This window comes from Rhodococcus erythropolis NBRC 15567 (genome assembly GCF_001552595.1).
GTDB lineage: Bacteria > Actinomycetota > Actinomycetes > Mycobacteriales > Mycobacteriaceae > Rhodococcus_F > Rhodococcus_F erythropolis.
On the sequence record NZ_BCRM01000006.1, the window covers coordinates 57,672 to 114,471 of the forward strand.

The 56,800-nt window shown below is 63.3% G+C and carries 60 protein-coding genes (2 of these 60 only partly in view); 42 read left to right on the forward strand and 18 right to left on the reverse strand.

The annotated features are described in order from the left end of the window. From manA to secA, 15 genes are all read left to right on the forward strand, one after another. On the forward strand, positions 1-31 hold the final stretch of the coding sequence (gene manA, locus RE4_RS11610; protein WP_060938614.1) for a mannose-6-phosphate isomerase, class I. The gene continues 1,217 nt to the left of window position 1, outside the view; the window shows 31 of its 1,248 coding nt (coding positions 1,218-1,248); its start codon lies beyond the left edge, outside the window; the stop codon is at positions 29-31. Between the two features lie 28 nt (positions 32-59). After that, a complete protein-coding gene (locus RE4_RS11615) occupies positions 60-1,043 on the forward strand; it encodes a cation diffusion facilitator family transporter (RefSeq protein WP_060938615.1) in 984 nt (327 codons plus the stop codon). 62 nt (positions 1,044-1,105) lie between these two features. Beyond that, positions 1,106-2,602, forward strand: a complete 1,497-nt coding sequence (locus RE4_RS11620; protein ID WP_019747776.1) for an amino acid permease — start codon at positions 1,106-1,108, stop codon at positions 2,600-2,602. Positions 2,603-2,713: 111 nt separating this feature from the next. Continuing rightward, positions 2,714-3,940, forward strand: coding sequence for an alkane 1-monooxygenase (locus tag RE4_RS11625; RefSeq protein WP_020907102.1), 1,227 nt, complete (start codon positions 2,714-2,716; stop codon positions 3,938-3,940). After that, the gene (locus tag RE4_RS30670; RefSeq protein ID WP_081098345.1) at positions 3,940-4,125 is read left to right on the forward strand and encodes a rubredoxin; all 186 of its coding nucleotides are present in this window, start codon (positions 3,940-3,942) and stop codon (positions 4,123-4,125) included. The genes RE4_RS11625 and RE4_RS30670 overlap by 1 nt, the downstream gene beginning before the upstream one ends. Beyond that, the gene (locus RE4_RS11630; protein WP_003940894.1) at positions 4,122-4,304 is read left to right on the forward strand and encodes a rubredoxin; all 183 of its coding nucleotides are present in this window, start codon (positions 4,122-4,124) and stop codon (positions 4,302-4,304) included. Before RE4_RS30670 ends, RE4_RS11630 begins: the two co-directional genes overlap by 4 nt. Positions 4,305-4,352: 48 nt before the next feature. Beyond that, positions 4,353-4,994, forward strand: coding sequence for a TetR/AcrR family transcriptional regulator (locus RE4_RS11635; protein ID WP_021332563.1), 642 nt, complete (start codon positions 4,353-4,355; stop codon positions 4,992-4,994). Positions 4,995-5,054: 60 nt separating this feature from the next. After that, a complete protein-coding gene (gene ahcY / locus RE4_RS11640; RefSeq protein WP_060938630.1) occupies positions 5,055-6,533 on the forward strand; it encodes an adenosylhomocysteinase in 1,479 nt (492 codons plus the stop codon). A 79-nt stretch (positions 6,534-6,612) separates the two neighbouring features. Next, on the forward strand, positions 6,613-7,254 hold the full coding sequence (locus tag RE4_RS11645; RefSeq protein WP_020907105.1) for a dTMP kinase: 642 nt from the start codon (positions 6,613-6,615) through the stop codon (positions 7,252-7,254). A gap of 116 nt (positions 7,255-7,370) precedes the next feature. Continuing rightward, positions 7,371-8,048, forward strand: a complete 678-nt coding sequence (gene mtrA, locus RE4_RS11650; RefSeq protein WP_003941013.1) for an MtrAB system response regulator MtrA — start codon at positions 7,371-7,373, stop codon at positions 8,046-8,048. After that, positions 8,045-9,784, forward strand: a complete 1,740-nt coding sequence (gene mtrB / locus RE4_RS11655) for an MtrAB system histidine kinase MtrB (protein ID WP_019747781.1) — start codon at positions 8,045-8,047, stop codon at positions 9,782-9,784. The genes mtrA and mtrB overlap by 4 nt, the downstream gene beginning before the upstream one ends. Further along, on the forward strand, positions 9,781-11,559 hold the full coding sequence (gene lpqB / locus RE4_RS11660; protein ID WP_020907106.1) for an MtrAB system accessory lipoprotein LpqB: 1,779 nt from the start codon (positions 9,781-9,783) through the stop codon (positions 11,557-11,559). The genes mtrB and lpqB overlap by 4 nt, the downstream gene beginning before the upstream one ends. A 48-nt stretch (positions 11,560-11,607) precedes the next feature. Next, positions 11,608-12,306: a ComF family protein gene (locus RE4_RS11665; protein WP_041815795.1), complete on the forward strand. Its 699-nt coding sequence runs from the start codon at positions 11,608-11,610 to the stop codon at positions 12,304-12,306. A gap of 175 nt (positions 12,307-12,481) precedes the next feature. Further along, positions 12,482-13,162, forward strand: a complete 681-nt coding sequence (gene hpf / locus RE4_RS11670; RefSeq protein ID WP_003940893.1) for a ribosome hibernation-promoting factor, HPF/YfiA family — start codon at positions 12,482-12,484, stop codon at positions 13,160-13,162. 130 nt (positions 13,163-13,292) lie between these two features. Continuing rightward, on the forward strand, positions 13,293-16,136 hold the full coding sequence (secA, locus tag RE4_RS11675) for a preprotein translocase subunit SecA (RefSeq protein ID WP_019747784.1): 2,844 nt from the start codon (positions 13,293-13,295) through the stop codon (positions 16,134-16,136). A 52-nt stretch (positions 16,137-16,188) separates the two neighbouring features. On the opposite strand, the gene RE4_RS11680 is transcribed toward secA, so the two are convergent. Next, positions 16,189-16,782, reverse strand: a complete 594-nt coding sequence (locus RE4_RS11680; protein WP_060938616.1) for an Rv3235 family protein — start codon at positions 16,780-16,782, stop codon at positions 16,189-16,191. Positions 16,783-16,837: 55 nt separating this feature from the next. Here RE4_RS11680 and RE4_RS11685 point away from each other — a divergent pair, with 55 nt between their 5' ends. From RE4_RS11685 to RE4_RS11710, 6 genes are all read left to right on the forward strand, one after another. Then, the gene (locus RE4_RS11685; RefSeq protein WP_060938617.1) at positions 16,838-17,263 is read left to right on the forward strand and encodes an HAD-IA family hydrolase; all 426 of its coding nucleotides are present in this window, start codon (positions 16,838-16,840) and stop codon (positions 17,261-17,263) included. Then, the gene (locus RE4_RS11690; RefSeq protein WP_020969222.1) at positions 17,257-18,666 is read left to right on the forward strand and encodes a WS/DGAT/MGAT family O-acyltransferase; all 1,410 of its coding nucleotides are present in this window, start codon (positions 17,257-17,259) and stop codon (positions 18,664-18,666) included. Before RE4_RS11685 ends, RE4_RS11690 begins: the two co-directional genes overlap by 7 nt. Positions 18,667-18,689: 23 nt before the next feature. Then, on the forward strand, positions 18,690-19,190 hold the full coding sequence (locus tag RE4_RS11695) for a DUF6912 family protein (RefSeq protein WP_020969223.1): 501 nt from the start codon (positions 18,690-18,692) through the stop codon (positions 19,188-19,190). A 92-nt stretch (positions 19,191-19,282) separates the two neighbouring features. Then, positions 19,283-20,401: a ferredoxin reductase gene (locus RE4_RS11700; protein ID WP_003940928.1), complete on the forward strand. Its 1,119-nt coding sequence runs from the start codon at positions 19,283-19,285 to the stop codon at positions 20,399-20,401. A gap of 24 nt (positions 20,402-20,425) precedes the next feature. Beyond that, on the forward strand, positions 20,426-21,688 hold the full coding sequence (locus RE4_RS11705; RefSeq protein ID WP_020907111.1) for a fatty acid desaturase family protein: 1,263 nt from the start codon (positions 20,426-20,428) through the stop codon (positions 21,686-21,688). Positions 21,689-21,826: 138 nt separating this feature from the next. After that, complete coding sequence (locus RE4_RS11710) at positions 21,827-23,068, forward strand: fatty acid desaturase family protein (protein ID WP_060938618.1); 1,242 nt, start codon at positions 21,827-21,829, stop codon at positions 23,066-23,068. Positions 23,069-23,173: 105 nt separating this feature from the next. Here RE4_RS11710 and rsgA read toward each other — a convergent pair whose 3' ends face one another. Together rsgA and aroA are read right to left on the reverse strand one after the other, a co-directional pair. Then, positions 23,174-24,211 (reverse strand): ribosome small subunit-dependent GTPase A, encoded by a 1,038-nt coding sequence (gene rsgA / locus RE4_RS11715; protein WP_007731200.1) that lies wholly within the window; start codon positions 24,209-24,211, stop codon positions 23,174-23,176. Further along, a complete protein-coding gene (gene aroA, locus RE4_RS11720; RefSeq protein ID WP_060938619.1) occupies positions 24,160-25,473 on the reverse strand; it encodes a 3-phosphoshikimate 1-carboxyvinyltransferase in 1,314 nt (437 codons plus the stop codon). The genes rsgA and aroA overlap by 52 nt, the downstream gene beginning before the upstream one ends. Before the next feature lie 49 nt (positions 25,474-25,522). Here aroA and RE4_RS11725 point away from each other — a divergent pair, with 49 nt between their 5' ends. Further along, positions 25,523-26,275: an SOS response-associated peptidase gene (locus tag RE4_RS11725; RefSeq protein WP_060938620.1), complete on the forward strand. Its 753-nt coding sequence runs from the start codon at positions 25,523-25,525 to the stop codon at positions 26,273-26,275. Between the two features lie 3 nt (positions 26,276-26,278). On the opposite strand, the gene RE4_RS11730 is transcribed toward RE4_RS11725, so the two are convergent. Next, on the reverse strand, positions 26,279-26,992 hold the full coding sequence (locus tag RE4_RS11730; protein WP_060938621.1) for an SIMPL domain-containing protein: 714 nt from the start codon (positions 26,990-26,992) through the stop codon (positions 26,279-26,281). 24 nt (positions 26,993-27,016) lie between these two features. Next, positions 27,017-27,511 carry a Cys-tRNA(Pro) deacylase gene (gene ybaK, locus RE4_RS11735; RefSeq protein WP_060938631.1) on the reverse strand — a complete coding sequence of 165 codons (495 nt, stop codon included), beginning with the start codon at positions 27,509-27,511 and terminating at the stop codon, positions 27,017-27,019. 207 nt (positions 27,512-27,718) lie between these two features. On the opposite strand from ybaK, the gene RE4_RS11740 reads away from it, so the two are divergent. Both RE4_RS11740 and rsrA read left to right on the forward strand, forming a co-directional pair. Continuing rightward, positions 27,719-28,417, forward strand: coding sequence for a sigma-70 family RNA polymerase sigma factor (locus RE4_RS11740; protein WP_019747795.1), 699 nt, complete (start codon positions 27,719-27,721; stop codon positions 28,415-28,417). Next, positions 28,414-28,695: a mycothiol system anti-sigma-R factor gene (rsrA, locus tag RE4_RS11745; protein WP_003940722.1), complete on the forward strand. Its 282-nt coding sequence runs from the start codon at positions 28,414-28,416 to the stop codon at positions 28,693-28,695. The genes RE4_RS11740 and rsrA overlap by 4 nt, the downstream gene beginning before the upstream one ends. Before the next feature lie 102 nt (positions 28,696-28,797). On the opposite strand, the gene RE4_RS31845 is transcribed toward rsrA, so the two are convergent. After that, positions 28,798-28,872 (reverse strand): 50S ribosomal protein bL37, encoded by a 75-nt coding sequence (locus RE4_RS31845; RefSeq protein ID WP_022597109.1) that lies wholly within the window; start codon positions 28,870-28,872, stop codon positions 28,798-28,800. Positions 28,873-29,008: 136 nt separating this feature from the next. Here RE4_RS31845 and RE4_RS11750 point away from each other — a divergent pair, with 136 nt between their 5' ends. Next, on the forward strand, positions 29,009-29,224 hold the full coding sequence (locus RE4_RS11750) for a biotin/lipoyl-binding carrier protein (RefSeq protein WP_007731208.1): 216 nt from the start codon (positions 29,009-29,011) through the stop codon (positions 29,222-29,224). Positions 29,225-29,232: 8 nt separating this feature from the next. Continuing rightward, positions 29,233-30,735 (forward strand): sensor histidine kinase, encoded by a 1,503-nt coding sequence (locus tag RE4_RS11755; RefSeq protein WP_019747797.1) that lies wholly within the window; start codon positions 29,233-29,235, stop codon positions 30,733-30,735. 119 nt (positions 30,736-30,854) lie between these two features. On the opposite strand, the gene RE4_RS11760 is transcribed toward RE4_RS11755, so the two are convergent. Further along, on the reverse strand, positions 30,855-31,109 hold the full coding sequence (locus RE4_RS11760; RefSeq protein ID WP_003940950.1) for a WhiB family transcriptional regulator: 255 nt from the start codon (positions 31,107-31,109) through the stop codon (positions 30,855-30,857). Between the two features lie 255 nt (positions 31,110-31,364). Then, positions 31,365-32,321, reverse strand: coding sequence for a diacylglycerol/lipid kinase family protein (locus RE4_RS11765; protein ID WP_019747798.1), 957 nt, complete (start codon positions 32,319-32,321; stop codon positions 31,365-31,367). A gap of 41 nt (positions 32,322-32,362) precedes the next feature. On the opposite strand from RE4_RS11765, the gene RE4_RS11770 reads away from it, so the two are divergent. Beyond that, positions 32,363-32,833, forward strand: coding sequence for a hypothetical protein (locus tag RE4_RS11770; protein WP_020907115.1), 471 nt, complete (start codon positions 32,363-32,365; stop codon positions 32,831-32,833). Positions 32,834-32,859: 26 nt separating this feature from the next. Here RE4_RS11770 and RE4_RS11775 read toward each other — a convergent pair whose 3' ends face one another. Beyond that, on the reverse strand, positions 32,860-33,339 hold the full coding sequence (locus RE4_RS11775; RefSeq protein ID WP_046378341.1) for a GNAT family N-acetyltransferase: 480 nt from the start codon (positions 33,337-33,339) through the stop codon (positions 32,860-32,862). 17 nt (positions 33,340-33,356) lie between these two features. Further along, complete coding sequence (locus RE4_RS11780) at positions 33,357-33,980, reverse strand: acid phosphatase (RefSeq protein ID WP_080945748.1); 624 nt, start codon at positions 33,978-33,980, stop codon at positions 33,357-33,359. Positions 33,981-34,051: 71 nt separating this feature from the next. On the opposite strand from RE4_RS11780, the gene RE4_RS11785 reads away from it, so the two are divergent. Then, entirely contained in the window at positions 34,052-34,849 is a 798-nt protein-coding gene (locus RE4_RS11785) for a ParA family protein (protein ID WP_003940948.1), read from the forward strand. 15 nt (positions 34,850-34,864) lie between these two features. On the opposite strand, the gene RE4_RS11790 is transcribed toward RE4_RS11785, so the two are convergent. Both RE4_RS11790 and RE4_RS11795 read right to left on the reverse strand, forming a co-directional pair. Continuing rightward, on the reverse strand, positions 34,865-36,067 hold the full coding sequence (locus tag RE4_RS11790) for an Rv3212 family protein (protein ID WP_020907116.1): 1,203 nt from the start codon (positions 36,065-36,067) through the stop codon (positions 34,865-34,867). Between the two features lie 9 nt (positions 36,068-36,076). Continuing rightward, positions 36,077-37,681 carry a DEAD/DEAH box helicase gene (locus RE4_RS11795; protein ID WP_029537929.1) on the reverse strand — a complete coding sequence of 535 codons (1,605 nt, stop codon included), beginning with the start codon at positions 37,679-37,681 and terminating at the stop codon, positions 36,077-36,079. A 400-nt stretch (positions 37,682-38,081) separates the two neighbouring features. On the opposite strand from RE4_RS11795, the gene RE4_RS11800 reads away from it, so the two are divergent. Both RE4_RS11800 and RE4_RS11805 read left to right on the forward strand, forming a co-directional pair. Next, positions 38,082-38,777, forward strand: a complete 696-nt coding sequence (locus RE4_RS11800) for a ferritin-like fold-containing protein (protein ID WP_029255047.1) — start codon at positions 38,082-38,084, stop codon at positions 38,775-38,777. A gap of 107 nt (positions 38,778-38,884) precedes the next feature. Further along, the gene (locus RE4_RS11805; protein ID WP_003942312.1) at positions 38,885-39,115 is read left to right on the forward strand and encodes a DUF3107 domain-containing protein; all 231 of its coding nucleotides are present in this window, start codon (positions 38,885-38,887) and stop codon (positions 39,113-39,115) included. 69 nt (positions 39,116-39,184) lie between these two features. Here RE4_RS11805 and fasR read toward each other — a convergent pair whose 3' ends face one another. Further along, complete coding sequence (gene fasR, locus RE4_RS11810; protein ID WP_003942309.1) at positions 39,185-39,856, reverse strand: HTH-type transcriptional activator FasR; 672 nt, start codon at positions 39,854-39,856, stop codon at positions 39,185-39,187. A 329-nt stretch (positions 39,857-40,185) separates the two neighbouring features. Between fasR and RE4_RS11815 the strand changes: the two genes are divergently transcribed. From RE4_RS11815 to RE4_RS11825, 3 genes are read left to right on the forward strand one after another with little or no spacing between them, the layout of a single operon-like run. Then, a complete protein-coding gene (locus tag RE4_RS11815) occupies positions 40,186-41,232 on the forward strand; it encodes a DUF3152 domain-containing protein (protein WP_153212496.1) in 1,047 nt (348 codons plus the stop codon). A gap of 47 nt (positions 41,233-41,279) precedes the next feature. Beyond that, entirely contained in the window at positions 41,280-42,467 is a 1,188-nt protein-coding gene (gene moeZ / locus RE4_RS11820) for an adenylyltransferase/sulfurtransferase MoeZ (protein WP_019747808.1), read from the forward strand. 45 nt (positions 42,468-42,512) lie between these two features. After that, a complete protein-coding gene (locus RE4_RS11825) occupies positions 42,513-43,367 on the forward strand; it encodes a TIGR02569 family protein (protein ID WP_007731227.1) in 855 nt (284 codons plus the stop codon). On the opposite strand, the gene RE4_RS11830 is transcribed toward RE4_RS11825, so the two are convergent. After that, complete coding sequence (locus RE4_RS11830) at positions 43,364-44,044, reverse strand: FadR/GntR family transcriptional regulator (protein ID WP_020907120.1); 681 nt, start codon at positions 44,042-44,044, stop codon at positions 43,364-43,366. The two genes, RE4_RS11825 and RE4_RS11830, sit on opposite strands and share 4 nt — an antisense overlap. 93 nt (positions 44,045-44,137) lie before the next feature. Between RE4_RS11830 and RE4_RS11835 the strand changes: the two genes are divergently transcribed. From RE4_RS11835 to RE4_RS11865, 7 genes are all read left to right on the forward strand, one after another. Beyond that, positions 44,138-45,400, forward strand: coding sequence for a CynX/NimT family MFS transporter (locus tag RE4_RS11835; RefSeq protein WP_060938622.1), 1,263 nt, complete (start codon positions 44,138-44,140; stop codon positions 45,398-45,400). Between the two features lie 113 nt (positions 45,401-45,513). Then, a complete protein-coding gene (locus RE4_RS11840; RefSeq protein WP_085989607.1) occupies positions 45,514-46,914 on the forward strand; it encodes an MFS transporter in 1,401 nt (466 codons plus the stop codon). Positions 46,915-46,963: 49 nt separating this feature from the next. Continuing rightward, a complete protein-coding gene (gene nirB, locus RE4_RS11845) occupies positions 46,964-49,465 on the forward strand; it encodes a nitrite reductase large subunit NirB (RefSeq protein ID WP_020907121.1) in 2,502 nt (833 codons plus the stop codon). Positions 49,466-49,555: 90 nt separating this feature from the next. Further along, on the forward strand, positions 49,556-49,969 hold the full coding sequence (gene nirD / locus RE4_RS11850; protein ID WP_019747813.1) for a nitrite reductase small subunit NirD: 414 nt from the start codon (positions 49,556-49,558) through the stop codon (positions 49,967-49,969). Continuing rightward, the gene (locus tag RE4_RS11855; RefSeq protein ID WP_019747814.1) at positions 49,966-51,126 is read left to right on the forward strand and encodes a uroporphyrinogen-III synthase; all 1,161 of its coding nucleotides are present in this window, start codon (positions 49,966-49,968) and stop codon (positions 51,124-51,126) included. Before nirD ends, RE4_RS11855 begins: the two co-directional genes overlap by 4 nt. Further along, entirely contained in the window at positions 51,113-51,862 is a 750-nt protein-coding gene (locus RE4_RS11860; RefSeq protein WP_060938623.1) for a sirohydrochlorin chelatase, read from the forward strand. Before RE4_RS11855 ends, RE4_RS11860 begins: the two co-directional genes overlap by 14 nt. Further along, positions 51,807-52,454, forward strand: a complete 648-nt coding sequence (locus RE4_RS11865) for a maleylpyruvate isomerase family mycothiol-dependent enzyme (protein WP_020907123.1) — start codon at positions 51,807-51,809, stop codon at positions 52,452-52,454. Before RE4_RS11860 ends, RE4_RS11865 begins: the two co-directional genes overlap by 56 nt. A 35-nt stretch (positions 52,455-52,489) precedes the next feature. On the opposite strand, the gene RE4_RS11870 is transcribed toward RE4_RS11865, so the two are convergent. Then, a complete protein-coding gene (locus tag RE4_RS11870; RefSeq protein WP_060938624.1) occupies positions 52,490-53,257 on the reverse strand; it encodes an 8-oxoguanine DNA glycosylase OGG fold protein in 768 nt (255 codons plus the stop codon). Positions 53,258-53,346: 89 nt separating this feature from the next. Here RE4_RS11870 and RE4_RS11875 point away from each other — a divergent pair, with 89 nt between their 5' ends. Together RE4_RS11875 and RE4_RS11880 are read left to right on the forward strand one after the other, a co-directional pair. Then, positions 53,347-53,925, forward strand: a complete 579-nt coding sequence (locus tag RE4_RS11875; RefSeq protein WP_029255052.1) for a hypothetical protein — start codon at positions 53,347-53,349, stop codon at positions 53,923-53,925. Beyond that, entirely contained in the window at positions 53,922-54,275 is a 354-nt protein-coding gene (locus tag RE4_RS11880) for a hypothetical protein (RefSeq protein WP_020907125.1), read from the forward strand. The genes RE4_RS11875 and RE4_RS11880 overlap by 4 nt, the downstream gene beginning before the upstream one ends. 5 nt (positions 54,276-54,280) lie before the next feature. On the opposite strand, the gene RE4_RS11885 is transcribed toward RE4_RS11880, so the two are convergent. The 3 genes in view from RE4_RS11885 to RE4_RS11895 are tightly spaced (at most 49 nt apart) and all read right to left on the reverse strand, a layout consistent with a single transcriptional unit that may run on beyond the window. Beyond that, positions 54,281-56,032, reverse strand: a complete 1,752-nt coding sequence (locus RE4_RS11885) for an NTP transferase domain-containing protein (protein ID WP_060938632.1) — start codon at positions 56,030-56,032, stop codon at positions 54,281-54,283. Positions 56,033-56,081: 49 nt separating this feature from the next. Continuing rightward, entirely contained in the window at positions 56,082-56,378 is a 297-nt protein-coding gene (locus RE4_RS11890; RefSeq protein ID WP_019747820.1) for an MGMT family protein, read from the reverse strand. Between the two features lie 10 nt (positions 56,379-56,388). Next, positions 56,389-56,800, reverse strand: the 3' portion of a protein-coding gene (locus tag RE4_RS11895; RefSeq protein ID WP_031333161.1) for an alpha/beta hydrolase. The gene runs 377 nt beyond the window's last position; 412 of the gene's 789 nt are visible here — the last part of the coding sequence; its start codon lies off the right edge, out of view; the stop codon is at positions 56,389-56,391.

The following is a 56,800-nucleotide window of genomic DNA, read 5'->3' on the forward strand; positions in this document are numbered from 1 at the left end:
GCAGGTTTTCAGTGCAGTGGTCGGTCGATAGGAATCTCGGTCGATAGCGAGGAGACATTGTGTCGGCTCATGGTGGCAAGAAGGCGATTCTGGCGGCCCTCGGAGCCAATGCCGGAATTGCCGTAGCCAAGTTCGCCGGATTCTTGATCACCGGATCGTCGTCGATGCTCGCCGAATCGGTGCACTCGGTGGCCGACACGTCCAATCAGGGTTTGCTGCTCTTGGGGCAGAAGAAGGCAGAACGTGAGGCAGATCAACTGCACCCGTTCGGTTACGGGCGCAACCGGTACTTCTATTCGTTCGTCGTTGCACTGGTGCTCTTCACCCTCGGTTCGCTGTTCGCGATCTACGAAGGTATTCACAAGATTCAGCATCCGGAAGAACTCAATTCGGCTTTCGTGGCAATCGCGATCCTGTTCATCGCGATCTGCCTGGAGGGCTACAGCTTCCGGACCGCAGCGAAGGAATCACGACCGCTCAAGGGAAATGCGTCGTGGTGGAACTTCATCCGAACCTCTCGTAGCCCGGAACTCCCGGTTGTGCTGCTCGAGGACACCGGCGCATTGATCGGTCTCGTCCTTGCACTCGGCGGCGTCGGTCTCACGATGGTGACCGGAAATCCGGTCTTCGACGGCATCGGAACTCTGTGCATCGGTGTCCTGCTCGGCATCATCGCGGTCATTCTGATCATCGAAATGCAGTCGCTGCTGATCGGTGAGGGCGCAACGGCGGTGGAGACCGAACTGATCCTCAACGCACTGGTCGACGGAACTCGTATCGAACGCGTCATTCATTGCAAGACGCAGTACCTCGGTCCCGAGGAGATCCTTGTTGCTGCCAAGGTTGCGGTGCCGGTCGGATCGACGATCTCGGATGTGGCGACGGCGATCGACGAGGCCGAGTCTCGCGTGCGCGCTGCAGTGCCTGCGGCGCGGGTGATCTACCTCGAGCCGGACCTGGATCGTCTCAGCGCAGGAGATCGCCCTGAAACAGATCTACAGGCTCCCGACAAACCCTGGACAAAGCCGCGCCTGCGGGCTTAGGCTGATGCCATCTCTCTACTTGCCCATGGTGGGACCTGCTGGTCCCCAGCAAGGAGGCGGCAATGGCTGTCAAGGACGAGCAGGCCGGATCTGGACGGTCGAAGCTGTTTCGAACCAAATCGATCGAGCAGTCCATCAAGGACACCGACGAGCCGGAGACCAAACTCCGGAAAGAGCTGAACTCGTGGGATCTCACGGTGTTCGGTGTCGCAGTGGTCATCGGTGCGGGCATCTTCACACTCACGGCTCGGACGGCGGGAAACGTCGCCGGGCCGTCGGTTTCGCTGGCTTTTGTCATCGCGGCAATCGCCTGCGGACTGGCAGCGCTGTGTTACGCCGAGTTCGCGTCGACGGTCCCGGTCGCCGGTAGCGCGTACACGTTCTCGTACGCGACGTTCGGTGAATTCGTCGCCTGGATCATCGGCTGGGATCTCATCCTCGAATTCGCTTTGGCGTCTTCGGTGGTGGCAAAAGGCTGGTCGCTGTACCTCGGCGAAGTAATGGGTTCACGCAGCCCGATCGTCGAGTTGGGGCCGATCTCGTTCGACTGGGGTGCGGTGCTGGTGATCGCCGTCATCACGATCCTGCTCGCGACCGGCACAAAACTCTCTTCGAGGGTGTCACTGGTGATCACGGCGATCAAGGTCGCGGTGGTGTTGCTGGTGATCATCGTCGGTCTGTTCTACATCGACACCGACAACTACTCGCCGTACATTCCGCCGTCGGAGCCGGGCTCGACGGGAGAGGGCATCCACCAGTCGTTGTTCTCGTACGTGACCGGGGCCGGTGGCAGCACATTCGGGTGGTACGGATTGCTCGCGGCAGCCAGTCTGGTGTTCTTCGCGTTCATCGGCTTCGACGTCGTCGCCACGACTGCGGAGGAGGCGAAGGAGCCGCAGAAGGCGTTGCCACGCGGCATCCTGGGCTCGCTCTTGATCGTCACGGTTCTGTACGTGGCAGTGACACTCGTGTTGACCGGGATGGTGAAGTACACCGAACTCGAGGGCGATACTTCCAACCTGGCAACGGCATTCGCCTTCCACGACATCACGTGGGCGAAAAACGTCATCTCGTTCGGCGCGTTGGCCGGTCTCACGACCGTGGTGATGGTGCTGATGCTCGGGCAGACCAGGGTGCTCTTCGCGATGGCACGCGACGGTCTGATGCCGCGACGCCTGGCGCCGACCGGCAAGCACGGAACTCCCGTGCGGATCACGATCTTGGTCGGCGTTGTGGTCGCGGTGCTCGCCGGAGTGTTCCCGATCGGCACCCTCGAGGAAATGGTCAATATCGGCACGTTGTTCGCGTTTGTTCTCGTGTCGTTGGGGGTTCTCGTGCTTCGTCGGACGCGGCCGGACCTACCCCGCGGGTTCAGGGTGCCGCTGGTCCCGCTGATCCCGATCCTGGCTGTCCTCGCGTGTCTCTGGTTGATGTTCAACCTGTCGGTGGAGACCTGGATGAGGTTCGTGGTCTGGATGGCCCTCGGTGTTGTCATCTACTTCGCCTACAGCAGGCAGCATTCGTTGATCGGGAAGCGTGAACGCGGCGAAATCGAGTAAATGTACAAAGATTATGATTTGTCTATCACTTGTACAAATAGCGTAGTACTGTCTATCTCAGGGTGAACTGACTCACAGTTGTCGAGTCGGTCCGAATCGAGGAGGTAGACCGTGTCGACGCACGTGAACTCGCAGTCCGGGCAGACACTCCCGCCCGAGCAGTGGCGTGACAAGAAGAGATATCTTTGGCTGCTCGGCCTGGTGCCGCCGACGGCGGTCTTCATTGCCGTCGGATTGGTCGCGTTGTTCAACAGTCTCGGGTGGAACGCGGTCTCGCCGGTGTGGTGGTGGATCGGGCCGTTGCTCGTCTACATCCTGCTCCCGATCCTCGACATCTTCTTCGGTCCGGACGGCGAGAATCCGCCGGACGAGGTGATGGAGCGCCTCGAGAACGACAAGTACTACCGGTACTGCACCTACATCTACATACCGTTCCAGTTGGCCAGCCTGGTCCTGGCCTGCTATCTCTGGTCGGCGACCGACCTGTCCTGGCTCGGAATCGACGGGGGACTGGGGCTGATCTCCAAGATCGGTCTGGCGATCAGTATCGGTTGCGTCGCAGGAATCGGGATCAACACCGCACACGAACTAGGTCACAAGAAGGACGATCTCGAGCGCTGGTTGTCGAAGATCACTCTGGCGCAGTCGTTTTACGGCCACTTCTACATCGAGCACAATCGTGGACACCACGTGCGGGTCGCCACGCCCGAGGACCCGGCGTCGTCTCGCTTCGGCGAGAGCTTCTGGACCTTCCTGCCGCGCAGTGTGTGGGGATCTCTGCGCTCGTCGTGGTCCCTGGAGAAAGCCAGGCTCGATCGACTGGGTAAGAAGCCGTGGACAATTCGCAACGACGTCCTGCATTCGTGGTTGATGTCCGTCGTACTCTTCGGTGTCCTCGTCGCCGTCTTCGGGCTCTCGGTGCTGCCGTTCCTGGTGCTGCAGGCCGTCTTCGGATTCTGCCTGCTCGAAACCGTCAACTACCTCGAACATTACGGACTGAAGCGTCGCCGTCTGGACAGTGGGCGGTACGAGCGCGCCGCACCGGAGCACAGTTGGAACAGCGATCACATCTGCACCAACATCTTCCTGTATCACCTCCAGCGTCACAGTGACCATCATGCGAACCCGACACGTCGTTATCAGACGCTTCGAAGCATGGACGGTGCACCCAACCTGCCCAGTGGGTACGCGAGCATGATCATGCTCGCCTACGTTCCGCCGCTGTGGCGAAAAGTCATGGATCCCAAGGTCCTTGCCCATTACGGCGGTGACATCACGCGAGTCAACGTTCAGCCGTCCAAGCGTGATCGCATTCTCGCCCGGTACGGAGCAGCGTGATGAGCAGCTACCGATGCCCGGTATGTGAATACGTCTACGACGAGTCGAAGGGTGCACCACGAGAAGGGTTTCCGGCAGGAACGCCGTGGGATGCCGTGCCGGACGACTGGTGCTGCCCGGACTGCGGCGTCCGGGAAAAGCTCGACTTCGAACCGATGCCGGCGACGGCGGGGAATGAATCATGAACGACTACAAGCTGTATCAGTGCGCGCAATGCGGATTCGAGTACGACGAGGCAGTCGGCTGGCCGGAGGACGGTATCGAACCGGGAACTCGCTGGGACGACATTCCCGAAGACTGGAGTTGCCCGGACTGCGGCGCGGCGAAGAGCGACTTCTTCATGGTGGAGGTCGAGCGGCGGTGAGTTGCGTCGGCGTCGAACGGACCTGAGCGCGGCGGTAGTGTCGTCACCATGACTTCGACGCCAACTCGTCTGCCGCAGAAAGAAGCGTCGCGCCTGCTGCTGCGTACGTCGGTGCTCGATTCGATGCGTGAGTTGTTGACCGAGCGTGACTGGTCCGAGGTGACGCTGACAGTTCTGGCCAAGCATGCCGGTGTGAGTCGTCAGACGCTCTACAACGAGTTCGGTTCGAGGCAAGGGCTTGCCGAGGCATACGCGCTTCGCCTTGCCGACGGATTCGTCGATGCGGTGGACGAGGCCATGGTGGCGAACGACGGACGTGCAGTCGAGGCACTGACGGCGGGCTTCGGATCGTTTTTCGCCTCCAGCGCAACCGACCCGTTGGTGATCTCTCTGCTCACCGGTGAGGCCAAGCCGGACCTTCTTCGCCTGATCACCACTGACAGCGCGGTCATCATCGAACGCGCGTCGTCGCGGCTTGCGGAGAGCTTCCAGCGAGGGTGGATTCAGGCGTCACCCGCCGATGCCGGGATTCTGGCCAGGGCGATTGCGCGTCTCGGACTCAGCTACATTTCGATGCCGCCGGAGTCCGAAGTTTCGGTGGCGGAGGATCTGGGCACATTGCTCGGGCCATTCATCGACGTGGCGCGAGAGGGTCGCGCAGTAGAGGGGCGGGCGGGAGAGGGCGTCTAACCGATAGCCTGGTACACCGATAGGCTTGTGCATAGTTTGCACGTCAACCAGGAGAGGCAGATGACGACCTCAGTTTCAACAACGCCCGTGGCCGAGAGCCGTAACGGCATCGACTTCAAAGTTGCAGATCTTTCGCTCGCGGAGTTCGGTCGCAAGGAAATCCGTCTGGCAGAGCACGAGATGCCCGGCCTCATGGCGCTTCGTCGCGAATACGCAGAGGTGTTGCCGCTCAAGGGCGCTCGCGTTTCCGGCTCGCTGCACATGACCATTCAGACCGCGGTTCTGATCGAGACGCTGACGGCGCTCGGCGCCGAGGTCCGCTGGGCTTCGTGCAACATCTTCTCCACGCAGGATCATGCTGCCGCCGCCATCGTCGTCGGTCCGCACGGCACCCCGGAAGAGCCCAAGGGCGTTCCGGTTTTCGCCTGGAAGGGTGAAACCCTCGAAGAGTACTGGTGGGCAGCGGAGCAGATGCTGACCTGGCCGGGCGAGCCCGCCAACATGATTCTCGACGATGGCGGCGACGCCACCATGCTGGTGCTCAAGGGCGCACAGTTCGAGAAGGCCGGCGTCGTGCCGCCGACGGACGACGACCAGGATTCCGACGAGTACAAGGTCTTCCTTGCGCTTCTGCGTCAGTCGCTCGCCGCTGACAAGGGCAAGTGGACTGCGATCGCCGAGTCCGTCCAGGGTGTCACCGAGGAGACCACCACGGGCGTTCTTCGTCTGTACCAGGTTGCCGCTGCCGGCGAACTCACGTTCCCCGCGATCAACGTCAACGACTCGGTCACCAAGAGCAAGTTCGACAACAAGTACGGCACACGCCACTCGCTGCTCGACGGCATCAACCGCGGCACCGACGTTCTGATCGGCGGCAAGGCTGCGCTGGTCTGTGGTTACGGAGACGTCGGCAAGGGTTGTGCCGAGGCACTTCGTGGCCAGGGCGCTCGCGTCGCGGTCACCGAGGTCGACCCCATCAACGCCCTTCAGGCGCTCATGGACGGCTTCGAGGTCAAGACAGTCGAGCAGGCCATCGGCTGGGCCGACATCGTGATCACGTCCACCGGTAACAAGGACATCATCACGTTCGCGCACATGAAGGCCATGAAGCACCAGGCCATCCTGGGCAACATCGGTCACTTCGACAACGAGATCGACATGGCAGGCCTCGAGAAGTCCGGCGACGTCACGCGGATCAACATCAAGCCGCAGGTCGACGAGTTCACCTTCGCCGACGGCCACTCGATCATCGTGCTGTCCGAAGGCCGCCTGCTCAACCTCGGCAACGCGACGGGCCACCCGTCGTTCGTGATGAGCAACAGCTTCTCCAACCAGGTCATCGCACAGATCGAACTGTGGACGAAGCCGGACGAGTACGACAACGAGGTCTACCGCCTCCCGAAGCACCTCGACGAGAAGGTCGCCAAGATCCACGTCGAGGCGCTCGGTGGCACGCTGACCAAGCTCACGAAAGATCAGGCTGAGTACATCGGCGTCGACGTCGAAGGCCCGTACAAGCCGGAGCACTACCGCTACTGACCCGGCGATTCGTCGCTGAGAATGTAGTGCCGCCGTCCCCCGGTCTGCGCAAGCAGGCCGGGGGATAGGCTTGTCCGCCGTGGGAACACTGGTGGCATTGGAAGGCCTCGACGGAGCTGGAAAGCGAACGTTGATCGGCAAAGTGGAGACCGAACTCCGCCGCGGCGGCACGTCGATCGCGACTCTGGATTTTCCGCGGTACGGAAAGTCGATCCACGCGGATCTTGCTGCCGAGGCGCTCAAAGGATCACACGGAGACCTGGCCGAATCCGTGAACGCGATGGCAGTCCTGTTCGCCTTGGACCGCGCCGGTGCTGCGGATCGGATCTCGGAACTGTTGTCCGCCAACGACATTGTTCTCCTCGACCGCTACGTTGCCTCCAACGCTGCCTACAACGCGGCGCGCGTGCATCAGGGCGTGGACGGCGAGATGGTCGCCTGGATCCGTGAATTGGAGTTGGGTCGACTCGCTCTCCCCGCTCCCGATCTGCAGCTGTACCTCGACGTACCGGTAGCTCTGGCCGAGCAGCGCGCCCGCTCCCGTGAGGCCCAGGACGCGTCGCGTCAGCTCGACGCCTACGAGCGCGACGGCGGTCTGCAGGCCAGAACCGGTGAGCTCTACAAGCAGTTGGCAGCGACGAACTGGGCCTCACCCTGGTGGATCGTGGGGCCGGAGACGGACCCGGCCGATCTGGCACGCAGGCTCGCGGATTTCGCGTGATCGGTCACCCTGGCAGCCGGGATTCGAACTTTCCGGCACAGTAGAGGGAAAGACGCGGCACGCCGCACGGCCTCGTAACGGTCTGATTCATCGCTCCGAGATGCAACGATAGGGATATGAAACCAAGGATTCTGGTTGTCGACGACGACACGGCACTCGCCGAGATGCTCACGATCGTGCTGCGTGGTGAGGGTTTTGATCCCTACGTGGTAGGCGACGGAACCCTGGCGCTCGCGGCAGTGCGTGAGACGCGCCCCGATCTCGTCCTGCTCGATCTCATGCTTCCCGGAATGAACGGGATCGACGTATGCCGGGTTCTGCGTGCGGATTCCGGTGTGCCCATCGTGATGTTGACGGCCAAGACCGACACAGTCGACGTCGTGCTCGGCCTCGAATCCGGTGCGGACGACTACATCATGAAGCCGTTCAAGCCGAAGGAGTTGGTGGCGCGAGTTCGCGCTCGCCTGCGCCGCACCGAAGAGGAACCGGCCGAGCTGCTGAGCATCGCCGACATCGTGATCGACGTGCCGGCGCACAAGGTCAGCCGCGGCAGCGAGCAGATCTCGCTCACACCACTCGAATTCGACCTGCTGGTCGCATTGGCGCGCAAGCCGCGCCAGGTGTTCACCCGTGAAGTCCTCCTCGAGCAGGTGTGGGGATACCGCCACGCCGCCGACACCCGTCTGGTGAACGTGCACGTTCAGCGTTTGCGCGCCAAGGTCGAAACTGATCCCGAGAATCCCGAAGTGGTTCTGACGGTCAGGGGGGTCGGCTACAAGGCCGGACCGCCGTGAGCGGAGTTTCCAGGTGGCGTCGTCGTCTCAATCGACGGCTGACGCCATTTCTGCGGTGGTGTCACTCGATGAGCAACACCCTCGCGCACACGTGGCGACGCTCGCTCCAGTTGCGAGTGGTCGTCTCGACTTTGACGTTGTCCTTGATCGTCATCGTCATTCTCGGTGTCGTGCTGACCAGCCAGATCACCGATCGACTGTTGGAAACGAAGATCACCGCGGCAACCGAGGAAATGGACCGTGCCCGCGGCATCGTCGAAGACCAACTCGCGGGCGTCGACGATTCGACGGCGCTCAACGTTCAATTGGAAAGCGCTGCATCCGGACTGACAAGCCGTCGCAACCAGACCTCGGGCCAGGCCTCCGGGTCGGCCGGCACCTTCGACCCGGTGCTCATCGTGCCCGGGGACGGGCCGCGCCAGCCGACGAGTTCGGGACCGGTCGATCAAATCCCAGACAACCTGCGCGAGTTCGTCAAACGCGGCCAGATCAGCTACCAATTCGCGACGGTGTCCAACCCGAACGGTTACTCCGGTCCCGCGCTGATCATCGGTAGCCCCACCGCGTCGTCGATATCGGGACTCGAGCTGTACCTGATCTTCCCGCTCGCAAGCGAAGACCGGAGTCTGTCGCTTGTTCGAAGCACCCTGCTGATCGGTGGAGCCGTGTTGCTGGTGCTCCTGGCTGCGATTTCGCTGTTGGTTGCCAGGCAGGTCGTGCTTCCCATCCGATCGGCCTCACGAATCGCGGTGCGTTTCGCAGACGGCCGACTCAAGGAACGAATGCCGGTCCGCGGCGAGGACGACATGGCGCGCTTGGCCATGTCCTTCAACGAGATGGCCGAGAGTCTGTCCAAACAGATCACCCAGTTGGAGGAGTTCGGCAGTCTCCAGAAACGCTTCACCTCCGATGTCAGCCATGAACTCCGCACACCTCTGACCACGGTCCGCATGGCAGCCGACCTGATCTACGACGGCAGCGAAAACCTCGATCCGATGCTGCGTCGGTCGTCGGAACTGCTTGTCGCCGAGCTGGACAGGTTCGAGGGGCTTCTGGCGGACCTCCTCGAGATCTCCCGCCACGACGCCGGTGTCGCGGAACTCGCATCCGAACAACTCGACGTGCGTATGTGTGCGCGAGCGGCCGTTTCCACAGTTCGCCATCTCGCCCGCGAATCCGGCACCGAACTGATCGTGGACATGCCGGACGAGCCCGTCATGGCAGATGTCGATCCGCGCCGCGTCGAACGCATTCTGCGAAATCTCCTGGCCAACGCCATCGACCACGGTGAGGGGAAGCCGATTCTGCTTCGCCTTCGCGCCGACGACAATGCCCTCGCCTTCATCGTCCGCGACAGTGGCGTCGGGTTGCGTCCGGGCGAGGAGAAGTTGGTCTTCAACCGGTTCTGGCGATCGGACCCGTCCCGCGTGCGCCGCAGTGGCGGCACCGGACTCGGCCTCGCGATCAGCGTCGAAGACGCGAATCTGCACGACGGCAAGCTCGAGGCCTGGGGCGAACCGGGAGTCGGCGCCTGCTTCCGGCTGACGCTCTCGCGCACCCGTGGCAAGAAAGTCGTGTCGAGCCCACTGCCTCTCAAGCCGACGACCACAAAGTTCGTCCGCACCCCGAGCGAAGCCGACATCGTCGCCGATACCGTCGGCGAGGTCACGTCGTCCCTGCCGACTCCGCGCGAATCGGACTCGCGGAACGAGTCCAACGGTGGGGATCGATCATGATCGGAACCCGCCGCCGTCTGGCACTTCTCGCAACGACGCTCAGCGTGCTGTTGCTGACCGGCGCGTGCGCGAGTTTGCCGGAATCCTCCTCGCCGCAGGCAATCGGAACTCTGGCAACCGCTGTGCCCGGAACCTCCGTCGAATCACCGGCCTCGGGGCGAGAGCCGGACTTGCTGGTACGTGACTTCGTCAAGGCGAGTACCGATCCGTCCAACCGGCATGCCGCAGCCCGTCAGTACCTCACCAAAGACGCGTCGGCGCGCTGGGACGACGCGGCCAGTGCCGTCATCGTCGACAAGATCGACACCCTGTCGGCGTCGCGAACCAGTTCCGAAGCGGTGTACACGATTCGTGTGAACAAGGTCGGTCGCCTCGACCCCGGCGGGCTGTACGTCCCCGAAGAGGGCAGCTTCGAAGCGAAGATGACGCTGACGTTGACCGATGGCGAATGGCGTATCAGCGATCTGCCACCCGGTGTGATCATGGAGCGCCCGCAGTTCCTCGGCGCATATCAGCGGAAGTCGTTGTTCTTCCTCGACCCGACCAGCCAGACAGTCGTCCCCGACCTTCGCTGGATCTCCGGCGGACAGGACCAGGTGGCAGCTCAGCTGATCGGCCTCATGATCGACGGACCGAAGGCAGCGCTGGCGCCGGCTGTACGAAACGAACTCGGCAATGGCGTGTCGGTGATCGGTCCGATCACCAAGGCCGACGGCAAGCCGGGACAGGTCGGAGTCGGTCTCGGCGGTGTGCGCATCAACTTCCGTCTGGACAATCCGATGGATGCTGCGACGCGCGGTTTGTTTGCAGCGCAAGTCATCTGGACGCTCGCCAATGCCGATGTCGCGGGACCGTACGTTCTGGAGATCGACGGCGAACCGCTGGACGCGGCTCATGCGGAAGGCTGGACCACCGCCGACGTCGCGTCCACCAACCCGCTGGCCACCACGAGTGCGACCGTCGGACTGCACGCACTGCGCAACGGTTCACTGGTGAGCGTCAGCGAGCAGGAGGCGACTCCGGTGCCCGGTTTCGCGGGCAATGCGGGCAACCTCACGGCGGCTGCTCTCTCGCGGGACGGCAAGTTGGTCGCAGCCGTCGCAGACACCGCTCGGCCGGATCCAGCCACCCGGTTCGACTTGTCGCTCGGTACATACGGCGATGGTTCCGCTCCGGTGCTCGAAGGCAGCGCCATCACCCGACCTTCGTGGGAGCTGGACAACAATGCTGTCTGGGCGGCGGTGAACGGCAATACCGTCGTTCGGGTCGTCCGCGAACCAGGAACCGGTCGGGTGTCGGTCACCAACGTCGATGTCGGGGCGTTGACGTCGGTCGGCTCCACGATCTCGGAATTGCGTCTCTCTCGCGACGGCGTGCGAGCCGCGATGATCATCGACGGCAAGGTCTACCTGGCCGTGGTCGTGCGCACACCCAGCGGGGTCTACGCCCTGACGAGTCCGCGTGCGGTGGCGTCCGGCTTGGGCAGTACCGCGCTCTCACTCGACTGGAGCAACAGCGACACCATCGTGATCGCGCGCAGTGGAGCCGACATACCGGTCGTCCAGGTCGCCATAGACGGTTCACGAATGGACGCGCTGCCGAGTGGAAACCTGACCGCTCCCGTCACCTCCGTGGATGCGTCGCCGACCACCGAGTACGTCGCCGACGCGCGTGCGGTGTTCCAACTGAACAACAACGACCCCGCCGGGGATCGACGCTGGCGTGAAGTGACTGTGCTGACCGGACAGAAGGCGATTCCGGTTCTACCCGGCTGACGTCTCTGTGCTCTGGTGCATGTCGGTGCTCTGATTCATGATTCGGCCATGGGGGACAAGAAATTCGGTGCCGGATTGCTCGATCTGCTGTTGCCACGCGAGTGTGGTGGGTGTGGCCGCACGGGGACACTGTGGTGCGGTGAGTGCGCGGAACTGCTGCGTGACCATCCGGTTCAATTGAGTCCGCGCGTAGACCCGGGCGTGCCGGTCTGGGCACTCGGCCGCTACGACGGCCCCAGGCGGCGCAGTGTGATCGAGATGAAGGAACGGGGTCGTCGGGACCTCGCGATGCCTCTGGGGATCGCTGTGGCCGGCGCATTGGGCACTCTGGAACGGTGGGGCGAGGTCGGCGGCGGGGGTCGTACGCCGATCATGCTGGTGCCGGCTCCCACACGCGCCCGAGCGGCGCGATCTCGCGGGGGTGATCCGGTTCGCCGGATAGCCGAGAGTGTGCGCGAAAAGCGAGAAGTTGGTTCTGTCGAGGGGCGTCCGGTACGTGTCTGTCCGATTCTCCGGATGACGCGAGGCGTACGTGACTCGGTCGGACTGTCCGCGGCCGACCGGGTGACCAATGTGAACGGTCATGTGTCTCTCGACACCACTGCAGTCTCTTCGATTGTCGGGGACGGCGACATCGTCCTGCTCGACGACGTCCTGACCACGGGAGCAACTGCGGCAGAGTCGGTTCGGGCTCTCGCGCTCAGTGGGATTCGGACAACTCTCGTGCTTGTTCTTGCAGGGGCTTAGATGAATTTCGTTGGAACAGTGGCACTCGCGCGCGTTACGTACTAGCGTCGGCGGCACACCCGAAAATACTGGTAGGAGGTGGTACTTCGATACTGGTGCCGGGCGGATCCCCTCTCGGTACTTGCAGAATTTGCCGCCGCCCACCGTGGGGCGGGGCCGTAATTGGGAGGTACGAGTGACGACCCCTTCGCAAGCCTCGTTTTTCATCGAGGACGCCACCATCGAGCGTTCCGAGAATGCCGCAGCTCCGAGATCCGACGTCGTAGTCAAGGGACGAAATGTCGAGATCCCCGATCACTTCCGAATCTACGTTTCGGAAAAGCTGGCGCGACTCGAACACTTCGACCCCTCCATATTCCACTTCGACGTGGAACTCCAACATGAACGCAACCGACGACAGGCCAAGAGTTGCCAGCGCGTCGAGATCACCGCTCGAGGTAAAGGCCCGGTGGCCCGAGCCGAAGCGTCCGCAGACAGCTTCTACGCCGCCTTCGAATCGGTGATCGACAAGCTCGAGAGTCGCCTCCGTCGAACCAAGGACCGCAAGAAGGTCCATTACGGCGACAAGCGACCGGTGTCCGTCGCGGAGGCAACCGCCTCCCTCGTCGACGCAGACTCGCTCGGAGTCACACCGGACATTTCGCTGAACGGCCAAGAGCCGGACGAGTACGACGGCCCGGGACGCGTGGTCCGCACGAAGGATCACCCGGCTGAGCCGATGACCATCGACGACGCTCTGTACGAGATGGAACTGGTCGGACACGACTTCTTTCTCTTCCATGACAAGGAGTCGGACAAGCCGTCCGTCGTCTACCGTCGTCACGCTTTCGACTACGGATTGATCCGCCTGACATGACCCAATCGGTGGTGGGTTTGCTCGCTCGCCGCCGGTAGCGCCTACCATGGAATCCGGCCGGAGTTTTCGGACCCCGGCCGGATTTTCAGTGTGTGACCCCTGTCGCCGAAGATTGAGGACGAAGAAGACTGTGCCGTCGCTGTCGCTATCGAAGCTGCTCCGTGTTGGTGAAGGTCGCATGGTCAAGCGGCTCAAGCACATCGCCGAGCATGTGGAATCTCTGTCGCCCGATGTCGAAGGCCTGACAGACGAGCAACTCAAAGCCAAGACCACCGAGTTCCGTGAGCGCTACGCCGCCGGGGAAACCCTCGACGAGTTGCTGCCCGAGGCATTCTCCGTGGCCCGCGAGGCGTCGTGGCGCGTGATCGACCAGAAGCACTTCCACGTGCAGATCATGGGCGGCGCGGCCTTGCACTTCGGCAACGTCGCCGAGATGAAGACCGGTGAGGGCAAGACCCTGACCTGTGTTCTTCCGGCATACCTCAACGCGATCGCCGGCGACGGCGTCCACGTGGTCACGGTCAACGACTACCTCGCCAAGCGTGACTCCGAGTGGATGGGTCGCGTTCACCGCGCCCTCGGTCTCGAGACCAGTGTGATTCTCTCGGGTATGACGCCGGCCGAGCGCCGCGTCGCCTACGCAGCCGACATCACGTACGGCACCAACAACGAGTTCGGCTTCGACTACCTGCGCGACAACATGACGCATTCGCTGGACGACCTGGTCCAGCGTGGCCACGCGTTTGCCATCGTCGACGAGGTCGACTCGATCCTCATCGACGAAGCCCGAACCCCGCTCATCATCTCGGGCCCCGCCGACGGCTCCAGCAAGTGGTACAGCGAGTTCGCTCGCATCGCGCCGCTGCTGAAGAAGGACGTCCACTACGAGGTCGACATCCGCAAGCGCACCATCGGTGTGCACGAGGCGGGCGTCGAACTGGTCGAGGACCAGCTCGGTATCGACAACCTGTACGAAGCCGCGAATTCTCCGCTGGTGAGCTACTTGAACAACGCGATCAAGGCCAAAGAGCTCTACACCAAGGACAAGGACTACATCGTCCGCGACGGTGAGGTCATCATCGTCGACGAGTTCACCGGCCGCGTGCTGGTCGGCCGTCGCTACAACGAGGGCATGCACCAGGCGATCGAGGCCAAGGAGAAGGTGGAGATCAAGGCGGAGAATCAGACTCTCGCCACCATCACGCTGCAGAACTACTTCCGTTTGTACGACAAGTTGTCGGGCATGACGGGTACCGCCGAGACGGAAGCTGCCGAGCTTCACCAGACTTACACCCTCGGTGTGATCCCGATCCCGACCAACCGTCCGATGGTCCGAGTCGACAACGGCGACCTCATCTACAAGACCGAGGAAGCCAAGTTCGACGCGGTGGTCGACGATGTCGTCGAGCGCCACGAGAACGGCCAGCCCGTCCTGATCGGTACCACCAGCGTCGAGCGCTCGGAGTACCTGTCCAAGCAGTTCACCAAGCGCGGCGTTGCACACAACGTCCTCAATGCGAAGTTCCACGAAAAGGAAGCGACCATCATCGCCGAGGCCGGTCGCTCCGGTGCGGTCACCGTCGCGACCAACATGGCCGGCCGCGGTACCGACGTCGTTCTCGGTGGTAACCCGGACATCATCGCGGACATCGCGCTGCGCAAGAAGGGCCTCGATCCGGTCACGACGCCGGACGAGTACGAAGCAGCCTGGGACGCAGTCCTGGACGAGGTCAAGGCTGAGGTCAAGGCAGACGCGGAGAAGGTCCGCGACGCCGGCGGCCTGTACGTTCTGGGCACCGAGCGTCACGAATCGCGTCGTATCGACAACCAGTTGCGCGGTCGTTCCGGACGTCAGGGTGATCCCGGCGAATCGCGGTTCTACCTTTCGCTCGGTGACGAGCTCATGCGTCGCTTCAACGGTTCGGCCCTCGAGTCGATCATGACGCGCCTCAACCTTCCCGACGACGTCCCGATCGAAGCCAAGATGGTCTCGAAGGCCATCAAGAGCGCTCAGACTCAGGTCGAGCAGCAGAACTTCGAAATTCGCAAGAATGTCCTCAAGTACGACGAGGTCATGAACCAGCAGCGAACGGTCATCTACAAGGAGCGCCGCCAGATCCTCGAGGGTGAGGACATGGAGGGCCAGGTCGAGCAGATGATCACTGACGTGGTCACCGCCTACGTCGACGGTGCGACCGCCGAGGGATACGTCGAGGACTGGGATCTCGAGCAGCTGTGGACCGCGCTCAAGACGCTCTACCCGGTCGGCATCGATCACAAGACGTTGGCAGGGGAGGACGGCGCAGGCATCAACAGTGACCTGAGCCGTGACGACCTGCGAACCGCTTTGCTCGAAGACGCCCACGCGGCGTACAAGAAGCGCGAAGCCGAGATCGATGCGATCGCCGGCGAAAACGGTATGCGTGAACTCGAGCGTCGTGTCTTCCTCTCGGTCCTGGACCGCAAGTGGCGTGAGCATCTCTACGAGATGGATTACCTCAAGGAGGGAATCGGTCTGCGTGCGATGGCCCAGCGCGATCCGCTGGTCGAGTACCAGCGCGAGGGTTACGACATGTTCATCGGCATGCTCGACGGATTGAAGGAAGAGTCCGTCGGATTCCTCTTCAACCTGCAGGTCGAGGCAGCTCCGGCGCAGCCCGCGAGCGGAATCTCCGTCACGGCCGGCTCGGCCGCTGCGGCGTCCGCCACGGCGCCCAAGCCGCTCCCGACGCAGGAAGCCGCAGCCAGGACAACCGGAACTGCTGCCCCGACGGCGTTGCGCGCCAAGGGACTTGACGACGAAGGTCCGTCGCGATTGACGTACACCGGCCCGGACGAGGACGGCAAGGCGAAGGCAACGCGTGACTCGGCCGCCGACTCCGGTGACGGGGCCGCTTCGCGCCGCGAACGTCGTGAAGCAGCACGGACGCAGTCGAAGAGCAATCGAGCTCCTAAGTCCAAGCGCAAGCGCTGAGGTTCAGTACAGCTGAGCTACCAGCGTAGTTAGTACTCAGCAGGCTGGACGGTCACACCACGTGTAGTGCGGTGACCGTCCAGCCTGTTCCATCTGTATGGTCGATCCGACCCGCGACGGCAAATGTCTGCGTGCCTCGTGTGTACGTCGCACAGACTTCGGCGGTACTCTTCGACACTGCTTGAACGTGGGTGCGGTGAACGGCCGCGCCGCCCAGCTTCCGGGCAGAAAATTCCGAAGTATAAAGTCGTGCAACAACTTCCAGGACGGACGGCGTCAATACGCCCTTGAGTTGCCGCGGATTTCGTCGCCGGTCGACGGTTTCGAGAACCAGGCGAAGTGATCGGTTCCAGAAGATGTCGGCACCCGCCAACTGCGGTTCCAGCACGTGAGTGAAACCGGCACTGGACGACGTCCCGTTGTGTGGTGTCTTTCGTGGGCGACGCAGCATTCGGTCTGTTCGGCACTGCGCTCGGTCGGGTCGGCACTGCGGCTGCGTAAGCGCGACGGTATGCGCGTGAGGCTCGAATTGTGGTGCCGGCTCGAGAATGATTGTGCAGTCCTGCTCCATGACATCCCCCCGGATGATCGTGCGTCCGAGATGGTCGTCTCGGACTTCGCTCCCCCGAGCGATGGTGAGAAGCATGACACGAAACGCTCGAGATGTCGCCGTGATCACCATCGCGACTTAGGGTGATGGCGTGCGGGGACTTCTGTTGGATGTCGGTGGCGTGCTGTTCGGTCCGGGATCGGATCTCGACGGCTTGAGCGCGGTCATGCGCGCGGTGAAGGCCCGCGGAATCGTGACGGGAATCGTCAGCAACGATCCCGGCGGTGCCAATGCTCAGTGGTTGCGGGATCTCGGAGACGGGGTCTTGGTCGACGACGTGATCTTGTCCGGTGATGTCGAGATGGCGAAGCCCGACTCCGAGATCTATCTGTTGGCGGCGAGTCGTTTGGGCGTCGAGCCGGAGGACTTCGTTTTCGTGGATGATCTCGAAATCAACGTCCGGGCGGCGGTGGCAGTCGGGATGGTCGGGGTCCACCACGTCGGCTCGGAATCGACCATCGAGGAGTTGTCGATTCTGTTCGATCTCGGCGAAGGAGGGGACACGAAGCCATGGTGAACAGACTGACGACTCAGGATGCTGCTTTCTACTTCCTCGAAGCCGGGACGACGCCGATGCATGTCGGCTCGTTGGGGATCTTCAGGCAACTGCGAAACGGGATCGATCACGAGGAATTGCTTCGTCTGGTCGAAGAGCGGCTCGGATCGGTTCCGCGTTACCGCCAGCGAGTGCGTGAGGTGGCGTTCGGCCTGGCCCGCCCCGTCTGGGTGGACGACTCGGATTTCGACATCACCTATCACGTACGCCGATCGGCTCTGCCCAAACCAGGTTCCGACGAACAGCTGATGGATCTGATCGCGCGGCTGACGTCGAGACCCCTCGACAGCACGAGGCCGTTGTGGGAGATGTACCTGGTCGAGGGGCTGAGCAGAAACAGATTTGCCATCTTCACGAAGTCTCATTCGTCGTTGGTGGACGGCGAGGCGGCTCCAGAGATCAGTCAGGTGATCTTCGATCCGGAGAAGAATCGAGCGCCAGGCCCCGAAGAATTGTGGATGCCCGCCAGGCCACCGAGCGATACCAGCTTGTTGGTCAGTGCAATGGCAGATCTCGTGACGAGCCCGGGGGAGGGGATCGCGCGGGCGCGTGCAGCGTTCAACGACGTGACCACATCCGTCACCGAGGCTGTGAGTGCACTCGGGAAACTCGCGGAAGTGGTTCGAACGGCGACCCAGGTGGCCCCGTCGAGCCCGCTCAACGCCACCATCTCGCGCAATCGACGCCTTGCGGTGGCCAAGACGTCTCTCGAGGACTATCGACGTATTCGCGCGCGGTACGGGTGCGAGATCAATGACGTGATTCTCACCGTCATCGCAGGTGCGATGCGGAACTGGCTGCTCTCGCGTGGTGAGCCGGTGACCGAGGCGACCATCGTGCGGGCGATGGTGCCCATGTCGGTGTACACGGACGGCCCCGAGAGTCCCGACGTCGACGATCCGCAGGCGCCGGGGCATGTTTCGTCGTTCCTCATCGACCTGCCTGTCGGTGAACCCAACGCGGTTGTTCGGCTCTCTCACGTGGCGCATGCGACGGAGGCATTCGCGCGTCAGGGTCGGCGGGTCACCGCGCAGACGATGGTGCGAATGTCCGGGTTTGCGCCGGCGACGCTGCATGCGATGAGCTCCCGTGCGGCCAGTAGTCTGTCGCAGCGAATGTTCAACTTGATGATCACCAATGCGCCAGGGCCACAGTTCCCGCTCTACCTCGGTGGGGCTCGGATGCTGGAGATGTATCCGGTGTCGCCACTGCTCAAGAATCAGACACTCAGCATCGCCCTGACGTCGTACGACGGAAATGTCTACTACGGTTTGAATGCCGACCGTGACGCGATGTCGGACGTCGACGTCGTTCGTTCGCTGATCTTCGAGTCACTCGAGGAATTGACGGATGCGAGTCGGTGACGAACGAGCATGAAGGTGGTCTCATGAGGGTGTACGTACCGGCGACGGTCGAGATTTTGCAGAAGTTGGTCGCAGATCAGGAGTTCGACCCGATGAGCCGGACGGCTTTTGCGGTCACCCCGACTCTGCGTGAGTCGTACGCGGCGGGCGATGACGACGAGTTGGCCGAGGTCGCCATGGGGGAGGCTGCGCGTGCGTCGCTGCGGCTGATCGCCGGAACCGAGGGTGATGTCACCTTCCGGCGTGCTGTCGTTGCCGCCGACGTCGACGATGCCGATGTGAAGTTGCGGCCCGATCTCGACGATTCTGTAGTTCGATTGGCGGGTCCTGTGACGATGGCTCAGGTTGCATCTGTGCATGTCGACCTCGAACAGGCAGAATCGGACATCGAGCGCGCTGCTGGCATAGTCGACGCGGCGGATCTCGGTGACGCCGATGCCGAGTTCACGCTCGGCGACGCGGAGGACCACGAGTTGGCGTGGTACGCCGCGCAGGAGTTGCCGTTCTTGCTCGACCTGCTGTGAATGTGCTTACCGTGAAGTAACCTACGGTACCGTAACCTGATAACCTACGGTACCGTAGGCAGTGGGTTCGGAAGGTGAGAGGTGGAGGTCTGATGGGTCTGAAGGACTGGATCGAGGCACCGGCAGCGTCGGTAGTTCCGGCAGCGCGGTCGAAGCTCAATCTGCTTCGTGGTGCGGCGGCTCGGCTGACCACACCATTGCTTCCCGACGACTACCTGCACCTCGCAAATCCGTTGTGGTCCGCCCGCGAGCTGCGTGGTCAGATCGTCGAAGTCCGGCCTGAGACCACGGATTCGGCGACCATCGTCATCAAGCCGGGGTGGGGATTCGACTTCAATTACCAGCCGGGGCAGTACATCGGCATCGGTCTGCATATCGACGGACGCTGGCATTGGCGGTCGTACTCACTTACTTCGCCTCCCAACTGGGAGAACAAGCGCATTTCCATCGCGGTCAAGGCCATGCCAGAGGGCTTTCTCTCGAGCCACCTCGTCAGCGGGGCCGTGCCGTCGGGAACCATCGTTCGACTGGCCACGCCTTCGGGTAACTTCGCGTTGCCGGATCCGCCGCCGGAGAAGATCCTGTTCATCACCGCCGGCAGTGGCATCACTCCGGTCATGGGCATGCTGCGGACGATGAACCGGCGCGGTCAATTGCCCGACGTCATGCACATCCACTCGGCTCCGACGGAATCCGACGTGATGTTCGCCGACGAACTCACGGCACTGCACGCCGAGCACGAGGACTTCGTGAGTCACGTTCAGCTCACGCGCCGCGACGGAAAATTCAAACTCAGTTCCCTCGACACGGTCTGCCCCGACTGGCGTGAGCGCCACACCTGGGCGTGCGGACCCCTTCCGTTGCTCGACGAGCTCGAAGACGTCTGGAAGGCGGAAGGCATCGAGGATCGACTCCACATGGAGCGATTCGCGGTTTCGCGCATCGACGCCTCGGCGGACGGCGGCACGGTCACGTTCGAGAAGTCGGGTAAGACGATCACCGTCGACGGCGCGACGACGCTTCTGGAAGCCGGCGAGCAGTCCGGCGCCTTGATGCCCTTCGGTTGCCGCATGGGCATCTGCCAGACGTGTGTCGTGCCTCTCGTCGCCGGCCACGCAATCGACCTACGCTCGGGAAAACAGCACGCGGAGGGCGAGCGCATTCAGACGTGCATCTCCGCTGCCGCCGGCGACTGTACGCTGGACGCATAGCTTCTAGGCACACGGAGGACCACGGTGGCCATCACCGATATCAAAGAGTTTTCGCACCTCACCGAGGCCGATGTCGAAGCTCTCGGACGTGAACTCGATCAGATTCGACTCGACATCGAAGACTCTCGTGGAATCCGGGACGCCCGCTACATTCGTCGCGTCATTCGCGTCCAGCGGGCGTTGGAGCTCGGTGGGCGTATCGCGCTGTTCGGCAGTCGGTACCGACCGGCATGGCTGGTCGGCACGACCCTGCTGAGCCTGTCGAAGATCATCGAGAACATGGAGCTCGGGCATAACGTCATGCACGGGCAATGGGACTGGATGAACGATCCCGAGATTCACTCCGTCTCGTGGGAGTGGGATCAGACCGGTCCTTCCGAGCACTGGAAGCGTGCGCACAACTACCAGCACCACACGTACACCAACGTCGTCGGGATGGACGAGGACCTCGGTTTCGGGATCCTGCGTATGACGCGGGACGAGCCGTGGAAGCCGATCAACCTCTTCCAGCCGATCGCCAACGTGATCTTGGCGGCCACGTTCGAGTGGGGCATCGCGCTGCACGACCTCACGGCGGCAGCCGAGTTGGAGGGCGCGGAAAAGGGGCAACTGAACTCGCAGGCGAACAAAGACTTCGCGCGCAAGATCTTTCGTCAGGTGGGCAAGGACTTCATCTTGTTCCCCGCGCTGACGGGGCCGGCGTGGAAGTCGACCATGACGGCCAATGCCACCGCGAATCTCGTGCGCAACCTGTGGGCGTACGTCGTCATCTTCTGTGGTCACTTCCCGGACGGCGCCGAGAAGTTCACCGTTGCCGAATTCGAGCAGGAGACTCGTCACGAGTGGTACCTGCGCCAGATGCTCGGTAGCGCGAACTTCAATTCGGGCAAGCTCATGGGACTCATGAGTGGCAACCTGAGCTACCAGATCGAGCACCACGTCTTCCCTGATCTGCCGAGCAACCGCTACCCCGAAATTGCCGTGAAGATGCGTGCATTGTGCGAGAAGTTCGATCTCCCGTACACCACCGGTTCGCTCTTCAAGCAGTATCTCCTGGCGCTGCGCACGATCCACAAGCTGGCCTTGCCGGACAAGTGGCTGACTGCGACCTCGGATAATGCTCCGGAAACGTCCTCGGAACTACGGTTCCGTGACTCAGGGTTCCGGGACGCAGCCATGGCGATGGTCGAGGACCTGCGTACCGATCCGGTCACCGGCAAGCGCCTCGGATTGTTGACCGCACTCAAGTCGCAGGCGCGTTCTCGCATGCCGAAGCGCCGGAAGTGATATAGGTTACATCGGGAAAAACCTAACCTACGGTGCCGTAAGTTACGCTACAGTAGGTGCAGTTGATCTGAACGATTCGAAGTCATGATCGTTCTGCACTTACTACTTTGCGCCTAACTCACTGCTAGGAGGCTTTCCATGGCGATTGCAGATGTCAAGGAATATGCACATCTCACGGACGCCGACATCGAGGCGCTCGGCCGCGAACTCGACGCGATTCGTCGCGACATCGAGGAGTCGCGCGGCGAGAAGGACGCGCGCTACGTGCGCAACGTCATTCGCCTGCAGCGTTCACTCGAAATTGGCGGCCGCGCAGTGCTTTTCGCCAGCCGTCGCCGTCCGGCGTGGCTCGCCGGAGTTGGCCTGCTGACGCTCTCGAAGATCATCGAGAACATGGAACTCGGGCACAACGTGATGCACGGTCAGTGGGACTGGATGAACGACCCGGAGATCCACTCCACCTCGTGGGAGTGGGACGTCACCGGCCCGTCTGCGCACTGGAAGCAGACCCACAACTACCTGCATCACAAGTACACCAACGTCCTCGGAATGGACGACGACGTCGGATACGGACTCTTGCGCGTCACCCGCGATCAGCGATGGAAGCCCTTCAACGCCGGCAATCTGGTCTACAACACGCTGCTCGCGCTGTTCTTCGAGTACGGCATCGCCGCACAGCACCTCGAGCTCGGCAAGGTGGCCAAGGGCCGCGCCGACAAGGGAGAGACCCAGCGCAAGCTCCGCGAGGTCGGCGAGAAGATCGGCAAGCAGGTCCTGCGCGACTACGTCATCTACCCGGCCATCACCGGCCCGGCGTGGAAGAGCACGTTGTCGGCCAACTTCACCGCCAACACCCTGCGGAACGTGTGGACCAACGCGGTCATCTTCTGCGGTCACTTCCCGGACGGTGCCGAGAAGTTCACCAAGGAAGACATCGACAAGGAAACGCAGGCTCAGTGGTACCTGCGTCAGATGCTCGGCAGCGCCAACATCGAGGGCAGCGCGCTCATGGACTTCATGACGGGCAACCTGAGCTACCAGATCGAGCATCACCTGTTCCCCGATCTGCCCAGCAACCGCTACAAGGACATCGCGGTCACGGTGCGTCAGCTCGCGGACAAGTACGACCTGCCGTACACGACGGGCCCACTTGCCGTGCAGTACGCCAAGTCCTGGCGCACCATCGCCAAGCTGTCGCTGCCCAACAAGTACCTCAAGGACACCGTCGACAATGCGCCCGAGACGGCGTCGGAGCGGATGTTCGACGGCGAACTGACGTCGACTGTCGATCCCGTGACCGGGCGTCGTAACGGTCTCAAGAGCGCCATCGCACGTAAGCGCAAGAGTGGAAAGCTGCGCAGCCTCCTCGGCCTGCGCTGATTTCCCGCCTGCGCTGACCAGACGCAACAAGCGGCCCGACACCATTCGACATGGTGCCGGGCCGCTTTGCTGTTCTCGCGCTGGGGCGTCGTGCAGGGGTGTCGCTCAGTACTGATCGTTGGACTTGATCGCTTCCAGCAGTTGTCGCACAGCGACGACGCGTCGAGCGGATTTGCCCTCCAGCAGGTCGAGCTTGCATTCGGGGTCTGCCGGCGGCCCGAGGTGCGTGCATCCGCGCGGGCAATCCTCGATCGCCGCAGCGAGATCCGAGAATGCAGCCACCACGTTCTCGGGCGAGATGTGCGCCAGACCGAACGAACGGATGCCCGGGGTGTCGATCACCCAACCGCCACCGGCGAGGGGGAGTGCCACCGATTGCGTCGATGTGTGCCGGCCCTTGCCGACGCCGGATACGATGCCGACCGCTCGATTGGCATCGGGGACAAGGCGATTGACCAATGTCGATTTTCCGACGCCGGAATGTCCGATCAGGGCGGTCAACTTGTGCTCGAGGATCTGCGTCAGTTCGTCCAGGGGATCGTCGCGACCGGCGACGACCACTTGGATGTCGAGGTCGGCGAAAGTGCTCGCGAATTCCTCGGGTGGTTCGAGGTCGCTCTTGGTCAGGCAGACGATCGGTGTCAGGCCACCCACGTAGGCGGCGACCAGTGCGCGCTCGACAAAACCGGTGCGCGGTGGGGGATCGGCGAGTGCCACGACGATGAGCAACTGCTCCGCGTTCGCGACGACGATGCGTTCGAAGGGATCAGTGTCGTCGGCCGTCCGTCGCAGAACCGTAGAACGCTCGGAGACCCGGACAATACGGGCGAGGGTATCGGTTTTGCCGGACAGATCGCCGACGATGTCCACCTGATCGCCGACGACGATGGGGGTTCGGCCAAGTTCGCGGGCACGCATCGTGACGATCAGTCGGTCGGGGTCGCCGCCGAGGACGCAACCCCAACGGCCACGATCCTTCGACACCACCATCCCCGATTCGGCCGAGAGATGTTCGGGCCGAGTCTTCGTACGGGGGCGGGATCCGCGGCCGGGACGTACCCGGACGTCGGACTCGTCGTACTGCCGCGGACTCAGAAGCTTGCCTTCGGTGTCGCCGGCGAACTCTCGAGCATGTCGATCCACATGTTCTCGAAGCCGGGCAGTGTCTTGGCTGTGGTTCCGACATCGTCGACGTCGACGCCGTCGACGACCAGGCCGATGATGGCGCCGGCTGTTGCCATGCGGTGGTCGGCATACGAGAGCCATTGTCCGCCATGGAGTTCCGCGGGAACGATCGTGAGGCCGTCGTCGGTTTCGGTGACGGAACCGCCGAGCTTGTTGATCTCGTCGGCGAGGGCGGCCAGACGGTCGGTCTCGTGCCCGCGCAGGTGTGCAATACCTCGCAGATGCGAGGTGCCCTCGGCGAGAGCGGCCAGGGCCGCGACGGTGGGGGTCAGCTCTCCCACGTCGTGGAGGTCGATGTCGATGCCGCGCAGTTTCTCCGGGCCGCGAACGGTCAGCAAGCCGTCGGCAAGAGTGACGTCGGCGCCCATCGAGGCGAGGATCCCGCGGATCGCGTCGCCGGGCTGCGTCGTCGACGACGGCCACATCGGGACGCTGACGGTTCCGCCGGTAACAGCGGCTGCGGCCAGGAACGGTGTGGCGTTGGAGAGATCGGGTTCGATCGCCCAGTCCACGGCGCGCACCGGCCCCGGTGCCACCCGCCACGTGTCTGCGTCTCCGCCCGTGGCCGGTGTCGTCACGGAAACTCCGGATTGGCGGAGCATCTCGACGGTCATGTCGATGTGTGGCATGGACGGGACGGGCTTGCCGTCGTGGTGAACGGTGACACCCTCTTCGAAGGCAGCAGCCGAGAGCAGGAGACCGGAGACGAACTGCGACGAGCCGGATGCGTCGATGGTGACCGTTCCTCCGCGTAGGGATCCGGTTCCGGTGACGGTGAACGGGAGTGCGTCACCCTCGATCCGAGCGCCGAGACCGCGCAGTGCCTCCAAGATGGTGCCGAGTGGGCGGGTGCGTGCTTGCTCGTCGCCGTCGAAGCGGACGCTGCCGTCGGCCATCGCGGCGAGCGGCGGCAGGAAGCGCATCACGGTGCCGGCAAGGCCGCAGTCGACCTCGCCGCCGCGCAGGGGCCCAGGGGTGATGCGAAGCGTGGTCGGATCGCCGGCTTCCTCGACGCCGATGCCGAGGTCACGCAGAGCTGCGATCATCAGGTCGGCGTCACGGCTGCGAAGTGCACCGGTGATCGTGGACGGGCCATCCGCAAGTGCGGCAAGAATCAGAGCTCGATTGGTGATGGACTTGGATCCGGGCAGCGTCACCACTGCATCGACGGGTGCTTGGGCCCTCGGGGCGCTCCACAGACTCAGACTCACATGGTCCATCTTCTCTCATCGGTGGGGGAATGGTCGAAACCGTGCCACCCTGGGTGTCATGTGCGGAAGGTATGCGACCACAGCGGACCCGGCCACCCTGGCGGTGGAACTCGATGCGCTCGACGAGACGGACCACTCGGCGCCCGTCGAAGCCGACTACAACGTGGCCCCCACGACCGAGGTGTTGACCGTCGTCGAACGCCACGATCGGGAAAATCCCGACAGCGATCCGACCAAGAGGATTCGGCGGATGCGATGGGGATTGGTGCCGTCGTGGACCAAGGAACTGGGCAAAGGCCCGGTCCTGTTCAACGCCCGCGCCGACTCGCTGGCGGAGAAGTCGGCGTTTCGGACCGCCTTCAAGTTCAAACGATGCCTGGTCCCCATGGACGGGTGGTACGAGTGGCAGACCGAGGCCACCGGCGGGAAAAAGGCAGCGAAGATTCCCTACTACATGCACCCCGACGACGGATCACGGCTGTTCATGGCGGGCGTGTGGTCTGCCTGGCGGGACCCGAGGGTCGAGAACGCGAGCCCCGTCCTGAGCTGCTCGATCGTCACAGTCGACTCTCTCGGTCACCTCGAGCAGGTTCACGACCGCATGCCCCTCGCCCTGCCTCGTGACCGCTGGGAGGCGTGGCTCGATCCCGACAACACCGTCGATTCGGCTCTGCTCGAACCGGTACCGGACCTCTTCGAGCGGATCGACGTCGATCGAGTCCGGCCGCTGGTCAACAGTGTCAAGAACAACGGGCACGAGTTGATCGAGCCGGACGTCGACCGTGCCGGCGAGCAGATCAGCCTGCTCTAGTGGTCAGCCGAGAGCCCAGGTAACGGTCACCTCGAACGAGACCTGCTGGGTTCCCGGGGCGAGAACCATGTCGGACATCGAGGCGTCGGGAGCGCGCATGGTCTGACCGCCACTCGTGTCGTGTGCCTCGGTGATGGTCACGACGTTCTCGAGCGACGTACCGGACAGATCCGCGTACTGCTCGGCACGGTTCTTGGCGTCTTCGAAGGCCCGGGTGCGAGCGTCGGCCAGAAGCTGAGAGTCGTCGTCGATGGCGAAGGCGACGTTGCCGAGCCGTGCCGCGTTTCCGCCCGCCGCGATGCCGGCGTCCAGGACAGAAGAGGCCTTGTCGAGATCGCGTACGACGATTCGTACCGAGTTGGTTGCCCGGTAGCCGGTCACGTTGCCGCCGACGAACGGTCCGCCGCTGGCGTCGTACTGCGGCTGGACGGACAGATCGCTTGTCTGCACGTCCTCGGGGGCCACACCGGCGGCGACTATCGCGTCGATCATCTGACGGGCCTTGTCATTCGACTCCGAGACCGCTCCCGATACATCCGGGGCAACCACCTCGATGCCGATGTCGGCATGGAGGATGTCCGGCGCCCCGCGGACCTGCCCTGATCCGACTACCGTGACTTCCTTGGCGGCATTGTCCGAACTCCCGCAGGCCGTCAGCGAGACGGTGAGAGCTGCCGCTGCAGCGGTCAGTGCAAGAGTTTTCAGGTGTGGTCGCATGGTGAGACCGTAGCGACCGGATACTCAGCCCGCCGTGATTTGCGCCGTGACCGCGCCACTCAACTGCGCGAGGTCCGTCGGAGCCAGCTCGATCTCGAGCCCGCGTCGACCGGCGCTGCAGAGAATGCGGTCCCAGTCGAGCGCCGACGCATCGATCACGGTCGGCAGTTTCTTGCGCTGGCCGAGCGGCGAGATACCGCCGAAGACGTAGCCACTAGAACGCTCGGCTTCGGCGCGATCGGCCATGACGGCTTTGCTTGCACCGAGGGCAGCGGCTGCGGCTTTGAGCGAGAGCTTGTTCGGGACCGGCAGGACCGCGACGGCGAGCTTGCCGGTGTCGAGTTTGACGACCAAGGTCTTGAAGATCTGTGCGGCCTCGACTGCTACCAACTCGGCCAGTGCAGTGACCGCCTCGTCGCCGAACGATTCGGCGCGAGGATCGTGGTCGTAGCTGTGAACGCGGTGCGGTGTCTTCGACTTGTCGAGAAGTACGGTCGCAGGGGTCGCTGTTCCGGCCATGAGGAACACCCTATGTGGATCGCCGACAGGTGCATCCGACCAGGCCGGGAACAGAGTCGCAGACTCCCGTGTTGGTACCAGTTGATGAAACTTGTCCCGAGAAGCGAAGGAGCGACCGTGCTGGCTGTGTGTGAGCCACCACCGGCCCGTGGGTCGGATCTTCAGTTGGCGGTAACCTTGATCCCTACGGCTAGTGAAGGGATCAGAGTGCTGGAACACGACCGGCCCAAGGACGAACCGTCAGGGGTAACTGAACCTATCGACGGCGCTGTGTCCGAAACGCCCGAAACTGCGGATGAGTTGATTGCCCGGTTCGAGCGCGACGCGCTCCCGCTGCTCGACCAGTTGTACGGCGCTGCCCTGCGCATGACGCGGAATCCGGCTGATGCCGAGGATCTCGTGCAGGAGACGTACGTCAAGGCGTACACCGCTTTCCGTTCGTTCCGTGCTGGTACCAACCTGAAAGCCTGGCTGTACCGGATTCTCACGAACACCTACATCAACTCGTACCGAAAGAAGCAGCGCCAACCCGCGCAGTATCCGACGGACGAGATCACCGACTGGCAGTTGGCCGCCACCGCCGAGCACACCTCGACGGGGCTGCGATCGGCCGAGGTGGAGGCGCTCGACGCGTTGCCTGACGACGACATCAAGGCGGCGCTGCAGTCGCTTCCCGAGGAATTCCGTATGGCCGTGTACTACGCCGATGTCGAAGGATTCCCGTACAAGGAGATCGCGGAGATCATGGGCACACCCATCGGAACGGTGATGTCGCGACTGCACCGTGGTCGCAAGCAATTGCGTGGTCTTTTGGCCGATGTCGCAAAAGACCGGGGATTCAATCGGGACGGCGCGGTCGACACAGCCACAGTCGCAGCCACCGAGACGGAAGGTGTCACACGATGAGTGAGCAGGACGAATTCGAAAGGCTCGACTGCTCGGCAGTCATCGCCGACGTCTGGTTGATGCTCGACGGTGAATGCGACGATTCAAGTCGTGCTCGCCTGCAGCGTCATATCGACGATTGTGGATCGTGCCTCGAGGCCTACGGGATCGAGGAGAAGGTCAAGAGCCTGATCAACCGTAAGTGCGGTGGAGACCACGCGCCGGAAAGCCTGCGTCAGCGGCTCACTGTCGAGTTGCGTCGGACCATCGTCATAACGACTACCGAAACCGACAGCTAGCCCGTCAGCGAAGATCTGAGCGGCAGCAGTCGGAAGGCAGTAACGCCGAGGGGCGGGGAAGCAATGCTTCCCCGCCCCTCGGACGTTTTGTTGCGCTACATGTCAGGCGTTTGGACGCTTGCCATGGTTAGCGGCGTTGCCCTTACGGCTGCGCTTCTTACGACCACGCTTACCCATGATTGGTCTCCCTTCTGTTTCTTTCGCGTCATTGTTTCACGCCGATGCCGGTGTGGTTCCATTGGCAGGTCGATCGAGTGATCCGTCGACGTATTTTCGTGGTCAGAGTGCAGTTCCGACAGAAGTGAGGTTCACGATGGCAGAAGACGTGCGCGCCGAGATGGTTTCGACGGTCTACCAGGTCGTCGTGAGCGAGGGAGACGTCGTTGCGGACGGCGACACCCTGGTCATCCTCGAATCCATGAAGATGGAGATTCCCGTCCTGGCCGAAGTTCCGGGAACGGTGACGACGGTGGGCGTCAAGGTCGGCGACGTGATTCAGCAAGGCGATCTGATCGCCGTGATCTCCTAATCCGGACGATGTCCACTCTCAGTGACCTCCTCGCCGAACACACCGATCTTCCCGGTGCGGCGGTCGACCATCTCCAGCGCGTCGTGGGGGAGTGGCAACTGCTCGCCGACCTCTCCTTTGCCGACGTTCTCTTGTGGGTGGGCACCGAATCGGAGAAGAACCGATCCGAGGGGACGGTCATCTGCGTCGCGCATTGCCGGCCGACAACGGCATCGACGGCTTTTCCGGAGGACGCGGTCGGAACGGTCGTTTCCGAGTCCGAGCACCCGCAGGTTCTTCGCGCTCTCGTCGAGGGCCGCGTCGTGCGCGGGGAAGACGAGACGTGGCGTGAAGGAATGCCGCCGCGTCGGGAAGCCGTTCCGGTGCGTCTGGACGGGCGAGTCATCGCGGTTCTGAGCCGCGACACCAACCTGTCGCACCAGCGAGCGCAGAGTCCGCTCGAGCTCGCGTATCTCGATTGCGCCGAAGACCTGTGTCAGATGATCAGCGACGGAACCTTCCCGATCCGAGAATCGCGCTCCGACACGAACTCGAGCCCACGTGCGGGCGACGGCTTCATCCGTCTCGATACCGAAGGCACCGTCGTCTATGCCAGCCCGAACGCGCTCTCGGCCTATCACCGGATGGGTCTGAGTTCGGATTTGGTGGGCCAAGACCTCGCGGCGTTGACCCGTTCGTTGGTCACCGACCCGTTCGAGTCTCAGGAAGCTGCGGGATACATCCGAGATACGTTGGCGGACAAGCCCGGTCGCCGTATGGAGATCGAGGCGCGCGGGGCGACCGTTCTGCTGCGAGCCCTGGTTCTCAAGCCGGGCGGCCGGCATGTCGGTGCGGCGGTCGTCGTCCGCGACGTCACCGAGGTCAAGCGTCGTGATCGCGCTCTCCTGAGCAAGGACGCAACCATCCGCGAGATTCACCATCGAGTGAAGAACAACCTGCAAACCGTCGCGGCGCTTCTGCGTCTACAGGCCAGGCGAACCGGCAACGACGAAGCGCGACAGGCGTTGACAGAGTCGGTGAGGCGCGTGACGTCCATCGCCCTCGTTCACGACACCTTGTCGATGTCGGTGGACGAAGAGGTGGATCTCGACGAGGTGATCGACCGGTTGGTTCCCATGCTCTCCGATGTCGCGGGAGTGGGTGTGCCGGTGGCGATTCGGCGTGAGGGCAGTTTCGGAGTGTTCTCCGCCGAGCGCGCCACCCCGCTGGTCATGGTGCTGACGGAGTTGGTGCAGAACGCGATCGAGCACGCTTTCGATCCGGGAGTGACCGGCACGGTCACACTCAGCGCCGAGCGTTCTGCGCGCTGGTTGGACGTGATCATCCACGACAACGGGCGCGGCCTGCCGGAGAACTTCGACCTCGAGAAGTCCGATCGGCTCGGACTCCAGATCGTGCGGACTTTGTTGGGCGCCGAACTCGGTGGCTCGCTCGGACTGCACCCGGGAAGCGGTGGCGGCACCGACGCGGTTCTGCGCGTGCCGCTCGGTAGACGCACTGCGCGTTACTGATTCGAGCAGCGTTAGCGATTCGAGCAGACAAAAAGCCCGACACCATGTGGTGTCGGGCTGTCGTCTTCGACTGTGCGGAGGGGCTGTTCTCCGCCGCGAGTCGAACGTCTCGGTTCTACCTAGACGGAAGTGCGTGCACGGGTACGTGCGTTACGACGCTTGAGTGCGCGGCGCTCGTCTTCGCTCATTCCGCCCCAGACGCCTGCATCCTGACCGGACTCGAGAGCCCAGGACAGGCACTCGGCGGTGACGGGGCAGCGGTTGCAGACAACCTTGGCATCAGCGATCTGAGCGAGGGCCGGTCCACTGTTTCCCACCGGGAAGAACAGTTCGGGATCCTCGTCGCGACAGATTGCGTTGTGGCGCCAGTCCATCTTTTTTCGCTCCTTAATTGGGTGTGTATTCACACCATTTGGTACCAATGAGTTTGTGTGTGCGTCATCAATGTTTCCGCACTGTTACTTGTGAATGCTTTCACGAACTCGCGGTATGTCAATAGGTTTGAACGGGTTCGTGGGCCAACTCACTAATTTGTGACACACCTGACGGCCACCTGGGCGTCACCGGCATTTTACCCGATTTCGACTATTCGGCACCAGAGTTTTTGCAGGTCAAACGTGTTGCCTGACTCACGTCGGAATCGGTGCGAACACTTCCAGTGCATCCGGGACCGAGGTGAATTCGACTTTTTCGCGAAGTCCGATGTAGTCGCCGTCCATCTGCAGTCCGATCGGTCGCGACGATTCGATGGTGATTGTCGGGACGTCGTCGGTGCGTAGAAGGACCTTCGATTTCGGTTCTGCGCCGCGTGCGAGGAGCTGTCGCACAACCCGCAGAGACGGTAGGACTTTGGTGCTCGTCATGGCGAAGATGCCGAGTCCACTGTCGAAGGTCGTTCCCGGATTGGTGTGTACGGGACGCTCTTCCAGATATGTCCACGGGCTCGAGTTCGACACGAACGCGTAGTGGACTCCGGAGACGGGATCCTGATCGGGGAGGTGGACTGTCAGGGCGGGCTCGGCTCGCTTGGCACGGAAGAACGCCGCGATTGCGGTTCGGACGTACCGGGCGGGTGTGGCGGCGTCACCGTTCTTACGGCTGGCGTCGACGGCTTCGCATACATCGGCGTCGAGGCCCATTCCGGCGTTGAACGTGAACCAACGGTTGTCGCAGTGTGCGAGCCCGATTCGGCGTCTCGTTCGTTCCGAGAGTAGATCGACGAGTTGGTTTGTGGCGTCGATCGGGTCGGCGGCAATACCGAGTGAGCGCGCGAAAACGTTTGCCGAGCCTCCCGGGACGACAGCGATCGTCGGGATCGGACCGACCGGAACCGATTTCATCGACGCGGGATGCGGTGACCCGAGCAGTCCGTTGACCACTTCGTTGACCGTTCCGTCGCCGCCGTGGACGATCACCGAGCCGAAGCCGTCTTCGTGGGCTTCGCGCGCCAGTTCGGCAGCGTGTCCCCGATGTGTGGTGTGCGCCACAGTAAGTCGCACCCGACTCTCGAGGGCGTGTGCCAACAGGTCACGACCGGCAGCGGTGGTGGAGGTGGCATTGGGGTTGACGATCAGCAGTGCGCGCACGGGGCATGAGCCTATCCGGTGTCGTGTTCTAGGCTGGCCTCGTGCCGAATACCGCCAGTCCGAACGCCCTGCCCAAGACAGTCACATGGGCAGGTGCCCTCGTGACGCTGCAAGGGCTGGTTGCCGCCGGGTTCGCGATCGTCGCAGTGATTCGCGGCGCGACCGGCCACGATCAGAGCGTCACCAACGGATACGGATTTGCCGCCTGGGTCGCGATCCTCGGCGGCGCGGTGTTGGCAGCCGGTATCGCTTTGCTGACGGGCCGCCGGTGGGGCCGGGCAATCGCCGTCGTCGCGCAGTTGCTGCTCCTGCCGGTCGCCTGGTCGCTCCTGACCGATTCGCATCAGGTGCCGCTCGGCATCGTTCTGGGTGTCGTCGTTCTCGGCGCTCTGGGCTGCCTGTTCTCGGCTCCGACGTCTCGATGGATGGCAGCGGAGTACGGAGCGTACGCAGACGAGGTGTCGCCGGAAGAGGGACACCCGGACGAGACCGAAGAGCCGCGGGACAAGTAGGACGGAACGCCTACCCTGCTTCAGTCCTACTCAGCTTCGGCGGCAAGAGCTCCGAGGTGGGTGCCGGTCAGGCGATACGTGGTCCACTCCGTCTTCGCGTCGGCACCGAGTGACTCGTAGAACTTGATCGAGGGCGTGTTCCAATTGAGCACCGACCAGGACAGCCGGGTGTAGTCGTTGTCGGTGCACTCCTTGGCGAGCGCGGCCAGAAGAGCCTTTCCGTGGCCTGATCCGCGCTGGCTGGGCTTGACGTACAGGTCTTCGAGGTAGATGCCGTGGGCGCCGTCCCACGTGGAGAAATTGCGGAACCACAGCGCCATGCCGACGACGTCGTCAGCCGAATTCACAGCGACGTGCGCGAAGGCCGTCGCGGCCGGCCCGAACAATGCCTCGCCGATCTGTTCCGCCGTCACGGTGCACTCGTCGAGGGCCTTCTGGTAGTCCGCCAACTCGTAGATCATGTCGGTGATCGGCTGGACGTCTGCGGGCGTGGCGCGTCGGATCATGGGGAGAATCTTAAGCCTCAAGCGTCCACGAGCGGCGGCACGTTGTGATGGACGAGGTGGCTGGCGCCGTGCTCGTAACCGAGAACCGTGTAAGCGCCCGGGAACAACGCGAAACGCTTTCCTTCGGTGACCGGGAGCTCGAGCCAGCGGGCGATGAGCGCGCGTGAGAAGTGGCCGTGCCCGATCAGGATCACGTCCCGCTCGGGTAGCTGCGAACGCACCATCGACAGCACCATGTCGGTGCGGGCATGGATCTGATCGGTCTGCTCGCCGCCGGGGCACGGGTGTGTCCAGACGGTCCAATCGGGCACCGTTGCGCGGATCTCGGGCGTCGTGAGGCCTTCGTAGTCGCCGTAGTCCCATTCGGAAAGTGCATCCCAGGTTCGCTCTTCCGGCAGGCCGGCGAGATCACCCGTCAACTGTGCGCGCAGCCGCGGACTCGTCAGAATCATGGGGTTCCGGAGGTCGAGGGTTCGCAAGCGATTTCCGGTCGCGGTTGCCTGCATCTCGCCGAGCGGAGTCAGCGGAACCTCGGTCCGGCCCGTGTGTTTCCCGGTGCGTGCCCACTCGGTTTCACCGTGGCGCATGAGTACGACGCGAGCACCGAGGGGGATCGACGAGGGGGCGGACTGGGAGGTCATGTCGACCATCATTGCAGGCTGCCTCGCGTGTGTAGCTCGCCTCCTGGCGCGAAGTGCGCAAGGATCTACGTGTGACGACGGTTCTCGCAGTGGCGAATCAAAAGGGCGGCGTGGCTAAAACCACTACCGTCGCTTCTCTCGGTGCGGCTTTGTCCGCGCTCGGACAACGAGTTCTGGTGGTGGATCTCGACCCGCAGGGCTGCCTGACGTTCTCGCTCGGACACAACCCGGATCGCCTCGAACGTTCGGTCAACGAGGTCCTGGCGGGTGATCTCGACGCGGTCGACGCCGTGCTGAAGACGGACGACGGTATGGATCTCCTGCCGGCCACCATCGATCTCGCGGGCGCCGAAGCGCTGCTCCTGATGCGACCCGGTCGAGAGTTCGCGCTCAAGCGGGCGCTGTCTCCGCTCCTGGGTTCTTACGACGTCATCATCATCGACTGCCCACCGTCGTTGGGTGTGCTCACACTCAACGGATTGACTGCGGCGCAGTCGGTTCTGGTTCCACTGCAATGCGAAACCCTCGCACACCGCGGCGTCGGACAGTTGCTGCGTACGGTTCGTGAAGTCCAAGCCATCACCAACCCGGATCTTGTTCTGCTCGGCGCACTTCCGACTCTGTACGACGCTCGAACCACGCACAGTCGCGACGTACTCGCTGACGTCAGTGACCGCTACTCCCTCGCCGTTCTGGCGCCGCCGATTCCACGCACCGTCAAGTTCGCCGAGGCCTCTGCTTCCGGCGCGACGGTCCTTGCCGGGCGAAAGAACAAGGGCGCGGATGCCTATCGTGAACTCGCCGACAATCTCGTAAAGCATTGGGCTGGAAATGAAGTCGTGACTTTCGCGCCGGAACTGGCGCTCTGAGGAAGGCGAGAGCTTCTAGCGCAGCGCAAACAAGGTATCGCCGCGCTGTTCCAGAATCGTCTCGCCCGCACTGGCGAGCACGATCGGCGTCGTCGTCTCACCGCGGTCGACTGCGATCATGCGCTGCACCGCTCCGTCCGACGGGCTGACGGCTGCAATGCCGCCCGGAACGGGGATGAGCATCTGACCGGCGACCATGCTTCCGGGCCCTGACGTTCCGTTGACGATCCACGTCGGAGCCAGGTCGCTCAGGCGGAGGTTGACCGTCTGAGAGCCGGTCCACCACGTGATCGAAGCCTTGTCGGCGTGGGTGCGGGCCCCTTCGGTCACCGCTCCCTCGATCGGATAGTCGACGATCGGATTGCCGGTCCCGTCGAAAATGGTGATGCGAGAAGCGGTTCCGTTGGCGGCAGGGAGGTAGACGGCCGTCTTCTCGCCGGCCACGGCAAGCAGGCGGGCGCCTTCGGAGTCGAGGAGAATCGAGGATCCGTACTCTTCGGGTTCCTGGGCGTCCTTCGGTGCGGGGTTCATCACCGTCAACCTGTTGGAGGCTTCACCCGGGCAACGCTCGAGTACCGAGACTCGGTTGGCGCTCGACGCAGCGTCGAGCAGCGTGCATCCGGTGCGGGGTTGCTTGTTCGGATTGACCTTCGCGTCGACCCTGCCGTACTCGAGAGTTCGGACGAGGTCCGAGCGCCACAGTTCCATTCGCTCACTGCCGCGTGAGATCAGATAGGTGCCGTCCGCCGACAAGGTGACCGCGGAATCGGCGTCGCTGTTGCGCTGGTCCTTTCGGGCGCCGGTGTCGGCGACCAGTGACGTGACCTGAGAGCAACCGCGATTGTCCTGATAGACGCTGACGACGCGATCCCACGAACCGATCGCACCGCACAGGGGAATGTTGCGCGCGTATCGCCACACTTCTTCGCCTGTTGCCGGGTCGCGGCCGATCACGTCGGAACCGTCGGCGGTGACGACGGCATTTCCGACGGTGATGGGTGCCGTCGAGTCGGCACTGGGAGATTCCCACGTCTGCTTCAGGACGTCGGGTAACAACACCGACGTCGACAGAGGTGGGAGTGGAGATTCGGCGGTGACCGAGGTGGTTCCGCGCGCATCACTGCGCAACCACACCACGGTCACCGCCACGATTACTGCCAGCGCGATTGCCAGCGCACCGATCACATCTGAGCGAGTACGCCTTTCGGGAGCCAGCACATCGGCAGCTTACTCTGCGGCGCCTGCCGTCGCGGAAGCCGCGGGGCGACGACGCCGACGGCGACGCGGCTTGGCCGCTCCGTCTTCGTCCGAGTTCTCGGTAGCGGTTGCAGCCGGTGCCGAAGGGGGAGCTGTGGTGGCGCCGGCGGTGGTGGACGTCGCGGCGTCGGTCGAAGCACCGGCGCGGGTACGGCGGCGAGTCCGGTTGCGACGAGGCGCGGCCTTCTCTTCGTTGCCGTCGGCGTCGGCCGTCTTCGGCGCGTCTGCTTTGTCCGTTGCCGCCTTGTCGGTTGCAGCCTTCTCAGGGGCGGGCTTGGCCTTGCGAACAGTGCCCTTGGCGTCGGCCGGAATCGACAGCTCTTCGTAGAGGTGCGGCGAGCTCGAGTACGTCTCGACCGGATCGGGGATTCCGAGGCTCAGTGCCTTGTCGATGAGCTGCCAGCGAGGAATGTCGTCCCAGTCGACCAGCGTGACAGCGATGCCGGTGCGTCCGGCGCGGCCGGTACGACCGATGCGGTGGACGTAGGTCTTCTCGTCCTCGGGGCACTGGTAGTTGATGACGTGGGTGACGTCGTCGATGTCGATGCCGCGTGCGGCGACGTCGGTGGCGACCAACACGTCGACCTTGCCGTTGCGGAAGCCCTTCAGGGCCTTCTCGCGGGCAATCTGTCCGAGGTCACCGTGGACGGCACCGACGGAGAAGCCGCGCTCGGCGAGATCGTCGGCGACTTTCTGGGCTGTGCGCTTGGTGCGGGTGAAGATCATCGTCGCGCCGCGGCCTTCGGCCTGCAGAACACGGGCGACCATCTCGGCCTTGTCGAGAGCGTGCGCACGGTAGATGTGCTGGCTCGTGCGGTCGTGCACTGCGGAGGATTCGGCTTCCTCGGCGCGGATGTGCGTCGGCTGCGTCAGGAAGGTGCGAGCCAGGGTGATGATCGGGCCGGGCATCGTGGCGGAGAAGAGCATCGTCTGACGCTTGTCGGGGACCATGCCCATGAGGCGTTCGATGTCGGGGAGGAATCCGAGGTCGAGCATTTCGTCGGCCTCGTCGAGGACGAGAACGCCCACTTTGCCCAGGATCAGGTGCGACTGGTTGGCGAGGTCGAGCAGGCGACCCGGGGTGCCGACGACAACGTCGACGCCCTTCTGCAGTGCCGAGATCTGCGCCTCGTACGGCCGACCGCCGTAGATGGGCAGAACCTGGAGACCTCGGTCGCCGACTCGGAGGTACTTGCTGGCGTTCTCGAGGTCGCGAGCGACCTGGATGCACAGTTCGCGGGTGGGAACGATGATCAGAGCGCGAGGCGTGCCGTCGAGGACAGCCGTGCCGTTCTCGGCGGTGACGATGCGATGCAGGAGCGGGACGCCGAAACCGAAGGTCTTGCCCATTCCGGTGCGGGCCTGACCGATGAGGTCGTCACCGGCGAGAGCCAACGGAAGGGTGAGTTCCTGGATGGCGAAGGTGCGCTCGATGCCGATCTCGTTCAGTGCGCGGACGATTTCGTCGCGGACACCGAGTTCGGCGAAGCTCGGGGGTACATGGGTGTCGTCGAGCTGGACGGAAACGGTGTTCTCGGTTGCTTCGTCTTCGTGGTCGACAGTGATCTTGCTCAGGGGACTAGCCTTTCCTCGTGGCGGTACGCACGCACAAGGTAAGGGGCCAGGCCGTAAATCGGCCGATGTCGATGCCCTCTTTTTCTTCGGTCATGCCTACGCCTCAGCACTGAATTCCACTCGGACGAATTCGAACCGTCCGGAGATCTCGGCGAAGCGGGCAACAACCGTCGATGCAGGTGCGCGCACATTATCGGTGGGGTCCGCGTGAGCACAGTCGTGTCGGCTGACCTAAAGCAGCCGTCCCGGCTAATCATAAGAGCCGGGGGAACTGGCGAACTCCCAAGACCATTGTAGCTGCACGTTGTCCGCCCCTCGCGATGACATGTCGAAGATCACCGAATCGGACATGCGGTCCTTGGCGGTCGCGTCGGCCGTCGAAGCACTACAGTTCGTAGTCATGGGCGCACACGATCTTGATGCTTCGACGGACGCTGGAACCGGAGGCCGAGTCGCTTCCGATCACCCCGGCGTGATCGATTTGTTTGCCGTTCTTGCCTACGGCGAGATTTCGGCGTTCTACCGGTTGGCGGAGGACGCACAAATGGCACCGGACCTGCGAGGCAAGGTGGCGTTCGCCAGCATGGCCGCCGCCGAGATGGACCACTTCGAGACTCTGGAAACGGCGCTGACGGAACGTGGCCACGAGATCTTTGCCGTCATGGACCCGTTCGTTCGTGCTCTCGACAACTATCACGCGTCGACGACACCGTCGACGTGGCTGGAATCGCTCGTGAAGGCGTACGTCGGCGACGGAATCGCTGCCGATTTCTACCGCGAGATCGGGCACTCCCTCCCGGCGGATGTCGCCGAGATCGTCGAGGACGTGCTGTCCCAGACGGGCCACTCGGAGTTCGTGGTGCTCGAGGTGAAGGCAGCAGTGGAGGCCAGCACCCGCGCCAAGGACCGGCTGATGTTGTGGGGACGCCGTCTTCTGGGTGAAGCAATCACGCAGGCGCAGTTCGTGCTGGCGCAGCGTGAGGACCTCACGGATCTGGTGATCTCGGCCTCGGGTGACCTCAACGGAGTTGTCGCGTTGTTCGACGGTATGCAGGCAAAGCACGCCGAGCGGATGGCGATTCTCGGACTCGTCTAGGTGCCTGTTCGCTCTGGGCACAGCGTGCAGAGGAGCGTGGGCGGTCGCTGCTGCATTAGCCTTGCGTCGACAACGGATGTAATTCACGAACAGTTCGGAGGTTGACCGTGGAGGTCAAGATCGGTGTAATCGACAGCCCGCGTGAGCTCATCGTCAACAGCGAACAGACCCCTGACGAGGTCGAGACACTGGTCGCGGCTGTCCTCGGTGGCCGCGAGCCGGTTCTGGCTCTCGTCGACGACAAGGGCCGCAAGTTCCTGGTGCAGGCTTCTCGTGTGGCGTACGTGGAGATCGGTCCGTCCGATATCCGCAAGGTCGGATTCGCGCCTACCGTCTGACGCGTAGCTGTAACAGCAGAATGGGCGGGCAGTCGTGAGACTGCCCGCCCATTCTCGTTCGGGTTCCGGTTACTTGGTTTCGGCCTGCAGCGGCACGTGTGAGAGACCGCCCCACGCCAGTGTCACGGTGATTTCCACGGCCTCTTCCTTGGGGATCGGCCGCGCGGCTTCGAGCCAGTACCGCGCCGTGAACTGGCTGGCACCGACCAGACCGACGGCAAGAATGCGCGCGCGATACGGATCGAGTCCGGAATCCTGACTGACCAGGTCGAACACGGCGTCGACGCAGGCTTCGGTGGCTTGTTCGACGCGTGTCTGGACCTGAGGTTCGCCCATGATGTCGGACTCGAACACCAGGCGGAAGCCCTGCGAGTCGTTGTCGACGAAGTCGAAGAACGCCTGGACTGCGGCGCGGACACGCTGTTTGTTGTCCGTCGTCGATCGCAGGGCCTGGCGTACACCCGAGATGAGGCTGTCGACATAACTCTGCAGGACTGCGACATACAGTTCGAGCTTGCCTGGAAAGTGTTGGTACAGGACTGGCTTGCTGACACCGGCACACTCGGCGATCTCGTCCATGCCGGCCGAGTGGTACCCGTTCGCGACGAATACCTCACTTGCAGCTGCGAGGAGCTGGAGGCGGCGCGCATCGCGGGGGAGTCGGGTGCTGCGACGTGTTCCGGCAGGCTTGCCAGCCGTTGTACCGCGATCGGAGTCTGTCCGATCCGCGAGTTCTGTCATGTCGCTTCCAATCTGAGCAAAAGTAAATTCGGTCGGCGCGCGGATCCGCGAGTCGCGTGTGCGTACCCGCCAGTATCCTCCGTCACACCGGTCGTAGCCGAATGAACGATACCGTGTGTCGCCCGGGCGAGTCGCGCGTGCCTCGGTGAGCGAGACCAGCGGTCTTTCTCGTTACAGGACGGGTTGCCATGACACGCCAGGACCAGCATGTTTCGGTCAGCCCGGGCGAGCGACTTGCCGTGTGTGAGATTCTGGACGACGTGACTGACCCAGGGGGACCGCGCATGCGTGGACGAACTACGCAGAACCCTGAACGTGAGGAACGTCGAATGCGTAGCGGAACTGGAGCGCCCCGCGACGAACGTCGGCCAGAGGTGCCGGATGATCGTGCCTACGGCGAACGCGACTATCGCGGCATTTCCTCCCATCAGCCCTTGCGTGCCCAGTGGGATCCGACCAAACGAGAAGTGGGCCGAACCCCGCGTAATCCGCGGCCGGACCGGGCAGCGCGAAAGCAGAGCAAGCTCGGGCGCTTCGTCTCGACATACGGTTGGCGGGCCTACGCGATTCCGGTTCTCGTGGTGCTCACCATCCTTGTGATCGTCGACGCAGTACGTCCGGACGCCACAGACACCGCGAGCAAGACGTCGGCCACTGCCGACCTCGCCCACAGCACCGACGGAACCGACGTCATCGGTGCGCCGCCGGCCGGAGACGGAACCTTTGCGTCGTCGATACCGTCCGGCGCGCTCCCCGACGGTGGTCCGTTCACCGTCGCGGGCGGCGGAACGTGGCACGTCGTACCGGGTACGACGGGCAAGGTCGGACAGGGAACCGAACGCGAGTTCACGTACACGGTCGAGATCGAGGACGGCGTCGACACGACCGGTTTCGGCGGTGACGAATCGTACGGACGCATGGTCGATCAGACGCTGGCAAATCCGAAGAGTTGGACCAATGATCCCAAGGTCGCGTTCCGGCGCGTCGACGCGGGCGAGCCGGACTTCCGGATCTCCTTGACCTCGCAGATGACTATCCGTGAAGGCTGCGGATACGAGATCGAACTCGAAGGATCCTGCTACAACCCGAGCATGGACCGAGTCCTGCTCAACGAACCGCGATGGGTGCGAGGCGCCATTTCGTTCCAGGGTGACATTGGTTCGTATCGGCAGTATCAGATCAATCACGAGGTCGGCCATGCCATCGGATACGCCGCTCATCAGCCGTGCGAGACCGAAGGCGGACTCGCACCGATCATGATGCAGCAGACCTTCGGAACCGCGAACAACGACATCGCTAGGCTTGATCCCGAGGGCGTCGTTCCGATGAACGGACTCACGTGCCGCTTCAATCCGTGGCCGTACCCTCGAGCGTGACCGGATCGAGAATCCCTGATCTCGTCTTGAACTAGGAGTGTTTCGCGGTGTCTGCAACACCCGTCGTATTGCCACCACTGGTGGAGCCGGCAGCCGAGTTGAGCCGGGAGGAAGTTGCCAGATACAGCCGGCACCTGATCATCCCGAACGTGGGCATGACCGGCCAGAAGCGGCTCAAGAATGCGCGAGTCCTGTTCATCGGCGCCGGTGGATTGGGTTCGCCTGCACTGCTCTATCTCGCGGCCGCAGGAGTGGGCACCATCGGGATCGTCGAGTTCGACGAGGTCGACATGTCGAACCTGCAGCGTCAGGTGATTCACGGACGCTCCGACGTCGGACGCCCGAAGGCGGTCAGCGCGAAGGAGTCGATTCTCGAGATAAACGAGCACGTCGACGTCCGGTTGCACGAATTCCGCCTGGACAACTCCAACGCGGTCGAACTGTTCTCGGAGTACGACCTGATCCTGGACGGTACGGACAACTTCGCGACGCGGTACCTCGTCAACGATGCCGCCGTCATCGCCGGAAAGCCGTACGTGTGGGGCTCGATCTACCGCTTCGAAGGGCAGGTCTCGGTCTTCTGGGAAGACGCCCCGGACGGCGCGGGACTGAATTATCGCGATCTTTACCCGGAGGCGCCGCCGCCCGGCATGGTCCCCTCGTGCGCCGAGGGCGGTGTTCTCGGAGTCCTGCCTGCGACCGTCGGTTCGATCATGGCGACCGAGGCGGTCAAGCTCATCACAGGGATCGGCGAACCGCTTCTCGGGCGCCTGATGATCTACGACGCTCTTGCGATGACGTTCCGGACGATCCGCCTTCAGCGTGATCCGACCCGCGTGCCGGTCACCGCCTTGATCGACTACGACGCGTTCTGCGGTGTCGTGTCCGAAGAGGCGAGCGCTGCTGCTGTCGGCTCGACGATCACGGCGCCGGAGCTGGAGGCCATGATCGGCGAGGGACGATCGATCGAGCTGGTAGACGTACGAGAACCGGTTGAATGGGACATCATGCATCTGCCGGGGGCGGTGCTGATCCCGAAGGACCGCATCCTTTCCGGTGAAGCTCTGGCGACGTTGCCGCAGAACAAGCAGATAGTTCTGTACTGCAAAACCGGCATTCGTTCGGCCGAGGCACTGGCCTTTCTCAAGAACGCCGGTTTCTCCGACGCAGTTCACGTTCAAGGCGGCGCGATCGCCTGGGCGAACCAGGTGGATGCGAGTCTGCCGGTCTACTAGGCGCGCCTCGCGGGAGGCGGCGCCGCGCACCGGTAGCGTTGGGGTGTGAGCACAGGCCAACCTCCCCAGCACGTGTGCTCCACCTTCGGCCTCCGTGAAGTCGATCCCATCCCACTCGGTGCGGATTGGGACGGCGGGTGGCTGTGTGGAGACGTCGTCCTTTCAGCAGTCGCGGATCATGCCCGCGCAGCGTGGTCGGCGAAGGTGCGAGAGAACCTCGAAGTCGACGGCGTTCGGCTGGCTCGACCGGTGCGTTCGACTGACGGTCGTTACGTCGTCTCGGGCTGGCGTGCCGACACATTCATCGTCGGATCGCCGGAACCACGTCACGACGAAGTGGTCTCGATGTCCTGCCGACTGCATGCGGCGACGGCCTCGCTCGAGCGCCCGCGCTTCCTTGCACAACCGCCGGTGCCGCCGTGGGCCGAGGTCGACGTATTCGTCGCCGCTGATCGCGCGGCATGGGAAACGGTTCCGCTGAGGATCGCGAAGGGCGTCGAGCAACTCGAGACGCCCACTCCGGACGGTCGCAAAAGTCTGGAACTGATTGCCGGGCTCGCTACTTTGCGGAAGCCGGTGCAGAGCCCGGACCAGCTCGTGCACGGCGATCTGTTCGGGACGGTGCTGTTCTCGGGCAGTATGGCCCCCGGAATCACCGACATCACGCCGTATTGGCGACCGGCTGCGTGGGCCGCCGCCGTCGCTGTGGTCGACGCGATCTCGTGGGGCGGTGCCGACGAGGCACTGGTCGGCCGGTGGGAAGATCTCCCCGAGTGGCCGCAGATGCTTCTACGTGCGGTGATGTTCCGCCTGGCAGTTCATGTTCTGCATCCCCGCTCGACGGCGGACGCGTTCCCGGGGTTGGCCCGTACTTCCGACATCGTGCGCTTGCTGCTCTAGATCGGGGCGCCGGTACCGAAGTCCGAGACCAGGCCCTCGAACAGCTCGCGTGCGGCGTTCGAGGCGGCCACGGTGTTCCCGTCGACGACAGCGTTGACGAGGTTTGCGTGCTGCGAGTGGAATCCTTCGCCGGTTGCATCGATGTGCTGTTGGATCGTGGTCTCGATGACGGGGAGCAGGGAGTCGTAGAACTCCAGGTAGACCTCGTTGTGGCTGGCCGCGACGATTGCTCGGTGCAGGGCGACGTCAGCGGTGGTGGCAGCGTCGATGTCCTGACCCTCCCATGACGCGGTGCGAAGCTCGAGTAGTCGCGTCAGTTCGGCGATGTCGTCTTCGGTTCGCCGTGCGGCGGCGAGGGTGGCTGCAGTGATGTCGAGTGCGCGCCGAAGTTCGAGTACGTCCCGTTGGTGGGCACCGGCAAAGTAGTTGCCGAGAGTGCCACCGAGGTCGGAGACAGCAACGACGTAGGTACCCGATCCCTGACGACGTTCCAGCATTCCGGCGTGAACGAGCGCCTGGACCGCCTCGCGCACGGTATTGCGACCGGTCCCGGTCAGCTCCGACAGTTCCGGTTCGGTGGGGATTTTGGAACCGATCGGCCAGGTCCCGCTCCGGATCTCGTTGCGGAGTTGTTCGGTGACCTGTGAGATGAGACTTGCGCGTCGAACGGGTTGCACGTGGTTGTTTCCTCGGGTCCGGGTAAGTGGTGTGAATGTGACGTTAGATTACCGCGCTTGTGCGAGTTCGTCCGGTCATCCTATGATTTGCCGGTGACTGCTCAACTGGAGAGAACCGAAACCCGCTCGTTGATACAAGGCCGTGTGCTCGTCTTCGCAGCGATTGCGATGTCTGCGCTCGTACTTCGACTTGCGGTGACCTCGTTCTCGCCCTTGGCGGCCGAGATTCGCGACGAGATCGGCTTCTCCGCCTCGATCGTCGGTGTCTTCGGCATGGTTCCGACCGCAATGTTCGCCATCTTCGGTCTCATCACTCCCGCCATCGCGAAACGTATCGGGCTCGAGCGAACGGCCCTCGTCGCGATGCTCATGGCCGGCGTCGGAATGCTGTTGCGCGCCATGATGTCTCAGACATGGTCGTTGCTGGCCCTCTCGGCTTTGGCACTGGCAGGCATGGGAATCGGCAATGTCGTGATCCCTCCGTTGGTCAAGCGGTACTTCTCGGATCGCCTCGCCACCATGAGTTCGGTCTACATCGTGGCCGTGCAGATCGGCACCATCGTTCCGGCGTTCGTCGCAGTCCCGGTTGCCGACGCCTTCGGGTGGCGGTTCTCGATCGGCTGGTGGTCCGCCTTCGGCTTCGCCGCAGCAGTGCCGTGGTTGATCACCCTCGCTCGCTCGCGCAAGGCTCGCGCGAACGCAGCCGGGTCCGTCGAGAATGCATCGGATTCGGTTGCGGCAGTGGCAGAACAGCCACGCGGTCAGGTCTGGCGTTCTCCCGTGGCCTGGGGGATGGCCGGCATGTTCGGCATGACCTCACTGATCACGTATTCGATGTTCACCTGGATTCCCTCGATCCTTCGTGACGCCGGAGCCAGTGATGCCTTCGGCGGAACGATGGTCGGAATGTTCTCGGTGATCGGGCTCGTCGCAGCGTTCGGTGCGCCGACGCTGTGCGCCCGCATGGCCAATCCCTTCCCTGTCGTGATCGCGTGTGCCGTCTGCTACCTGGTCGGCATGGGCGGGCTGTACTTTGCCCCGATGGCGGCGCCGATCGTGTGGGTTGTCGTCCTGGGCCTCGGTCCGAGCACGTTCCCGATGTCGCTCACGCTGATCAACCTGCGTACTCGTTCGCACATCGGTTCCTCGGCACTGTCCGGCTTCACCCAGGGCATCGGCTACTCCGTTGCCTGCCTCGGTCCGCTCCTGTTCGGCGTTTTCCACGACGTGTCCGGTGGATACGCTGCGCCGTTCGGCCTGCTCGTCGTCGCGGTGATCGTGGTGCTCCTGGGCGCCTACCAGGCATGCAAGCCTCGGATGCTCGAGGATTCCTGGCACGCACCTGCGAAAAACTAGCTCACACCCGGTCTTGTTACCGGGTGAGGATCAATTGACTTCGCGGTCATCGCACGCAGCACCGGCGCAATAACCGTTTTCTACCTTTGGGTCTCCAACATATTCAGGAGGCCCTGGTGAGTCATTACATCGAGCATTGGGATGCAGAGGACGTCGACGCCTGGGAATCCGGCGGCAAGGACATCGCGAAGCGGAACCTGATCTGGTCAGTGGTAGCCGAACACGTCGGCTTCTCGATCTGGTCGATCTGGTCCGTGATGGTGTTGTTCATGCCGACGGATATCTACGGCATCGACGCGGCCGGAAAGTTCTTCCTCGTCGCAGTGCCCACACTTGTCGGGTCGGTCCTCCGCATTCCATACACGGTTGCCACCGCACGGTTCGGCGGTCGTAACTGGACCGTCATGAGTGCGCTGTTCCTCTTCGTACCAACACTTCTCACGCTCTACCTGATGATGAACCCGGGTGCGTCGTACACCACGTTCATGTTGGTAGCGGCCACTGCAGGTATCGGCGGCGGCAACTTCGCGTCGTCGATGACCAACATCAATGCCTTCTACCCGCAACGCCTCAAGGGGTGGGCGCTCGGTCTCAATGCCGGCGGCGGCAACATCGGTGTACCGATGATCCAGCTGATCGGTCTGCTGGTGATCGCCACCGTCGGTAACCGTGCTCCGTGGATCGTGTGCGCTGTCTATCTCGTGTTCATTGCCGCTGCTGCCGTCGGTGCCGCGCTGTTCATGGACAACCTGGGCAACCAGAAGTCGGACCTGCGCTCGATGGCCAAGGCACTCAAGTTCTCCGAGTCGTGGGTGATCAGCTTCCTGTACATCGGTACGTTCGGTTCCTTCATCGGATTCAGCTTCGCCTTCGGTCAGGTTCTGCAGATCAACTTCCTCGCCGGCGGTGCCACTCCGGCCGCGGCCGCGCTGCATGCAGCACAGATCGCCTTCATCGGTCCTCTCCTCGGTTCGATCGCTCGCCCCCTCGGCGGCAAGCTGGCCGACCGGATCGGCGGCGGCAAGATCACCATGTGGACGTTTGTCGCCATGGCATTCGCTGCATCGATTCTCGTGACGGCCGGAACGATGGACGACAACACCGCGGGCGTCGCCAGCGCCGGAATCATGGTGACATTCGTTCTCGGATTCATCGCCCTGTTCCTGCTCTCCGGCATCGGAAACGGATCCGTTTACAAGATGATCCCGGCGATCTTCGAGGCGAAGGCTCAGAGCTTCGATCACATGGATCGAAGCGAGAAGGCAACGTGGTCGCGCAGTATCTCCGGTGCTCTCATCGGATTTGCCGGTGCGGTAGGCGGTTTGGGCGGCGTAGGCATCAACCTGGTGCTGCGCGCGTCGTACAGCAGCCCCGCGAAGTCGGCGACCATGGCCTTCTGGGTGTTCCTGGCCTTCTACATCGCCTGCATCGCAGTCACCTGGTTCGTCTTCCTGCGCAAGCCGTCGACGCTGACCACAGACGTCGACGAGGCGAAGGTCGCAGTCACGGCGTGAGCGGTCCGCAGAATCTCAGAACTATCTCGTACCTCAGGAAGTAGGCGTCATGAGCAAGTCGGTTGTTGTCATCGGACACGGAATGGTCGGACACCGATTCGTCGAGGCACTGCGTTCGCGCGACGAAGCGAACAACTGGTCGGTGACCGTACTCTGCGACGAGCAGTACGCAGCGTACGACCGAGTCGGGCTGTCCTCGTACGTCGGAGCGTGGGACCCCAAGGAATTGGCACTGGCCGGCAACGATTACGTCGGCGACAGCCTGGTCGACCTCCGAGTGGGGGAAGGCGCGCTCTCGATCGACAAAGATGCACGCACGGTCACGACGACAACCGGCGAGACGATCTCCTACGACGCTCTGGTGATGGCGACCGGTTCGTATCCGTTCGTGCCTCCCGTACCGGGGCACGACGGCGACGGATGTTTTGTCTACCGCACCCTCGACGACCTCGACGGTATCCGGGCCGCCGCCGAGAAGGCGGGTCCTGGCGCTGTCGGCGTCGTGGTGGGCGGCGGTCTTCTCGGACTCGAGGCCGCAAATGCTCTCTCGCTCATGGGAATGACGGCACACGTCGTCGAACACAATGCGCGATTGATGCCGATGCAGGTCGACGAGGGCGGCGGCGCACTGCTCGCTCGCCTCGTCACCGAACTCGGGCTCACCGTTCACACCGGAGTCGGGACGGCGGGAATCTCGCAGGCCGACAACGGAATTGTGGTCGAACTCTCCGACGGCTCCACCATCGACGCGTCGCTGCTCGTCTTCTCCGCCGGAGTTCGTCCGCGAGATCAGCTGGCCCGCGACGCCGGCATCGCAGTGGGGGAGCGCGGCGGCATCCTGACCGACCTCGGCTGCGTGACTTCGGACGAGAACATCTATGCCGTCGGAGAATGTGCTGCGGTGGAAGGCCGTTGCTACGGTCTGGTTGCTCCCGGCTACACGACGGCCGAGATCGTGGCCGATCGTCTGCTCGGCGGCGCCGCGGATTTCCCGGGCGCCGACATGTCCACCAAGCTCAAGCTCATGGGCGTCGACGTCGCCAGTTTCGGTGACGCGATGGCGACCTCACCGGGAGCTCTCGAAGTTGTCCTCAGCGACGCGTCCAAGGGGACGTACGCGAAGCTCGTGGTCTCCGATGATGCGAAGATCCTGCTCGGCGGCATTCTTGTCGGTGACGCGTCGGCCTACGCGTCGCTGCGCCCGCTGGTCGGTCGCGAACTACCCGGTGACCCGGCGACATTGATCTCGCCTGCGGGGGAGAAGCCGGGTGCAGGCTCGCTGCCCGACGATGCCGAGGTGTGCTCGTGCAACGCGGTGACCAAGGGAGCCATCTGCGGCGCAATCGCGGCCGGCGCATGCGACATTGCTTCGGTGAAGGCGTGCACCAGCGCCGGAACCACCTGTGGCGGTTGCCTTCCCACTGTGAAGCAGCTGCTGGCCGATTCCGGCGTCGTGATGTCGAAGGCACTGTGCGAGCATTTTGCGCAATCGCGGGCCGAGTTGTTCCAGATCGTGCAGTCGACGCAGACCAGAACCTTCTCGGCGCTGATCGCCAAGTACGGCAAGGGCGCCGGTTGCGACATCTGCAAGCCCGTAGTCGCTTCGATTCTGGCATCGACGGACTCCGATCACATCCTGCACCGCCAGCAGGCGTCGTTGCAGGACACCAACGATCACTTCCTCGCGAACATCCAGAAGAACGGTACGTACTCCGTGGTACCTCGTATGCCTGGCGGCGAGGTCACGGGTGAGCAGCTCATCGTCATCGGTGAGGTGGCGCGTGATTTCGGCTTGTACACGAAGGTGACCGGCGGTCAGCGCATCGACTTGTTCGGGGCTCGTGTCGAACAGTTGCCCGCGATCTGGAAGCGTCTCGTCGACGCCGGGATGGAATCGGGTCAGGCGTACGGCAAGTCCCTGCGGACGGTCAAGAGCTGCGTCGGTTCGAGCTGGTGCCGCTACGGCGTTCAGGACTCGGTGGGAATGGCCGTCGACCTCGAGAACCGCTACCGCGGCCTGCGTTCGCCGCACAAGATCAAGTTCGGCGTCTCGGGATGTGCTCGTGAATGCGCCGAAGCGCGTGGCAAGGACGTCGGCGTCATCGCGACGGAGAACGGTTGGAATCTGTATGTGGGCGGCAACGGCGGACAGTCGCCCAAACACGCTCAACTGCTTGCCGGAGGCCTCGACGACGCAACCTTGGTCAAGTACATCGACCGCTACCTCATGTTCTACATCCGCACCGCCGATCGCCTCCAGCGCACGGCGCCGTGGGTCGAATCACTCGAAGGCGGACTCGATCACCTCAAGGCCGTTATTTGTGAAGACAGCCTGGGAATCGGCGAAGAACTCGAGGCTCTGATGGCCAAGCACGTCGAGGGCTACCAGGACGAATGGGCTGGTGTGCTGGGTGATCCGGAGAAGCTGTCGAGGTTCGTCTCATTTGTGAATGCACCGGAAGAAGCCGACCCGACGGTTGTGTTCGACGAGACCGGAGTGCGCAAGGTTCCAGTCCTGATGGGTATGCCGAGCATCCCTACGCGCCGGTAATAGTCGCGTAACCCGTGGGAAACACGGGGTCCGTAGAAACGTAGACAAGAACCCGCGCGACGTTGTCGCCGGATCGACAGGAGGACTTCGATGAGTGTCATCGATGCGCAGATCGCCAAGCTGGATTCGGATCGACTCGAATGGACGTCGGCCTGCCCGCTGAGCCATCTGATACCTGGACGCGGGGTCGCCGTGCTTCTTCGCGGCGGCGAGCAGGTGGCGCTGTTCCTGCTAGAGGACGGCACACTGCGGGCTGTCAGCAACTTCGATCCGTACGGCCGTGCCGCGGTGATGTCACGCGGACTCGTCGGCGACCGGGACGGTGAGCCGATCGTGGTCTCGCCGCTGCTCAAGCAGGCGTTCTCGCTGGTCGACGGCCGAGCGCTGGACGACTCCGCGGTCGCGCTGCCGGTATACGGAGTTCGCGTGTGGGCCGGCGTCGTTCAGGTACACAGCCTTCAGATGCAGGGCGTTCGCTCGACTGTCGCCGATGCAGTCTCGTGAGTGACGACATGCCGTTGGCTGGATTCACGGTAGGTATCACCGCTTCGCGCCGCGCCGAGGAATTCGCGACGTTGCTGACTCGTCGGGGAGCGGACGTCGTTCACGCGCCGGCGATTCGGATCATCCCTCTCGCCGACGACCGCGAGCTCGAAAGGGTGACACAGCAGATCATCTCGGATCCTCCCGAGGTGGTTGTCGCCACCACCGGGATCGGATTCCGGGGTTGGCTGGAAGCAGCCGACGGGTGGGGTGAGGCGGAAAATCTCGGATCCGCGTTGGGCTCGGCTCGTCTGCTCGCGCGCGGACCCAAGGCCAAAGGGGCAATCCGCGCGGCCGACCTTCGTGAAGAATGGTCTCCGGCATCCGAGTCTTCCGCCGAAGTGCTCGAACATCTTCTTGCAGAAGGTGTCTCGGGAAAACGAATCGCCGTTCAACTGCACGGCGCCACTACCGAATGGGAGCCGATTCCCGATTTCTGTCAGGTGCTGCGCGACGCGGGCGCCGAGGTCATCGCGGTCCCTGTCTATCGATGGGAGCCGCCGGAGGATCCGACGCTGCTCGACCGGATGATCGACGCCATCGCTTCAGCCGGAATCGACGCCGTCAGCTTCACCAGTGCACCGGCCGTTGCGTCGATGTTGATGCGCGCCGACAAGACCGGGGATCTCGGCGACATTCTCGACGCGATGCGGGGTCCGGTGGCGGCAATGTGCGTCGGCCCGGTCACCTCGGCGCCGCTCGAAGCCTTGAATGTACCGACCACAGCCCCGGCGCGGGCACGTCTCGGGGCGCTCGCGCGACACATCGTCGACGAACTCCCGCAGCGAGCCAACAAGATTCAAGCCGGCGAACACGAAATCAGCATCCGCGGCGGTTGCGTTGTCGTGGACGGTGAAGTGAAGCAATTGCCGCCGGCTGCGATGTCGCTGATCCGCACTCTCGGTGCCAGCCCCGGCCGAGTCGTCTCCCGCGACGAACTTCTGGCTTCTCTTCCCGGTGGCGGCGGCGACACCCACGCCGTCGAGACCGCCGTCGCCCGATTGCGCGCGTGCCTCGGTGCGCCCAAAGCCGTTCAGACCGTGGTCAAGCGGGGCTATCGACTTGCCCTCGACCCCGGCGACTACGTACAGAATCCAGGTGACTATGCAACGCGATGACGATGTACTCGTACTGGTAGCTCACGGCACGCGTAGCCCACGTGGCGTGGAAATGGTTGCTGCCCTTGCCGAAGCCGTCGGCACGCGCGTCGGACGCACGCGCGTTGCCTTTGTCGACGTGCTCGGTCCGTCACCTTCTGAAGTCCTCCGAGACACTCCGGGGCGAGCGATTCTCGTACCGGCCTTCCTGGCGTCCGGCTACCACGTTCACACCGATGTTCGACGCGAAGTGACGCTCAGTGGGCACTCGGCTGTGACTGTGACGCCCGCACTCGGACCCGATCCGGCGCTTGCGCGCGTGCTGCTCCGACGCTTGACCGAAGCGGGGTGGAGTCCAGGCGACGCGATAGTGCTTGCTGCCGCCGGGTCCTCCGATGCGCGGGCGCTGCGAGACGTCGAGCGTGCCGCGCTGATGCTCGCCGAAGCGGCGGGGATCCGGGTGGACATCGGATACATCGCGACCGGGCAACCGAAGGTAGCCGATGTTGTTGCAGCAGCACGCGTTCGCGGCGCGAAGCGAGTGTTCGTTGCCTCGTACCTCCTCGCACACGGACTGTTTCACGAAAGATTGCACGCTGCAGGAGCCGATGGTGTGACCGAACCGCTCGGCGTCGATCCGGGAGTGGTGGACCTTGTCGTGAATCGGTATGAGAGTGCGCGAAGGGAACTAGTATCGCTGCATGACGTCTCACTCCGTAACGCCGACGTATGCCGACCTGGTCGCCGCAGTTCGTGAATCCGACGTCAAGGCACAGGCTCTCATCGGCGGACTGACCGAAGAGCAGGCGCGGGAGCCCTCCGGGCTCCCCGGGTGGAGTCGGGGACACGTCGTGACGCACATGTCGCGCAACGCCGACGCGCTGGGCAGATTTGTTGCCGGAGTGCAGGGCGGCGAATCGGGGGAGATGTATCCCGGGGGACCGGACGCGCGCAATGCTGCAATCGAGGAAGGTGCAGATCGCCCGGCTGAGTTGTTGGCTCTCGACTACCGCTTCTCGGGAACGAGACTGGTCGACGCGTTGTGCGAGATCCAGGCAGATCGACTGGACACGCCGGTGCCGTGGCGCAAACCTGTGACGGCATTCGATCTGCCGATTCTGCGCTGGAACGAGATCGAGATTCACCTGATGGACCTCGACATCGGCTACACCTGCCACGACTGGCCTGCCGAGTTCGTGGAATTCACTCTCGCCCGTCAGTTGGGCGCACTGGAGACAGCGGTCCCGGGTGTACGTGTTCCTTCGCTGTCGGATGCGGAGACCTTGGCCTGGTTGGTCGGGAGGCCGACGAGGGTGGGGCTGCCTACCCTCCCTGCCTGGCCTTTCTGAGACACGGCCTTTCTGAGACACGACCTTTCTGAGGATTAGAACAGGGTGGGGGCGCTGACGTCGTTGCGTGCTTGGGCCAACCGCGCACTCCACCGTTTCACCAACCACATCTCGACGATCTCGGGTTGGGTGCCGGCGGCATAGGCCCAACTGTCGAGCAGTTCGCAGTACCGGCGGTAGCGACGCGTCGTGAAGCCCGTGACGGAAGGATCCTCGAGCCAGCCCTCGTGGATGAGTGTCGAGACGCCGTACTGATCGATCATCTGAGCGCGTCGCCCTTCGTCCTGTACGCCCACCGCCCACATGAAAGCGGCCATGAGTGATACCCCCACGCCGGGGGTGAGTGGCCACCCGGACCAGGTGTCGCGTCGCACGACCGGCATCGACTTGTTTTTCGAACAGTGATCGAGAATGGCTGTGATCTGGGTCAGCGGATCCTCGTCTTCGCGGTAAGGCGGATTGAAGACGTTGGGGAACCGCCGCGTGAACCGTCTGCTTTCGTGCGAGCCTTGCCAGGCCGCGCAGAGAAACAGCAGTCCGAGGCCGTCGTGCTGGGCGACAACGAGGTCGCTCGACGGGCGAAGGTCGTTGCGTTGAACGATGGCTCGGCCTTCGGTGATCACTTTGCCGTCGAGATCACGCCCGCGCAGGCTGATGGTGTGACCGGCGTCGTTCAGGTGCGCGTTCCACCAATCCAGGTCGACGGTTGCTTCGTCGTCGAGGACGTGCAGTGGAAAGGTGCGGGAGCGGCACCACTCGACCAATGCGTCCGGCGGTTCGAATCCTTCGTCGACACGATTCATGGCGCGATGATCCCACGAGTCGCCGACAGGAATTCGTCCGACGCGCAGGTCACCGAGATGGAACCGGACACTCGCGGTACGCTCCGCTCATGAAATTGGCGTCCTCGCAGGTGCGGCCGGCGCTGTGGACGGTAGCCATCGCCTTGACGGCCACGGGTCTGAGCGGATGCATCGGTGCCGTCGATCGGATGGATTTCGACAACCAGATGCGCGAACGTGGCGGTGGGATGACGTCGGAGTTGGTGCGAGGCGGGTTCGACAGCCTCGCACATAGATACGGCGTCGACGCGATATCGGTGACCAGCATCGACATCAGCCCGATCGAGACGCTCGGGGTCACCGTTCGTGACCCCGGGAAGCCGTCACAGCTCGACAGATTCTCTTTCGACGGCGTCATTCTCGGCGAGCCCATCCCCGTGCAAGTCAGTGTCACCGACGATCTCGATGCGCGATCGTTCACGCTGGATCAAGTGCCGGCATTGGCGAATGTCGAGAAGTTGGTCGACGACGCGCTGGCTAGCAGCGGAGTCGACGACGGCGAAGTCTCCGGGATCTCGGTCAGTCGAACCGAGTCGATACACGCCTCCGTGATGGTGGAATCCCCACGCTCGCGAGTACTTGTGGTCTTCGAGCCTGACGGAACTCCCTTTCTGGTGCAGCCGCTGTGAGCCGCCGAATCGCTCCGTTACTGATCTCGGTAGCGGTGATCGTGGTCGTGGGAATCTTTGCCGCACTGCTGTCTTCGGTGATCTGGCCCGGCCAGGTCGCGCACTTGGCGCCGATCTTCTGTGAAGAACCGACATCGAGCGCGATGGTCGTCTCGGATTCCTTTACCGACGGCGACGGTACGTCCACCAATTTCACGCTGTACTGCGTCGGACCGCGCGGTCAGACCGTTGATGCCGGCTGGCTGCTGCCGTTCTTGGTGCTGTGGGGCGTGTATTCGCTGGTGCTCGCGATCGTGGTCGGCGTGATCGTGCTGGCGGACGTCGGCCGGCGCGGGCGCCGAAACCGCTGACCCGATCAGCGTGGGAGGACGACCAATTCGGCGACGGCGCCGTCGTCGGAGTGTGCCGGTACGAGTGCAAACGCCGAGCGTTCGATCAACCCCGCAAGGTGCGCGGTACGTACAGACGGATCGGCGCGCCAGCGACCGTCTTCGGATTGTGTCACCGGCAACAGGCGTACCGCATCGGAACTCACCGCAGCGGCGTTCTCGATGATGCCGAGTAGTGGCGGCGGCGTGTCGCTTCCGGTCAAGGCGGCCACGACGGTGGGCAGCATCGTCAACAGGGTGGTCACGGCGGCATACGGATTGCCGGGGAGGCCGAGAACCACCAGACCACTGGGCAGGACGGCCGTTATCTGAGATCCGCCGGGGCGCGAGGCGACTCGCCCGACAATCGTGCGAGCGCCGAGTCGATCGAGCGCACTGCGCATTTCGTCGGCAGCGCCGCCTCCCGTCGCACCGATGACGACGAGTAGATCGGCTTCCTGGTCGACTCCGTCTGCGAGCACCCGCTCGAAACTGTCCGCAGTGTCTCGCAGGTGCGAATTCGCCACGCACCGTACGCCGTTGCTTTCCAGTAGGTAGGGGAGAATCCCGCCGACGGAGTCGCGAGTCTGACCTTCACGCAGTGGACCGGTCCGCCGGATCTCGTCGCCGGTGACTATCAGGCGTGCCCGTACCGGACCACGGACGAGGGCGTCGAACACTTCACCGCTGGCAGCTGCGGAGATCACCGCCGGAGTCACCGCGGTACCTGTCGGGGCGATCGTGAATCCGGTGGTCCAATCTTCCCCTCGTGGTCGAGCGTCGTTGCGGTGCGGCGCATCCGGCAGTCTCCGTACCATCCGAGATGGCTCGTCGACGGACAGATACTCGTCACGAATTACCGAGGTGGCGCCGAGGGGCAGGTGTGCTCCCGTGGCAATGCGAATCGCTTCACCTTCGCCGAGTTCGAGTTGCCCGTCGGCGCCCGCGATGCGGATCTCGGTGCGGATTCGCCAGGGGCCCTCGCCGGAGACCGCGTACCCGTCCATCGCCGAAACGTCTGACCTGGGAAGATCACCCAGGGCGATCAGAGGCTGCGCGAGCGTTGCTCCGAGGCTGTCGGCGAGATCGGCACGGTGCGGCGGCAATGCTGTCAGCGAGTTCCTGACGGCGGCGCGGGCTTGATCGACCGTCAGCCGCGGATGGCTTCGCGCGCGATCGATGTCTTCCGGTGTGTCGCAGTCGGTCGTACCAGCGACACTCAGCGTCGAGAACGGCTCGGTGACAATCGCTTTCATAGGTTGGTTCTCCAGCCCCGAACTCTCCCGCAATGTGGACAGGCGTTGCCGGAGTTCGCGAAATGTCCATGCGGAGAACAGGAATTGGGTTCGGTTGTTCTCGTCCACGGCGCACGTCACCGGATTGTCCGTCGACGTGGCAGCGATCAAGGCATCGACTGATTCGGCCTCGATGTGCGGCAGGTCGGACGCCAGCACCACCACCACGGCGTTATCGGGTAACCGGGTCGCAGACAACCCGGCCCAGATCGCCTCGACAGGGCCGGCTCCGGCCGGAGATTCCTGAGTTTGGGTGATTCCAGGATCAAGTTCAGGTCGATGCGGGCCGACCACGACGACGGCGTCGAGATGCGACGCTGCTGAAAGCGCGATGTCGAGGAGCCTGCGACCGTGTACGAGAAGGCCAGGTTTGTCGACACCACCCATTCTGGTCCCGCGACCACCCGCCAGAATGACGGCGGCAGTCGGCGGCATGGTGGTCATGCCTCCATGCTGCCCCATCGCCGGGGTGAGGACGACCGGTGACACGGGATCAGAAGTGAAACCGTGCCTTCTTCAGGTCGATCCGACCCTCCTTGATCGGTACCCCTTCGAGTTCGAGCTTGGCGATCTGACGATGAGCCAGGTGCGCCGACGGTTTGCCGGAGGCGCCGAGAACCCGATGCCACGGCAGGTCGGCAGAGTCCGTCCGCATGATCCAACCGACCGTGCGAGCACTGGAAAGTCCTGCAGCATCAGCGATATCGCCGTACGTCGCCACGAAACCGGCCGGAATCGACGCGATGAGTCGCCGTACCTCTTCGATCTGCTCTTCGGTGGTGGCTGCCATGTCGGTTCCTTCAGAGCATGCTGCGAACGAGGGCGGCGACTTCGTCGGCCCGCACGTGCGGGACCATGTGGTCACAGTCGAATTCGACGCTGGTCAGATTTTCACCGAGGTGCTCGGTGAGCGCTGCCCGGAACTCGTCGGTGACGTACGGAGGCTGGACTTTCATCGCTTGAACCAGCACGGTCGGCATGGAAGGCGGTGGCAGCACGATCGGGCGAGCGAGTTCGCCCCACCCGGTCACGATCGCGGGCGTGGACAGGCGCCAGTTGACGCGCCCGTTGCCCAGTTGAATCAGGTGCTCGGCCATCTCGACGTCGAGGTCCTGGGTGGGAACCTCACCCCACGAGCCGTGAATCTTCTCGGAGTACGCCTCGGCCGCATCGGTGTAATCCGGTGAGCCGATTGTGAGTTCGGCCACTTCC

Excerpts from the sequence above, each read along its gene's own strand:
- RE4_RS11890 (WP_019747820.1), bottom strand. The coding sequence starts at position 56,378 with ATGGCAGCCACCACCGAAGAGCAGATCGAAGAGGTACGGCGACTCATC.
- RE4_RS11665 (WP_041815795.1), top strand. The coding sequence starts at position 11,608 with ATGGGGGACAAGAAATTCGGTGCCGGATTGCTCGATCTGCTGTTGCCA.
- nirB (WP_020907121.1), top strand. The coding sequence starts at position 46,964 with ATGAGCAAGTCGGTTGTTGTCATCGGACACGGAATGGTCGGACACCGA.
- RE4_RS11730 (WP_060938621.1), bottom strand. The coding sequence starts at position 26,992 with ATGCGACCACACCTGAAAACTCTTGCACTGACCGCTGCAGCGGCAGCT.
- ybaK (WP_060938631.1), bottom strand. The coding sequence starts at position 27,511 with ATGGCCGGAACAGCGACCCCTGCGACCGTACTTCTCGACAAGTCGAAG.
- RE4_RS11700 (WP_003940928.1), top strand. The coding sequence starts at position 19,283 with ATGGGTCTGAAGGACTGGATCGAGGCACCGGCAGCGTCGGTAGTTCCG.
- rsrA (WP_003940722.1), top strand. The coding sequence starts at position 28,414 with ATGAGTGAGCAGGACGAATTCGAAAGGCTCGACTGCTCGGCAGTCATC.
- RE4_RS11630 (WP_003940894.1), top strand. The coding sequence starts at position 4,122 with ATGAACGACTACAAGCTGTATCAGTGCGCGCAATGCGGATTCGAGTAC.
- RE4_RS11760 (WP_003940950.1), bottom strand. The coding sequence starts at position 31,109 with ATGGACTGGCGCCACAACGCAATCTGTCGCGACGAGGATCCCGAACTG.
- aroA (WP_060938619.1), bottom strand. The coding sequence starts at position 25,473 with ATGGACCATGTGAGTCTGAGTCTGTGGAGCGCCCCGAGGGCCCAAGCA.
- RE4_RS11800 (WP_029255047.1), top strand. The coding sequence starts at position 38,082 with ATGGGCGCACACGATCTTGATGCTTCGACGGACGCTGGAACCGGAGGC.
- lpqB (WP_020907106.1), top strand. The coding sequence starts at position 9,781 with ATGATCGGAACCCGCCGCCGTCTGGCACTTCTCGCAACGACGCTCAGC.
- RE4_RS11695 (WP_020969223.1), top strand. The coding sequence starts at position 18,690 with ATGAGGGTGTACGTACCGGCGACGGTCGAGATTTTGCAGAAGTTGGTC.
- ahcY (WP_060938630.1), top strand. The coding sequence starts at position 5,055 with ATGACGACCTCAGTTTCAACAACGCCCGTGGCCGAGAGCCGTAACGGC.
- RE4_RS11875 (WP_029255052.1), top strand. The coding sequence starts at position 53,347 with ATGAAATTGGCGTCCTCGCAGGTGCGGCCGGCGCTGTGGACGGTAGCC.
- RE4_RS11620 (WP_019747776.1), top strand. The coding sequence starts at position 1,106 with ATGGCTGTCAAGGACGAGCAGGCCGGATCTGGACGGTCGAAGCTGTTT.
- RE4_RS11885 (WP_060938632.1), bottom strand. The coding sequence starts at position 56,032 with ATGACCACCATGCCGCCGACTGCCGCCGTCATTCTGGCGGGTGGTCGC.
- RE4_RS11815 (WP_153212496.1), top strand. The coding sequence starts at position 40,186 with ATGCGTAGCGGAACTGGAGCGCCCCGCGACGAACGTCGGCCAGAGGTG.
- RE4_RS11690 (WP_020969222.1), top strand. The coding sequence starts at position 17,257 with ATGGTGAACAGACTGACGACTCAGGATGCTGCTTTCTACTTCCTCGAA.
- RE4_RS11775 (WP_046378341.1), bottom strand. The coding sequence starts at position 33,339 with ATGATCCGACGCGCCACGCCCGCAGACGTCCAGCCGATCACCGACATG.
- RE4_RS11725 (WP_060938620.1), top strand. The coding sequence starts at position 25,523 with ATGTGCGGAAGGTATGCGACCACAGCGGACCCGGCCACCCTGGCGGTG.
- mtrA (WP_003941013.1), top strand. The coding sequence starts at position 7,371 with ATGAAACCAAGGATTCTGGTTGTCGACGACGACACGGCACTCGCCGAG.
- nirD (WP_019747813.1), top strand. The coding sequence starts at position 49,556 with ATGAGTGTCATCGATGCGCAGATCGCCAAGCTGGATTCGGATCGACTC.
- fasR (WP_003942309.1), bottom strand. The coding sequence starts at position 39,856 with ATGACAGAACTCGCGGATCGGACAGACTCCGATCGCGGTACAACGGCT.
- RE4_RS11860 (WP_060938623.1), top strand. The coding sequence starts at position 51,113 with ATGCAACGCGATGACGATGTACTCGTACTGGTAGCTCACGGCACGCGT.
- RE4_RS11710 (WP_060938618.1), top strand. The coding sequence starts at position 21,827 with ATGGCGATTGCAGATGTCAAGGAATATGCACATCTCACGGACGCCGAC.
- RE4_RS11865 (WP_020907123.1), top strand. The coding sequence starts at position 51,807 with ATGACGTCTCACTCCGTAACGCCGACGTATGCCGACCTGGTCGCCGCA.
- RE4_RS11780 (WP_080945748.1), bottom strand. The coding sequence starts at position 33,980 with ATGACCTCCCAGTCCGCCCCCTCGTCGATCCCCCTCGGTGCTCGCGTC.
- RE4_RS11635 (WP_021332563.1), top strand. The coding sequence starts at position 4,353 with ATGACTTCGACGCCAACTCGTCTGCCGCAGAAAGAAGCGTCGCGCCTG.
- RE4_RS11870 (WP_060938624.1), bottom strand. The coding sequence starts at position 53,257 with ATGAATCGTGTCGACGAAGGATTCGAACCGCCGGACGCATTGGTCGAG.
- RE4_RS11750 (WP_007731208.1), top strand. The coding sequence starts at position 29,009 with ATGGCAGAAGACGTGCGCGCCGAGATGGTTTCGACGGTCTACCAGGTC.
- RE4_RS11755 (WP_019747797.1), top strand. The coding sequence starts at position 29,233 with ATGTCCACTCTCAGTGACCTCCTCGCCGAACACACCGATCTTCCCGGT.
- RE4_RS11680 (WP_060938616.1), bottom strand. The coding sequence starts at position 16,782 with ATGCTTCTCACCATCGCTCGGGGGAGCGAAGTCCGAGACGACCATCTC.
- RE4_RS30670 (WP_081098345.1), top strand. The coding sequence starts at position 3,940 with ATGAGCAGCTACCGATGCCCGGTATGTGAATACGTCTACGACGAGTCG.